Annotated in this window: 40 protein-coding genes; 11 read left to right on the forward strand and 29 right to left on the reverse strand. The window is 59.9% G+C overall.

What is annotated here, in order from left to right:
* The 12 genes from ACTQ1Z_RS07700 to ACTQ1Z_RS07755 form a co-directional block, all read right to left on the reverse strand.
* Positions 1-1,551: N-acetylmuramoyl-L-alanine amidase (locus tag ACTQ1Z_RS07700; protein WP_441860002.1), on the reverse strand; the 1,551-nt coding region annotated here is incomplete at its 3' end.
* Positions 1,552-1,622: 71 nt separating this feature from the next.
* A complete protein-coding gene (gene rffA, locus ACTQ1Z_RS07705; protein WP_441860004.1) occupies positions 1,623-2,756 on the reverse strand; it encodes a dTDP-4-amino-4,6-dideoxygalactose transaminase in 1,134 nt (377 codons plus the stop codon).
* The gene (locus ACTQ1Z_RS07710) at positions 2,756-3,106 is read right to left on the reverse strand and encodes an EamA family transporter (protein ID WP_441860006.1); all 351 of its coding nucleotides are present in this window, start codon (positions 3,104-3,106) and stop codon (positions 2,756-2,758) included. The genes rffA and ACTQ1Z_RS07710 overlap by 1 nt, the downstream gene beginning before the upstream one ends.
* On the reverse strand, positions 3,106-3,489 hold the full coding sequence (locus ACTQ1Z_RS07715; RefSeq protein WP_441860008.1) for an EamA family transporter: 384 nt from the start codon (positions 3,487-3,489) through the stop codon (positions 3,106-3,108). Before ACTQ1Z_RS07715 ends, ACTQ1Z_RS07710 begins: the two co-directional genes overlap by 1 nt.
* Entirely contained in the window at positions 3,490-4,641 is a 1,152-nt protein-coding gene (locus ACTQ1Z_RS07720; RefSeq protein WP_441860010.1) for an ATP-grasp domain-containing protein, read from the reverse strand.
* Positions 4,634-5,662, reverse strand: a complete 1,029-nt coding sequence (locus ACTQ1Z_RS07725; protein ID WP_441860012.1) for an NAD-dependent epimerase/dehydratase family protein — start codon at positions 5,660-5,662, stop codon at positions 4,634-4,636. Before ACTQ1Z_RS07725 ends, ACTQ1Z_RS07720 begins: the two co-directional genes overlap by 8 nt.
* A gap of 9 nt (positions 5,663-5,671) precedes the next feature.
* The gene (locus tag ACTQ1Z_RS07730; protein ID WP_441860014.1) at positions 5,672-6,592 is read right to left on the reverse strand and encodes a glycosyltransferase family 2 protein; all 921 of its coding nucleotides are present in this window, start codon (positions 6,590-6,592) and stop codon (positions 5,672-5,674) included.
* A 48-nt stretch (positions 6,593-6,640) separates the two neighbouring features.
* Complete coding sequence (locus ACTQ1Z_RS07735) at positions 6,641-9,508, reverse strand: fibronectin type III domain-containing protein (protein ID WP_441860016.1); 2,868 nt, start codon at positions 9,506-9,508, stop codon at positions 6,641-6,643.
* 234 nt (positions 9,509-9,742) lie between these two features.
* Complete coding sequence (locus ACTQ1Z_RS07740) at positions 9,743-10,630, reverse strand: UTP--glucose-1-phosphate uridylyltransferase (protein ID WP_441860018.1); 888 nt, start codon at positions 10,628-10,630, stop codon at positions 9,743-9,745.
* A 118-nt stretch (positions 10,631-10,748) separates the two neighbouring features.
* A complete protein-coding gene (locus ACTQ1Z_RS07745; RefSeq protein ID WP_441860020.1) occupies positions 10,749-11,294 on the reverse strand; it encodes a hypothetical protein in 546 nt (181 codons plus the stop codon).
* Positions 11,295-11,497: 203 nt separating this feature from the next.
* A complete protein-coding gene (locus tag ACTQ1Z_RS07750; protein ID WP_441860022.1) occupies positions 11,498-12,034 on the reverse strand; it encodes a hypothetical protein in 537 nt (178 codons plus the stop codon).
* Entirely contained in the window at positions 12,027-13,214 is a 1,188-nt protein-coding gene (locus ACTQ1Z_RS07755) for an AAA family ATPase (protein ID WP_441860024.1), read from the reverse strand. Before ACTQ1Z_RS07755 ends, ACTQ1Z_RS07750 begins: the two co-directional genes overlap by 8 nt.
* Positions 13,215-13,279: 65 nt before the next feature.
* Here ACTQ1Z_RS07755 and ACTQ1Z_RS07760 point away from each other — a divergent pair, with 65 nt between their 5' ends.
* On the forward strand, positions 13,280-14,506 hold the full coding sequence (locus ACTQ1Z_RS07760; RefSeq protein ID WP_441860026.1) for a hypothetical protein: 1,227 nt from the start codon (positions 13,280-13,282) through the stop codon (positions 14,504-14,506).
* A gap of 121 nt (positions 14,507-14,627) precedes the next feature.
* On the opposite strand, the gene ACTQ1Z_RS07765 is transcribed toward ACTQ1Z_RS07760, so the two are convergent.
* The 7 genes from ACTQ1Z_RS07765 to gnd form a co-directional block, all read right to left on the reverse strand.
* Positions 14,628-15,515: a UTP--glucose-1-phosphate uridylyltransferase gene (locus ACTQ1Z_RS07765; protein WP_441860028.1), complete on the reverse strand. Its 888-nt coding sequence runs from the start codon at positions 15,513-15,515 to the stop codon at positions 14,628-14,630.
* A gap of 274 nt (positions 15,516-15,789) precedes the next feature.
* Complete coding sequence (locus tag ACTQ1Z_RS07770) at positions 15,790-17,091, reverse strand: ATP-binding protein (RefSeq protein WP_441860030.1); 1,302 nt, start codon at positions 17,089-17,091, stop codon at positions 15,790-15,792.
* Positions 17,092-17,845: 754 nt separating this feature from the next.
* A complete protein-coding gene (locus tag ACTQ1Z_RS07775) occupies positions 17,846-19,036 on the reverse strand; it encodes a M20 family metallopeptidase (RefSeq protein ID WP_441860032.1) in 1,191 nt (396 codons plus the stop codon).
* Positions 19,037-19,160: 124 nt separating this feature from the next.
* Positions 19,161-19,991: a PTS system mannose/fructose/sorbose family transporter subunit IID gene (locus ACTQ1Z_RS07780; RefSeq protein ID WP_441860034.1), complete on the reverse strand. Its 831-nt coding sequence runs from the start codon at positions 19,989-19,991 to the stop codon at positions 19,161-19,163.
* Positions 19,992-19,993: 2 nt separating this feature from the next.
* Complete coding sequence (locus ACTQ1Z_RS07785; protein WP_330028091.1) at positions 19,994-20,764, reverse strand: PTS mannose/fructose/sorbose/N-acetylgalactosamine transporter subunit IIC; 771 nt, start codon at positions 20,762-20,764, stop codon at positions 19,994-19,996.
* A 14-nt stretch (positions 20,765-20,778) separates the two neighbouring features.
* Positions 20,779-21,267, reverse strand: coding sequence for a PTS sugar transporter subunit IIB (locus ACTQ1Z_RS07790; RefSeq protein ID WP_441860036.1), 489 nt, complete (start codon positions 21,265-21,267; stop codon positions 20,779-20,781).
* A gap of 3 nt (positions 21,268-21,270) precedes the next feature.
* Positions 21,271-22,209 carry a phosphogluconate dehydrogenase (NAD(+)-dependent, decarboxylating) gene (gene gnd / locus ACTQ1Z_RS07795; RefSeq protein ID WP_441860038.1) on the reverse strand — a complete coding sequence of 313 codons (939 nt, stop codon included), beginning with the start codon at positions 22,207-22,209 and terminating at the stop codon, positions 21,271-21,273.
* Between the two features lie 301 nt (positions 22,210-22,510).
* On the opposite strand from gnd, the gene ACTQ1Z_RS07800 reads away from it, so the two are divergent.
* A complete protein-coding gene (locus tag ACTQ1Z_RS07800) occupies positions 22,511-23,362 on the forward strand; it encodes a MurR/RpiR family transcriptional regulator (RefSeq protein WP_441860039.1) in 852 nt (283 codons plus the stop codon).
* A 62-nt stretch (positions 23,363-23,424) separates the two neighbouring features.
* Here ACTQ1Z_RS07800 and ACTQ1Z_RS07805 read toward each other — a convergent pair whose 3' ends face one another.
* The 9 genes from ACTQ1Z_RS07805 to ACTQ1Z_RS07845 form a co-directional block, all read right to left on the reverse strand.
* Positions 23,425-23,568, reverse strand: a complete 144-nt coding sequence (locus ACTQ1Z_RS07805; protein WP_441860041.1) for a hypothetical protein — start codon at positions 23,566-23,568, stop codon at positions 23,425-23,427.
* 626 nt (positions 23,569-24,194) lie between these two features.
* A complete protein-coding gene (locus ACTQ1Z_RS07810) occupies positions 24,195-25,286 on the reverse strand; it encodes an alpha/beta hydrolase (RefSeq protein ID WP_441860042.1) in 1,092 nt (363 codons plus the stop codon).
* A 2-nt stretch (positions 25,287-25,288) separates the two neighbouring features.
* A complete protein-coding gene (locus ACTQ1Z_RS07815) occupies positions 25,289-26,236 on the reverse strand; it encodes an aldo/keto reductase (RefSeq protein ID WP_441860044.1) in 948 nt (315 codons plus the stop codon).
* Between the two features lie 99 nt (positions 26,237-26,335).
* Positions 26,336-27,172, reverse strand: coding sequence for a PTS system mannose/fructose/sorbose family transporter subunit IID (locus ACTQ1Z_RS07820; protein ID WP_441860046.1), 837 nt, complete (start codon positions 27,170-27,172; stop codon positions 26,336-26,338).
* Positions 27,169-27,981 carry a PTS mannose/fructose/sorbose/N-acetylgalactosamine transporter subunit IIC gene (locus ACTQ1Z_RS07825; protein ID WP_441860048.1) on the reverse strand — a complete coding sequence of 271 codons (813 nt, stop codon included), beginning with the start codon at positions 27,979-27,981 and terminating at the stop codon, positions 27,169-27,171. The genes ACTQ1Z_RS07820 and ACTQ1Z_RS07825 overlap by 4 nt, the downstream gene beginning before the upstream one ends.
* 39 nt (positions 27,982-28,020) lie before the next feature.
* Positions 28,021-28,524, reverse strand: coding sequence for a PTS system mannose/fructose/N-acetylgalactosamine-transporter subunit IIB (locus ACTQ1Z_RS07830; protein WP_441860049.1), 504 nt, complete (start codon positions 28,522-28,524; stop codon positions 28,021-28,023).
* A gap of 33 nt (positions 28,525-28,557) precedes the next feature.
* Positions 28,558-28,986, reverse strand: a complete 429-nt coding sequence (locus tag ACTQ1Z_RS07835) for a PTS sugar transporter subunit IIA (protein ID WP_441860051.1) — start codon at positions 28,984-28,986, stop codon at positions 28,558-28,560.
* Between the two features lie 10 nt (positions 28,987-28,996).
* Complete coding sequence (locus tag ACTQ1Z_RS07840; RefSeq protein ID WP_441860053.1) at positions 28,997-29,851, reverse strand: class II fructose-bisphosphate aldolase; 855 nt, start codon at positions 29,849-29,851, stop codon at positions 28,997-28,999.
* Positions 29,852-30,003: 152 nt separating this feature from the next.
* Entirely contained in the window at positions 30,004-31,281 is a 1,278-nt protein-coding gene (locus ACTQ1Z_RS07845; RefSeq protein WP_441860073.1) for an MFS transporter, read from the reverse strand.
* A gap of 226 nt (positions 31,282-31,507) precedes the next feature.
* Between ACTQ1Z_RS07845 and ACTQ1Z_RS07850 the strand changes: the two genes are divergently transcribed.
* Both ACTQ1Z_RS07850 and ACTQ1Z_RS07855 read left to right on the forward strand, forming a co-directional pair.
* Positions 31,508-32,371 (forward strand): MurR/RpiR family transcriptional regulator, encoded by an 864-nt coding sequence (locus ACTQ1Z_RS07850; RefSeq protein ID WP_441860055.1) that lies wholly within the window; start codon positions 31,508-31,510, stop codon positions 32,369-32,371.
* A 242-nt stretch (positions 32,372-32,613) separates the two neighbouring features.
* Positions 32,614-33,441 (forward strand): HAD hydrolase family protein, encoded by an 828-nt coding sequence (locus tag ACTQ1Z_RS07855; RefSeq protein WP_441860057.1) that lies wholly within the window; start codon positions 32,614-32,616, stop codon positions 33,439-33,441.
* A 151-nt stretch (positions 33,442-33,592) separates the two neighbouring features.
* Here the strand turns inward: ACTQ1Z_RS07855 and ACTQ1Z_RS07860 are convergent, their stop codons facing one another.
* On the reverse strand, positions 33,593-33,742 hold the full coding sequence (locus ACTQ1Z_RS07860; RefSeq protein ID WP_441860059.1) for a hypothetical protein: 150 nt from the start codon (positions 33,740-33,742) through the stop codon (positions 33,593-33,595).
* Between the two features lie 337 nt (positions 33,743-34,079).
* Here ACTQ1Z_RS07860 and ACTQ1Z_RS07865 point away from each other — a divergent pair, with 337 nt between their 5' ends.
* From ACTQ1Z_RS07865 to ACTQ1Z_RS07895, 7 genes are all read left to right on the forward strand, one after another.
* Positions 34,080-35,054, forward strand: coding sequence for an HD domain-containing protein (locus ACTQ1Z_RS07865; RefSeq protein WP_441860061.1), 975 nt, complete (start codon positions 34,080-34,082; stop codon positions 35,052-35,054).
* Positions 35,051-36,061, forward strand: coding sequence for an asparaginase (locus ACTQ1Z_RS07870; RefSeq protein WP_441860063.1), 1,011 nt, complete (start codon positions 35,051-35,053; stop codon positions 36,059-36,061). Before ACTQ1Z_RS07865 ends, ACTQ1Z_RS07870 begins: the two co-directional genes overlap by 4 nt.
* A 1,137-nt stretch (positions 36,062-37,198) precedes the next feature.
* Entirely contained in the window at positions 37,199-38,182 is a 984-nt protein-coding gene (locus tag ACTQ1Z_RS07875; protein WP_441860065.1) for an ABC transporter substrate-binding protein, read from the forward strand.
* Positions 38,183-38,338: 156 nt separating this feature from the next.
* Positions 38,339-39,253 carry an ABC transporter permease gene (locus ACTQ1Z_RS07880; protein ID WP_441860067.1) on the forward strand — a complete coding sequence of 305 codons (915 nt, stop codon included), beginning with the start codon at positions 38,339-38,341 and terminating at the stop codon, positions 39,251-39,253.
* 5 nt (positions 39,254-39,258) lie between these two features.
* The gene (locus ACTQ1Z_RS07885) at positions 39,259-40,053 is read left to right on the forward strand and encodes an ABC transporter ATP-binding protein (RefSeq protein WP_293815451.1); all 795 of its coding nucleotides are present in this window, start codon (positions 39,259-39,261) and stop codon (positions 40,051-40,053) included.
* 362 nt (positions 40,054-40,415) lie between these two features.
* The gene (locus ACTQ1Z_RS07890; RefSeq protein WP_441860069.1) at positions 40,416-41,141 is read left to right on the forward strand and encodes a hypothetical protein; all 726 of its coding nucleotides are present in this window, start codon (positions 40,416-40,418) and stop codon (positions 41,139-41,141) included.
* Entirely contained in the window at positions 41,138-42,085 is a 948-nt protein-coding gene (locus tag ACTQ1Z_RS07895; RefSeq protein WP_441860071.1) for a helix-turn-helix domain-containing protein, read from the forward strand. The genes ACTQ1Z_RS07890 and ACTQ1Z_RS07895 overlap by 4 nt, the downstream gene beginning before the upstream one ends.
* Positions 42,086-42,215: the final 130 nt, after the last annotated feature.

A 42,215-nucleotide genomic window follows, 5' to 3' on the forward strand; every position in this document is an offset into this window, starting at 1 on the left:
GTAGGAGCCGTCGGCGAGCCTCTCTGCCACGGCGTAGGCGTCGGCCCCGTCGATGGCGCCCCAGTTCAGCTGGACCTCGCCGTCGCCCGCGGGCTCGGCCGTGAAGCGGGGTTGCGGCACAAGTTCGCATTCAACGAGATCGAGCTCGCTATACGGAGTCCACTTGCCATCGACCTTTGCTTGGACAAGGAACTGGTATGTCTTCCCGTTTGTAAGCCCGGTTACCGTGTAGCTAGTATCCGCGCAATCATAGGTATAGGTCTTAAATGACCCGTCCTCATTGCGAACGGCAACCGCATATTGCGCAGCACCCGGAGTCTCCTCCCACTGCAGAGTTACGGAGCCGTTGTCTGTATCTGCAATAACGGGCGCGGGTTTCTTGACTTTAGACAGCCCAAACCTGTCGGCGATCGCCTGCGCGTCCGCAACTCCAAGCTGCCTGAGGAACGCCCCATCTGATAACTTTGCCGCATCCGCTGGGTTATCGATAAAACCATGCTCAACAAGAACCGCCGGTATTCCGTACTCGCGGCAATAACGTATTACCGCAAGGCTATCCGCTTCGCTGCCGTCTGGATAATAGAGCTTGTTTCCATTGACCTCATAGTGGCCCTCTTTTAGACCGCGATTTGAAAGGCCAAGTGCCGTGATTCGATCGAGCACCTTATTCCCGACGCTTGCGCCCTCTTCATGGAAGGTTTGGTACCAGGTGCTTTCCGTAGGGATCCACACCTCAGCGCCCGCGCCTCCACCCGAGTTGATATGAAAGCTCATGTAAAAATTAGCATGATTCTCATGCGCGACGTCGCAACGCCTCTGCAGTTCTTCCCTTGTTGAATTGTTTGATGTTAGAGAAGCGTCTGAATCACGAAGCATGACGACCTTTACGCCTTCATACTGCTCGAGCTCTTCCCTGCAATACTGAGCGATTTTAAGCGTGAGGGTCTTCTCCTGAAGGCCGTTGCCAATTGCCCCTGAATCCCATCCACCATGCCCGGCATCCAGGGCAATGGTAAAGCGAGGCGTGCCCGCACCAGCAGCGTCCTCCAGACCAGAGAGATCAACCAGGGAAGCGGTCGTTTGGTCATCACCAACAAACGCCGTTTCAAACCCATCGCCATCGTCAATGTCAAACGCAGTGACAGACGAATCATCATGGGCTCCAACGCTAAATACGGCATCGACTTCCTCGCCGAGAGGCAAGGTCTCGCCTGATTCACAAAGAACGCCTGCAATTGCGTACTGCTGCGCAGGGAGAGAGTCCGATGAAAACAGGTAGTCGAAGCCAACGTTAGACGTCAGAGACATTTCATAGTTAGAACCGTCTCCGCCGGTAAGGACGAGAGATCGGGGCGACGATTCCGGAACCGACGAGAAGCCAATCGCTACTTTTTGCTCTTCCCCCAAGCTGAGGTTGGAGCTGTCGATATAAACGTAATCAATCGAAGGACTTGCATTTGTCCCCTCCGCCTGGGCGGACCGAGGCGAAAGCGCGGCCATCACGCCAAGACAAAAGAGCGTCCCGATAATCGACCATGCAACCTTACGCATTATTGATTTCTTTCTCATGATTAGGCCTCGCCTCCAGACCCCACTAGGTTAACCCGCAAGTCATCCCAGACTTAATTGCCGTAGAACTCCGAAATAAGCTTGATGACATACGCTTTGTCATCGTCGGACAGACCGTAATACATAGGCAGTCGAACGAGGCGATCGCTCTCAGAAGTTGTATACACGTCCTCACCCGCAAACCTTCCAAACAGTTCGCCAGCCGGAGCCGAATGTAGCGGGATGTAATGGAAAGATGCCTGAACGCCATTCTCCTTAAGGTGGGCAATCAGAGCGGTACGCTCCTCGAGATTTGCGCACTTGATATAGAACATATGAGCATTGTGCTCGCATCCGTCGGGCACGACGGGGAGAGTGATCTTCCCCTCATCCGCAAGACGGCTCAGACCGTCGTAGTAGCACTGCCAAGAAGACAGCCTGTCCTCGTTGATCTCGTCGGCCTTCTCAAGCTGCGCCCACAGATACGCCGCATTCATATCCGAAGGAAGGTAGCTCGATCCACGATCAACCCAGGTGTACTTATCCACCTGGCCACGGAAGAAGCGCTGCCTATTTGTGCCCTTCTCGCGAATGATTTCGGCACGGTCACAAAGCTCCGGCACATTGACGGAGATGGCTCCGCCCTCACCCATAGAATAATTCTTCGTCTCGTGGAACGAATAACATCCGAAATCGCCGATAGTACCAAGCGCCTTCCCCTTATAGGTGCTAAGAACAGCCTGGGCGGCATCCTCGACAACCAGGAGATCGTGCGCCTTAGCAATATCCATGATCCTGTCCATATCACAAGCAACGCCCGCATAGTGGACCGGAACGATCACCTTAGTCTTCGGGGTAATAGCCATCTCGATGGCATTCGGGTCGATATTCATCGTGTCCGGAAGGACATCGACAAACACGAGAGTGGCGCCGACCATCTGAAATGCAGTGGCGGTCGAAGAAAACGTAAAGCTGGGGAGGATCACTTCATCACCCGGCTTGAGATCACACAGGATTGCCGCCATCTCAAGTGCGGTAGTTCCGCTCGTAGTCAGCAGAATCTTCTGGGAATCAAATCGATTCTGGAGCCATTCGGAGCAGCGGGCAGTGAAAGGACCGTCTCCGCAGATCTTCCTGTTCTTTTCTGCCGCCTCCCTGACATAGTCCATTTCATTTCCAACATAAGGCGGCACATTAAAGGAAATCATTACATCGCTCCAAACGAATACAGGGCAATACCAAACAATATGAGCATAAGCGCAACCCACTTGCGGGACGTCATTTTCTCTTTGAAAATGACAATGCCAAATAGCGTTACGTAAATATAGCTTGTCGCTTCAAGGATAGGCCCCATTGAAAGAGGAATCCCCTTGTACGCAAAGATGGATAAAAAGGTTGTTCCCACGAACAGCATGTAGGCGCAAATAACGAGTGGGTTTAGATACTCTGCGATACGGCTCTCATAATGCCTCAGGGCAGCTTTCTTCAACATAACTTGAGAGATGGCACTGACAAATACCCCGATGAGCAGGAAGGCCGCATAGCGATAATCCGTCATTAACGACCACCCTTCTCCTCTGACGCACCATTTTGATTGCTCTCTGAATATGCAAACAGAGCGACGCCCAGGAGCACTACCACGCCACCAAGAACCTGCGCAAACGTCAGGGCTTCTTTAAATACAAGCACGCCCCAGACCATCCCCCATACAACGGTAACCGCGCGATTTGCATATGCCGTGGTGAGCGGGATCCGCTTGATAATCTGCTGCCAGCAAATTGCATAGATACCAAGAAGGCCAATGATTCCGCAATAGCATGCAATAAAGCCCGGAGATAGGAAGCTGAACCTCGCCGCCATCTTGCTCAAAATCCCGCTACAGGAATACACAACAAGCAATAGATGGAGAGCGGCAAGAGTCTTCGCATTGTTCTTATTCAACTAGGCCTCCCGCTCGGGAAGATAAGGAGCCAATTCGTCGCGATTCACCGAGCTGAGGATGAAGAAGCCATAGCGGCTTCCGCTGTCGACTATCTCATGCGGTGCCGAATTCGTAAGCACTACTTTTTCGACAGCGCCCTTAAACTCGTTTTTCGCACGCTCAAGCGCGACAAGATCATCGTCGCCAAAAACAAAACGGATCATGGCGTTACCGGGATGAGAACACGGCTCAAGATCGGGCTGATTGCCAAGCGAAACATCGACGACCGCCCTCAGGAAGTCAATACCAGTAGATAGCTCTACAAGATCGCTGCCGATACAGTCGCCACCCATACGACTGCCAATCTCAACAATTCTGATATCCCCCGACTCGTTGATAAGAATCTCCGAGTGCGATGCTCCGTACTCAACGCCCAGTCCATCAAGGGCATGGCTAATAACAGCCTTTACCCTGTCGAGAAGCTCGCTAGAAACAACGGCAGGCTCAATATGACCGGTCTCGATAAACTTCGGCGCCCCCGTAGTAAACTTCCTCGTCAGCGCAAGGAAATGGTGCTCGCCCTTCCAGGAGACATATTCGACGCTGTATTCAGTCCCCTCGAAAAACTCTTCTACAACCGCAGCTTTTGCAAATGAAACTTCGATCGCAGAGCTTACAGCGTCGGAAAGGCCATCGGAGTTCTCAAGCCGAGTGATCGCCCTGCTACCCGAACGGTCAACAGGCTTTACGATGATGGGATAGGCAAGGTCTCGCCCGTCGAGCTCGCTCACGTCATGCACCTGGATGCTCCATGGAGACGGATCCCCATTCGCAAAGAAGGTTTCCCTCATAAGGTGCTTATTCGTAGATCGATTAACGCAGGCAACGGAGTTAGCACACAGGCCGAGCTTTTCGGCAACCTTGGAAACGGTTATGTTGCCAAGATCTGTCCCAATCGAGCAGATTCCTGAGACACCTATTTTACGGCAAGCATCAGCAATTTCATCGATTTCGGTAATGCTAATTGGGTGAAAATAATCGGCGTTTCTTTCTCCGATTGAACCATCTTCCCAGGCAAAGACATGGGTCTCGAGACCCATGTCTTTTGCTTTGACAATTAGCGGGTTTTGAAAATCGGACGCTCCGATAATTGCAATCTTCTTCTTACTCATCGCTCCCCCAAGACGCAGAAGACGAGGCTTCGAGCGCCGTCCAGCGCCCGCCCTCGAGCTCGCTCTTGTAGTCCTCCATCATCTTCACGTAGTCCGTGTACTCGGGGACAAACCCGAAATCTCTCTTAGCCTTGCTCATGTCGTAGAGATAGGAGGGCGTATTGTTAGGCTTGTCAGGACGATAGACGATATTCGAGCCCTTATCCTTGCCGAAGACCTCAATTACCGCCTTTGCCTGATCCTCGAGATCGAGAGGCACGCCGCTAGTCATGTTGTAGAGGCCGTGAGTCTTTTCGCTCGCTAGAGCAAGACGGAAAGCACGTGCCACGTCTTTGACATAGATGATGTCTCGGCTAATATGCGGATCACCCCATAGCTCGATGTCCTCGCCCTTCTTGGCGCGCTCGATAAACGTCTGGATGCCAGACTTGTAGGGCTTTCCATCGACGAGAATCGTTCCGTGAGGGCCCACGCCGTATACCGGCGGGAAACGGAAAACGGCTCCCTGCAGGCCGTGTTGCTGGGTGTAATACTCAATAACATCATTAGCAGCGTTCTTGCTGATCGTATAGACGGCATGGTCGCCCGTAAATTTAAAGTTTCGAGGCTCTTCCTCGGTGATGGCATAGCCCTTGCCCCAGGCACCGGACACGTCGCCATAGGTTGTCGTAGAAATGATCTTCTTGATGCCATTCTTGCGACAGTACTCGAGCACGTTAACCGTACCGAGAGTATTTACCTCAAAGTAATCGGCGGCATTCTCAGTGTCCTTAAGATCCGCCTTTGCATTTGCCGGGAGCAGACCGGCAAGCAGGATGACTCCGTCGACACCAACGGTTGGGAGCTGAGCAAAGTCCTCTGGCTTAGTAATGTCAAGAGAAACAAAGGTCGCACCAAGCCTCTCGAGCGCGGGCTTCAAGCGCCCATTGCGACCAGTCGCGATCACTTCAATTCCATTGCTAACGAGCTCGTCGACGGTATACATGCCGATAAAGCTGGTTGCACCAACAACAACGACCACTGCAGCCTCCTAGTTATTAACTTCGCGCTCAATGACGTAGAGGGGACGGTGCTTGACCTCTGTAAAGATATTTCCAACATAGAGCCCCACGACGCCTATTGCCGCGAGGATAAGGCCCCCCATCAAGAATACGGAGCAAATCAGGCTCGTCCAGCCGATGGACACATCGCCAAAGCACAACTTCCTAATCACGCTAACCACAAGGAAAAGCAGCGCAAGGAACGAAATCGTAAAACCAAGGTTCACGGAGAACTTAAGCGGCTTATTTGACTGGGCGGTAATTAGTTCAAAAGCCATCGCCAACTTTTTCGAGAACGAATACGAGGACGACCCCGCAAAGCGTTCGTCACCTTCGATTTCGATGCTCGTTTGATCGAAGCCGAGCCACTTAATAAACATCGTGTAGCCACGGTTGTGCTCACGCATCTTGCAATAGTTCTCGATAACAGCGCGTCGCGCAATACTGAAGTTGCACAGCGAAGCATCGTAGGTTCCATCAGTAAAGTACTCGTAGACTTTATAGAATGCCCGAGAGAAGAACAGGGTAATGGGGCTGTCCTTGCGCTCAACCCTCTTCGCAAAGACAACGTCATAGCCTTCCATTGCTTTCGCATAGAGCTGAGGAATCGCCTCCGGACGGTCCTGGAGATCACAATCCATGACAATGACCCAGTCGCCCTTGCATGCGTCAAGACCAGCAGTAATCGCCCTGATTTGGCCGAAATTTCGCGCCAGCTTAATTCCATGGACCCTTGGGTCAGCCAAGCAAATCTGCTCAACCGCGTCCCATGAGTTGTATGGGTCATGGTCGTCCACGAGCACGATCTCGAACGTAGCGTTCATTCCCTCAAAGACTTCGACGAGACGCCTGTGAAGTTCGGGCAATGCCTCTCGGCATCCATACACGGGGACAACAACGGAAAACTGCATCTAGATTTCAACGCCTTTCAAACGCTTGCTTGGCCTTCATTGGCGCACTTAATAAATGATCACTCTCGAGCCGCTGGGGATGTTGTCATAAATCCACTTGGCATTCTGGAGCTCAAGCCTTACGCAGCCGTGGGAGGCATTGATTCCAATCCTGCCATCCATGATGTGTGATTGGCTCCCGGGATAATACAGGACCGAGTGGAACAGGTAATCTTTATAGAACTGAGTCCAATACCAGCAGCTATACCCGTCGCCGAAGACCATGCCCTTCGACCCGACCGTAAAAGACCCCTTGACCGTTGGCGTGTTGCTCGCTCCGCTTGTGCAGCGAATCAGCTTGATCAGGTTCCAATTGCCCGCATCGCCGTTACCGTAGAAAACACCGACTTCGTTGCGAGACGTATCGACAAGAAGAAGATAGCGCGTCGCACTGCTATACCAACCGCGAGTAACGCGGGCGGTCATAAGGCGCTCGCTCTCCGAAAGGTGCTTGCCCGTCGTCCTGACGCCAACAAGGTCCGCCTCGGAAAACGCAGACCACCTATCTCCCACATATGCCTGGACGAGGAACTCGTAGGTACGTGAGCCGTCAAGACCGGTGACTTCATAGCTCGTTCCGACGCAATTGAGCGTATAGGTCTTATAGCCATTGCCATCCTTTACGGCAACGGCATAGCGCGTGGCGCCCGGGACTGCGTCCCAATCGAGCTTGACGGAATAGTCTGCAGCCACGGCGCGGCACGAAGGAGATATGGTGCCATGGGGAACAACGCCACAAAGAACGGCATCGCCGAATGAAGACCAGGCGCCGTCCACAAAAGCCTGGACGAGGAAGCGGTGCTCGTAGCCGTTCCCGAGATTGGATACAACATAAGAAGTGCTCGTACAATCAAGCGTGTAAGTCTTATAGGAGCCGTTCACATACTCGGCAACTGCGTATTTCGTAGCGCCAGAAACGGGAGCCCAAGAAAGCGTAACCTGGCCATCACCCGTGCACGAACCCGTCACCTTTGGAGCCGCCTCGTCCTCGAGAGCCACCGCGACCAGATCATCGTCTGAGAAGTCCGACCACTTGCCATCCACAAACGCCTGCACGAGAAAACGATGGGTAACGCTTTTCGAGAGGTTCTCGATCGTGAAGGACGTACCGGTTACGCCATAAGAGAAGGTCTTGTACCCATCGCCAACACGCTCGGCAACCGCATACTTCGTCGCACCTTCAACGGCATTCCACTCGAGTGTTACGTTGGTCCCGCTCGTCGACGCAACCTCTGCCTTGGGTGCGAGGCGGTTGGCCGTCCGAGCGGCAATCAAATTGGCATCAGAAAAAGCGGACCACTTGCCATTCACAAAAGCCTGGACGAGGAACCTATACTCCTTGCCAGCACTGAGGCCGTCGATCACAAACGAAGTGTCTGTGCACGCAAGTGTATAAGTCTTGTAGCCATTGGCCGTCTTTGAGGCCACCGCATAGGCGGTCGCGTCCGGAATGGGACTCCACGTGAGCGCGACGCTATTGTCTGAAACCTGCGAGACGGCAGGTACGGGCGCCTCCGCGGAAGTCGGGGCGCAAGAAACCCAATCGGAATCAAGGGCCTTCGACCACGTCCCCTGGAACTGGGCTCGCACGCAGAACGAATAGCTCACTCCATTCCTGAGGCCCGTAAGATTGAGCGAGGTCAAATCCTTGGATACCTCGTAGGACTTCCCGTACGAAGAGACGACCAGATAGCGAGTCGCACCAGAAACGCGATTCCAGCTCAGATGGATTGCCCCGTCTCCCGCCGCTGCCATAATCGAAGGCTTGGTAGCACCCGCAGGCGTGCAAGACACAAGAAGGGCATCGGACACCGATGACCAGCGGCCACCGACTCGAGCCTGAACGAGAAACCTGTGGCTGACTCCGTTTGCCAGGTCTGAAACGACGTACGTAGTCCCCGCCTCATCGAGAGTGAATGTCTTATAGGTACCATCGCCTAGCTTTTCCGCGACCGCGTAACGCTCTGCGCCATCAACGGCACCCCAGGAAAGAGTCACCTGACCATCGCCCGTGGCGGTGGCGGTAACAGCGGGCGACGCGGCGTCGACCGGCTTGCATGCTACAACGTCCACAGAGGAGAAGGCCGTCCACGCACCATTCACCGAGGCCTGAACGACAAACTCGTATTCAACACCGTTCGCAAGGCCACCCACGGTATAGGAAGTGTCCCGACAATCATAGGTTGCCGTTGTCCAGGCAGACGAACCGAGTCGGCGCGAAGCAACCGCATATCGAGATGCCCCGGGAACGGAACTCCAACTAAGGAGAACGGAGCCATTCGCGCCCGTCGCCTTTACGGAAGGCTTTGTGGTTCCCTCGGGGACAACGGAGACAATATCCGAGTCATTAAACGGGGTCCAGACGCCAGCAACCTTGGCCTGGACTAAGAAACGGTGGGAGACACCACAAGTTAGGTTATCAACGACGTAGCTAGTATCAACGCACTCGTATGTGAAGGTGTGGAAAGCGCCGTTTGGCATCCTTTCAGCAATCGCATATGCAGTCGCCCCCTCAACTGCATCCCAGGAGAGGGTCACACTTCCATTTCCATTCGGCGTTGCGGTGACAACGGGCTTCGCGGAGCTCTGGTTGGGAGCGACGGGCTCCTCATCCGCCTCGTTATTCCCGCCCTCTTCAGCAGAATCGGCGACGGTGCCTTGAGGCTCGGGCTCCGCAACGGTCAAAGCACCATCGGCGTCCCCCTGAAGCCCGTCGGTCGCCACAGCGGTATCATTCACGCCAGCCGATGAGCTGGAACTCGTCTGGTTGGTCGTGGGCACGGCTTCAACAGGCGGCACGGTCTCCGCAAGCGCAACAGTTCCTTGAAGCGAAATTGCTACGGCAAGAAACGCGCAGAGCACCTTACGAGTTCTCATGCAAACCCCATCCCATCTAACGCTTGGCCCAACTTAGGCAGCCACACTTAGTTGACAATTCTAGCAGCCATAGTTACTGCGAACTCTACGCAAGCGCAGCGGAATTGTGGGATACGCAGCCATTAGCTATATGAAATCGGAGATGGCTATTATTGGTCGACATCCACGCACAAATAGGGGCCGTCAGCTTAAAGAACAGCAGACGGCCCCGTTAGGCTAATTTCGCCTGGAGTCTTACGCCTCCATGGCCTCCTTGAAGGCAGCGGCAAAGCGCGGGTCAGCGGCGGCGAGGCGGGCGTTCGTGGCGATCCAGCCGGCGGGGGTGCCGGTGTCATAGCCCTCGCGCGCGTCGATGACCAGGGCGTAGAACTCCTCCTCGGCCATGGCGCGGACCATGGCATCGGTGAGCTGGATCTCGTTGCCGGCGCCGGGCCGCTGGTCGGACAGGAGCTCCATCACGCGCGGCGACAGCAGGTAGCGGCCGACGGCGAACAGGCGGCTGGGCGCGTCCTCGGCGGCGGGCTTCTCGACCATGCCGGTCATGCGCCAGACGGCGCCCTCCTCGTCGCCGGTGGCGCCCGGGAAGTCCGCGACGGCGCCGACGGGCTCGCCGGCGATGATGCCGTAGCGCGAGACCTCGTCCTCCGGGCACGCGGCCACGGCGATGACGGAGGCGCCGCCGTGGGCGTCCGAGACCTCCTTCATGCGCGGGAGGATCTTCTTGTCAGGCACGACGTAGTCGCCCAGGAGCACGAAGAACGGCTCGCCGTTCGTGGCGAACGACGCGCAGCGCACCGCGTGGCCGAGGCCGCGGGGCTCGCTCTGGTAGCAGAAGCTCACCGGCACGCTGCCGGCCTCCGCGATGGCGTCGGCGTAGGCGCCCTTGCCGCGGGAGCGCAGGAGGTCCTCCAGGCCAGGGTCGCGCGTGAAGTAGCTGGCGATCTGGGGCTTGGAGGGGGAGCTCACGATGATGCACTCGTCAACCTCTGCTGGGGCCAGGGCCTCTTCAACCACGTACTGGATGACGGGCTTATCGAGAACGGGAAGCATCTCCTTGGGCGTGACCTTCGTACCAGGGAGAAAACGGGTACCCAGACCGGCGGCGGGGATAATGGACTTCATTGTTGTTGTACTCCGTACAGTCGGTTATAGATTTGCATTCATATGCTGATGCATTCCCTGAAATATAGGGGCGATCCACGGCAATAATCATCAGCTCGTCAAAACAGCCGGACCAATTCTAACCAACCATTTTAAGATCAGTCCTGGCATGACTAATTAGGTCATCTATGCATCCGTCGAGTTCTGCCAAAGCCTCTCGATGGCGTCTTGCAACAAATAAGCCGTCTTTCTCCATTGCGGTGTGATAAGCGTCTACAAAGTAGCCATTTATAAGACGATCTATGACTATATAGTCCTCCAAAGCCCTATCAGCACCAATAGAGTACAGACGGTTTGTTGCCTTTTGAGCCGCATTAAGGCTGTTCCGGCATTGATCAATTGCAGATGCCGCTCGACTATCCCTTACTTTCATTTCGTTTTCTTCATCTTCCGATAGGCAGTCCTCAAGTTTCTTACGTCCGCTAGTCGCAGCCCCAATCTCAGAAAATGAAACCCTCAGATCGGAATACGCGTCAATGCATGAGAAGTACTCGCGAATCCGATATTCGCCACAGGTCCTCAACCATGTCTTCTTGCTATTTACACGCTCGGCGACCATCTGCGACAGCATTCCAACCACCGACCCCACAATTGCCGTTATTGCCGGAATAATCGTTTCCCACATCTTTATTCTCCACGCTCGTTCTTGTCTCCGCCTTCGCAACAGCTCCGATTCGATTTCGATCACCGATTCAACAGTCTCGCGTTTCATGACGTCGGGCTGATTACGCGTTACCACTTAGGCACACCAGCTTGACTAAAAGCGTATTCGACAGTCACGCCTTCGCCACAAATTACAAATAGTCATTCGCTGAAAAGGCAACTCACTCAGCGAATCAGATCCGCCAGGCAGAGCTCGTCCTTGCCAATCTTGGACAGCCTCTTATACTCCCGTGCAGCCGCAGCAATCGAGTCAACATCCCAATATGCCGTCAAAAACTCGTTCGACTTTATTTCACTCATCCCAAGATCTTGTTTACAGAAGTCGCTCGGCTTCTTGCCGCTTCTCTTCCACTTATCCCAAGCCCTCTCACGAATGACCGCAAGGACCTCAACCTCCGGATGCGTTATAAAACTCAGCACCCGAAACCTTGCATACAGCTTCCCGAGCGCAAACTTCTCCGTTCGAGAGTCTAAGACCCTTGCGATGCAGACGTGCCACGGGTAGTCATAGTTCAGGTACTCTTCCTTGATTCCTGCAGCCGAACGTTTCCGGGTGACATCAATAACGTTCTCAGCGGGAACAACCAACGCATCAGCCTCCAGGAGCTTTTCCACAACGACCTGTTCCGCAGTGCCTTCGCAAGAGATGATTGCATGGCAGCGTGCAAGCAGCTCGCGCGCCTCGTCTCGAACGTTACTCATGGGTCGCCACCGACTCACTCACCAGGTGCCTCAGTGTCCGAACGTCGACGTACCTAGGAGCCGTTCCCTTGATGTAGTTGGAGGCAAAGACCTCTGACTTCTTGTTCTCGATTCTCTCAACCTTGTCGCCATACTTGACGATCCTGGTCAGTCCGGCCTCTCCGTGCGCGAGGAAGTAGACATCATCCTTCCGATGGATATGATCAAGCAACTGGGGATAGTGCGTTGTAAACACCAACACAGCCCCCTGAGGATTGGTCTCCCGCGACGCAAACAGGTCAACGACGACATTGACCAGCTGCCTATTGAGGTGATTCTCCAACTCGTCAACAAGCAGCACCCCCCCGCTCTCCAGGGTCTTCATTGCTCGCTGCACAAGGGACAAACCACGAACTGTTCCAGAGGACAAGACCTCCCTCAGGCCTGCCTCAGACAGGGAAAGCAACTTGCCGTCCGAGAATCCTATTTCGAAAGCCCTGCCAGAATCGTTCACCTCAAGGTGCTCGATTCTCGGGTCAAAAACCCGGAGAATCGCATCGAGGTTCTCCGACCCCTCACGTATTCTCGCCTCGTCATCTCGGAGCACCTGGATTCGGCACCTTCGCCCAACGATTTTCGCTAGAACCGCACCGCAAATCGAAACGTCAGGAGACGCTAGGACAATCCAGGAGTCAAGAATCTCCGTCCTTCGGTACAGTTCCCTTGAATTCGCCCTGAGCACATCCCAAGAGGAGAGAGGATCCTTCGAAGAAATGCGGGGAACACGAGAGATTGTCTCGTCCGCGAGTTCAAACGCAGATTCAGAAGCGCTCGCCCCGTCAGCTGGCTTTGCAACAACAAGGGATGACTCAATCAGGAATAGACGGCCATCTTCCCAAACCAGTGCCCGCATGGACGGATTGCCGTCAAAGATTGTTGGCAACGAGGAAGGCAGGCCGGAGGCCCCAAGTGGAGTTCCGTTAACCACTCGACAAGCCAGTTCAATTAAGTTGAGCGCAGTCGTCTTGCCCGATGCGTTGATTCCTGCAAGGGCCACGATGCAATTGGAATAGACTGGCCTTGCAAGAGGGAACACCGACTCGTCTGATGACGGGACCTTATCGGAGGCATAAAAGTCAAGCTCAAATATTCCATTTTCGAACATTCTCACATGGTCGAATCTTATTTTTAGCAGCTTCATATCTACCTCCATACAGATTCGAACATTAGATTTGTTTGTAATTGTATCAATTTTGCTAGGACGCTTTGCGACCATCTTGGGCAAATGCGACATTTCGCCAGAGGGAATGCAAAAGGGCCGCCAGCGCACACGCACCGACGGCCCACGCAAATCCCTCTCGCAACGCCCTACTTCGTCGCATATGCGCTATCAAGCGCCTGGAGCTCCTTGAACGTGTCGATCTCCACAATGCCTTCGGTGTCTCATATCTCACGGGACACCTCGCCTACAGCATCACCCCGGGTTGGGAGTCATTTGACGCAACGTTCAAGGCCACACAGAAGGTCGCCGACTACCCGTACCTCGCGGGCGACGAGGCCCTCGAGGCCGTCCCCGCGATGTCCGACAACGACCTCTCGATGATCTACGAGTTCCTCTTCGCCGACACCTCTACCTATGACCTCGATACCTTCACCGCACTCGATGCACGGGTGCACGGCTATGGGCTCTTCACGCTAAAGACTGCCGTTCTCTCCCGCAAGTCCTTCACCGCATTCGTTGCCGGTCTCGTCGTCATCGTTGCGGCGATCGCGGCCCATCTCGCCTATGTCCTGCGACTTCGCGGCGGCGCCCACGCCCTCATGTGGTCCGCGCCCGTCACGCTTGCGCTCGAGTACCTCATCGTGTTCCTGCGCGCCCGTCCCAAGATGCACGTCATCCTCCCGGCGTTTGTCGTGGCCATCTTTGTGCTCGTCGTCCCCTGCCTCGCGCCGCGCGACGATGCCCAAGGGGCTGAGCGCCCCGATACCAGCGTCGTTCGCCGTCTTGCTATGCCGGCCGTTCTCGCGCTGTGCCTCCTTGCCGTCACAGCTTTCGTCGAGCTCAAGTACGCCCGACCCAACCAAGCCTCGATGCGCGTCGAGGCAAGCACCGCCGCCCAGGCCTACGTAGACGAGAAACCCGAGAAGATCGTGATGTTTGCGCACACGCAGGGTCTCCTTACCAACGCGGACTGTCTCTCGTTTGACAGATGGCAGCTACCCTCCAATGCCCTATTCGTTGGTGGCTACGAGCAGTACACCGCACCCTGGCAGACATTCCTCACGAGCAACAATCTCAAGCTTGACGGCCTGTTCATGAACCTGCTGGACAGCAGTCGTATGGTCGCTGTGGCCAACGCCGACCAGGCGCAGATGCTCGCCACGTACCTCACGGAGCATTCCGGCTCACGGGTCGAGGCTCACATGGACGAGTCCCTCGGCATGGGCTCGGGCTCCATCGAGTACGGCGTCTGGAGCTTCTCGGCCGCCTAGCCTTGCCGCTCGCGCCTACGCGGCGTCGACACCCGCGCGCCGCCCTATAAAACAGCACCCGGGCAAAAAAGCCCGAGTGCCGCAATTCGAACTAAGCTAAGCAACTGCTCCATAACGACCCCTACGCCTCCATGGCCTCCTTGAAGGCAGCGGCGAAGCGCGGGTCGGCCGCGGCGAGGCGGGCGTTCGTGGCGATCCAGCCGGCGGGGGTGCCGGTGTCATAGCCCTCGCGCGCGTCGATGACCAGGGCGTAGAACTCCTCCTCGGCCATGGCGCGGACCATGGCATCGGTGAGCTGGATCTCGTTGCCGGCGCCGGGCCGCTGGTCGGACAGGAGCTCCATCACGCGCGGCGACAGCAGGTAGCGGCCGACGGCGAACAGGCGGCTGGGCGCGTCCTCGGCGGCGGGCTTCTCGACCATGCCGGTCATGCGCCAGACGGCGCCCTCCTCGTCGCCGGTGGCGCCCGGGAAGTCCGCGACGGCGCCGACGGGCTCGCCGGCGATGATGCCGTAGCGCGAGACCTCGTCCTCCGGGCACGCGGCCACGGCGATGACGGAGGCGCCGTCGTGCGCGTCGGAGACCTCCTTCATGCGCGGGAGGATCTTCTTGTCAGGCACGACGTAGTCGCCCAGGAGCACGAAGAACGGCTCGCCGTTCGTGGCGAACGACGCGCAGCGCACCGCGTGGCCGAGGCCGCGGGGCTCGCTCTGGTAGCAGAAGCTCACCGGCACGCTGCCGGCCTCCGCGATGGCGTCGGCGTAGGCGCCCTTGCCGCGGGAGCGCAGGAGGTCCTCGAGACCAGGGTCGCGCGTGAAGTAGCTGGCGATCTGGGGCTTGGAGGGGGAGCTCACGATGATGCACTCGTCGACCTCCGCCGGGGCCAGGGCCTCTTCAACCACGTACTGGATGACGGGCTTATCGAGAACGGGAAGCATCTCCTTGGGCGTGACCTTCGTACCAGGGAGAAAACGGGTACCCAGACCGGCGGCGGGGATAATGGACTTCATTGCGTTGCCCTCCGTTTGGTTTGTTGTTTGGCTTGTTGATTTGGCTTGTAATCGCAGCTTGCCAACGGCTGCGTTGCATATAGTGCGCCCTGAACGACCGCAAAACGAGTGCACTCGCAAAATACCACGGGATATGCGCAGGCGCCGGGCATGTCGGGCGGGCGGGCGTGGCAACAGGCGAAGGGTTCCCGCCGCGATCTCGTGTTCAAGCCCAGGCGAAGGGCTCCCGCCGCGCTCGCGCGTCTAGGCACGGGCGAAGGACTCCGTACCCCGTCTACCTCCCCAGAACGCGTATGGGTATGGCATAGATCCCCGGCTCAACCTCACGCGCGAACTCGCCGTTGCCCGTTATTACCGCCATGAACTCGGGCTTGCGCGTCCGCGAGCGGGGATTCTCGCATAGTTTTTTACGAAGGCGCTTTAGCCCCTCGACAGCCGCCGGAACCTTTTCCTCGCTGACCTTTACCTCGAATGCCGCCCATCGGCCGTCTGCCAGTTGCACAACGGCATCTGCCTCGAGGCCGGAGTCATCGCGGTAGTAACGAACCGGAGCATCATCGAGCAGATCAAGCGCGCGAGCGTAGACCGAGAGATCGCGAATCACCAGGCTCTCGAAAACGAGGCCGAACGTCTGCCAATCCTCGAAGAGCGCCTTGGGTGACATACCTAGAATCGCGCAGGCAAGGCTTGGGTCCGCGAGATAGCGTTTGGGCTTGGTCGCGAAGCGCTTCCTGTCACGCGCTGGCGGCACCCAGCCGGGGACCTCCTCGACCACGAACATTCCGCGCAGAGCGTCAAGATACCGGCGCACCTTATCCACGCTCATGATCTCCGGGGCGTTCTCCTCGGCACTGAACATATCCGCGATTATCGTCTTGTAGGTCGTCGCCTGGCCGAGATTTCTCGCGAGAGAGGCGCAGGCGCGCCGGGCTAGATCAGCCTCGAGGTCAAGCGAGGGAATGCTCGTCTCGAACGTCGCCTTCAGGTATTCCCTCGCCACGAGTTGGGCCGAGCTGACGTCGAGGTCTATCGCCTCAGGCCATCCTCCCCTGCACGCCACATCAACGAGCCCTTGCGTGTCCTTCTCACATCTGCATGGAGCGAATCGACCCTCGAAAAGGCCGGCGAGGCTCACCTCCCCCGTTGATTCGCCCGACTCTGCGAGCGACATGGGGTGCATGCGGATGCGTCCAATCCTGCCGGCGCCGCTATGCGCGGGAGCATCCTCGCCCGTCCCCAGGATTGGCGAGGAGGAGCCCGTCAGGATGAAGGCGCCGCGTGTACCACGAGCGCGGTCGACCTCATGCCGGACCGTATCCCAAATCTGCGGGACTCGCTGCCACTCATCAATCACGTGCGGACGGTCACCCAAGAGCATCATCGACGGGTCAGACTGGGCGAGAGTAAGGTTCTCATCAACGTAAGAGACGGACGCGCCGTGACGGAGCGCCGCCCACGTCTTGCCACACCACTTCGTACCAGCGATCTCTACGGCGCCGAACACCTTGAGGTAACGCTCTATCTGCTCGTCCACCACACGAGGGATGTAACCGTTTGGCGCAATTGACTTTGGCATGGATCCTCCTTCTCCACGCCGTAATTGTATTCGGATTCGGATTTTACTGGTCGCGTGATTCGGATTTTCATGCGAGCGGCATTCGGATTTTCCGTCGATTTGATTCGGATTTTCCGTTTGCGCAGGTAGTAGAGCCGTTATAGCAGTGCCGCTAGCTCGCCCGCAACGTACACGCGCAAGAACAACGAGCATCGCAATTCTCCGGGTCGCCAAATCCGCTTTCGCTTACAAGATTCGACCTGAACACCACGTCCTCTTTCGCGTGCGGAGCCGCTTGGCACACCCCGTCCGGGAACCTAATCTTCCTAGGAGTGGTCAAAAACATGCGCGCGGCGGACGCTTGGAGGCCGTTTAGGCTTCCGCATGGGTTGACATGAGGCCCGAAAAGGGTCGTCCGAACACGTTTTACCCTCTCATAAGTCATTTCGGTCCGACAGAAGGCCAGTTGCTTGACTGCAATCAAGCAACTGGCACCACAAAAACGAGAGGCGCTCGCCTTTCTGTCCGCCGCGCGACCATTTTTGACCACCAGCGTAGAAATTACTATTAGGGGACATCGAATTCAGCCTTAGCTTGGCTCAACGACAACGCGCAACGCCCCCGATGGAGCCCCTGCACACCGCCAAGACCCGACCGCGACGCCGCGCGCCTGGTCTCGCGGCGCATTCTCACCCAAACCACTGCTCGCACAAAAGAGGCCCTCCCCTGCGGCGGGAAGGACCCCCGAACAATCACGCACGCACCGCTCACGCGCCTACTCCCCAGCCAGCCTTTCCGCCAACTCCTCGCGCGCCGCCGCGAGAAGCTCCGGGTTGCGCAGCAGATCCAGGGCCGCGCACGCCATCGCCTTGCTCATCACGAGCAGGCAGTGCCGCCCGTTCTCGGAAATCGCCAGCTCGCGGAACTCGGGCGTATGCCCAGAGATCTTCTTCTCCGGCAGGATCGTCCCAAAGATGTTGCACGCCGGGATAACGCGGCTCACATCGCCCAGATCCTCGCCGCCCTTGTCGCCGGGCATCCCTTCCATGACCGGCTCGCCAAAGGCCTCGAGCTCCCCGCGCGCGGCGTCGCCCAGCACGGAATTGGGAATGCGGCCCAGATACCCGCCGAGCTCCTCGATCTCAACCTCGCACCCCGTCGCCATGGCAATGCCTCGCGCCGCGCGCCTCACCACGTCCATCGCCGAATCGACGTGAGAGCCGTTCGTGGAAGACACCTCCACCTCGAGTTTGGCCCTCGCCGGGATCCGCCCGATGTCGTTCGAAATGTCAAGGATCACGTCACAGACGTGCACGTCATCCGGGAGCTGCTGCCTAGAGACGCCCAGCGCCTGGTGGAACAGCGACGCCGCGTCGAAGGCGTTCACGCCCTCCTCCGGATGCGACTCCGCATGCGCGGGTTTGCCCACATAGGTAACGTACGCGCCCTTGAACGACGTGCATTCCCCGCCAATCCGCGTCATCGCGCTCGTGGGATGCATGAGATAGACGGCATCCAGCCCATCGAATGCTCCCCTCTCGAGCATGATAATCTTGCCACCGCCGTCTTCCTCCGCCGGCGTTCCAAAGACCTCGATCGAGCCGGCAACGCCAAACTGCGCCATGGCGCGCTTCGCGGCAATGCCCGCAAGCATGGCACTCGTGGCGATGAGGTTGTGCCCACACGCGTGGCCGAGCTCCGGAAGCGCGTCGTACTCCGCAAAGAAGGCGATGCGAGGGCCCTCACCGTTGTTCCACGAAGCCCTGAAGGCCGTGGGTAGGTCTTCGCACGCGTCCTCAACGGCAAAGCCCTCCTTCGCAAGGACCTCTCGGCAGAGCGCACTCGCATAGGTCTCCTCGAAGCCAATCTGCGGATGCGCATGGATATCCTTGGACACGGCCCACATGGCGTCGATGCCCCCGTCAACGGCATCGCTAACGAACTTCCTCACTTCGTCTTGAAGCATCGTGAACCACCTCTCATGCCATGAGCTAGATATCGAAAGTGGCGCCCGGGCGCAATAGCCCGAGCGCCACCCAAGCAATCTCGCGCGAGCCCAAAGCCTAGACTCAACGACGTCCCGCCCGGATCTACACGATCCCGAAGAAGCTCGCCACAATCGAAAGGCCAATAATCCCAACAATCAGCAGGCCATACTTATTGTCGTGCTTCTTAAGGTAGAGATAGACCAGACCAATCACCGCAAGCGGCAGAAGGCCGGGTGCCACCGCGTCAATCATCCCCTGAATCGAAATGGGGTCGGCCGCATTCTCAAGCGTGAACTCCGTTGCGATCTCAAGCACAACGTTCTCGGCAGAAAGGGCGCCCATGACCATGAGGCCCAGCATGCCGCACGCCATGATGATCTTGTCCATGATGCCGCTCTTGAGCATGTTCATGACAGCGGTGCGACCAAGATCATAGCCAAGACCATACAGCCAGCGACCGATAAAGTACGTCACCAGGGGGAACATTAGCGCCACGGGAACGGCGAGCAGGTTACCCGAGAGGGCAAACGTGGTCGCAATCGAAAGCGAGATGGTCTTGCAGGTTCCCCAGACAAGGCTGTCGCCAATGCCAGCCATGGGGCCCATGAGCGCCGTGCGCATGGAGTACATGACCTCGTCGGGCACGTTCTCGCCCGTCGCGCGCTCCTCCTCCATCGAAAGCGTCATGCCATTCACGACAGCGCCGATGGTGCCCTCCGTGTTGTAGAACTGGCTGTTGCGCTTAAGCGCCTCGCGGTAGTCGTCATCGTTCGGATAGAGCTTGCGAAGCGAGTCCATGAGCGACAGCATGTGCGAAAGGCCCTGGAACACAACGTTGTTACTCTGAACCTCGGCGTACAGCCACCACGTACGCCACGCGTTGTTGATGTCCTTCTTGGTAAGGATCTGCTGGCTCTTCTCTTCCTCCGTCATGGCTATTCGCCTCCCTTGCTCGTCATCGACTGCTTCTCGGGGGCATTACCCAGGAAGTAGTAGATAACCGCAACGCATGCGCCAAAGATGGCGATAGCAATGGCACCAAGGCCGAGGTACTGGACCGCGAAGTAACCAATGAAGAAGAACGGCATGATCTCCTTCCTGCCAATCATGGAGACCGCGATGGCAAAGCCGATGGCGGGAAGCAGAGAGCCGGCGACTTCGATGCCATTCATAGCCCACTCGGGAATCGCGTCGATCATCGCAGTCACTACCTCCGCAGCGAGGATGTTGCAGAGAAACACCGGCACGAAGAAGATGACGGCCGAGACGAGCAGCGGCAGAATCGTCGTGTTCATGCGAACGCCGCGGAAGTCGTTCTTCTCGAGACAGGCATCGACCCTGACGGACCAGATGTTGTTAGCGGCGCCCTTGAGCGTCCAAAGCGCGGAGCCGAGGATGCCAAACGGAACGGCGAGAACCGTCGCCGCGCCAGCGTCGAGCCCCGTGGAGATGGCGATGGGAATCGAAATGAGTGCCGCGGAGGACGCGCACGCAGGCACGGTTCCGCCAGGATAGATAATGCCCAGGTAGAGCAACTCAAGCGATCCGCCGAGGACAAGTCCGGTCTGGACGTCTCCCATGAGTAGACCCACGACGCCGCCCACGACGACGGGCTGTCCCAGGGTGTCGGACAGGGTGTAGCCGAAGTCGGTTGTCGAGATCACCTGCCAGAGGCCACAGAACAGAGCGATTGCGATGCCAGACATCTTCGATACGCCTCCTAGAAGCCGAGCTTATTAATAAGGTCAGGGAGTTCCACGTCCTGCTGCGCAGGGACGACGTGAACGTGGACGTGGACGCCTTCCTGGTCGAGCATCTTCATGGCGTCAACGTCAGACGGCCTGAATGCGATACCAAACGCGGTCGTCGTCCCGGCGCCGCCGCCGAGGCCGCCAATCTGGACGTCCGCAAGCTCAACGCCGCCGCGAACCGCCGCAAGCGCGTCCTCGACGCACTTGAAGAGAACGAGGAGTTTGCCGTTGCCAAAGGCATTAGCCTTGTACTCCTCACAGGCCTGCTCGACCGTCCTGACCTCAACGGACACTCCTGCGGGAGCGGACATGCGATAGATGTCCGCCATGAATTCGTCGGCCGCAAGCTCATCGTTCACGATGATGATGCGGTCCGCTCCGCAAATCTTCACCCACTGCGTCACAACCTGGCCATGAACCAGGCGATAGTCGACGCGCGTCAGCTTAATCTCCGCCATCGGTTACTTCTCCTCCGCGCTCGTGTGGTTCTGTCCGTCAAGTCCAACGTACTCATGGCCGCCAAAGCCGTTGCGTAGTGCACTCACGGCCTTGGCACAGAAAGAGTCCTCGATTTGGGTGGCATTGCGCTCCATGAGCGAGAGGGCAATCACGGGGACGGGAACCTCGAGGTCAAGCGCCGTTTCCACGGTCCACTTAGCCTCGCCGCTTGCAGCGACCACGCCACGGATGTCCGCGAGATCCGGATGCGAGGCAAGCTGAGCCTCCATGAGTTCCATGAGCCAGCCGCGGATGACGGAGCCGTGGTTCCAGTTGTGAGCCACCGCCTCGAGGTCATAGTCAAACCCGCTCGCACGCATCACGGCAAGGCCTTCGCCAATCGCCTGCATCATTCCGTACTCAATGCCGTTGTGAACCATCTTCATGAAGTGGCCGCTTCCGGCGGGACCGGTGTAGAGCAGGCCGCCCTCGACGGTAAGGTCCTTGAGTGCGGGTTCGACGTGATCGAACGCCGAGCGGTCTCCACCAACCATGATGCACGCGCCGTTACGAGCACCCGACTTTCCGCCAGAGGTTCCCGCATCGAGGAAGCGAACGCCCTTCTCCGCGGCCATCGCCGCATGGCGCTGCGAATCCTTGTAGAACGAGTTGCCGGCATCGATGAGGATGTCACCCTTGTCGAGAATCTCCAGGAGGCTCGTCACGCAGGATTCCGTCGGCTCGCCGCAGGGCACCATGACCCAAAGGACTCGCGGCATGGGAAGTGCTTCGACAAGGGCCTCGAGCGTGGGGGCGACTTCGATACCTGAGGCAGCGGCGGCAGCCACAGAAGCTCCTGAACAATCGAACCCGACCGCTTTGTGCCCGTGATCCGCCAGGTTAAGGGCGATATTGGCCCCCATTTTTCCAAGTCCTACAATTCCGATCTCCAAATGCACCACCCTCTTCGTTGTGCTCAAGGCGGGCGTGCTGTCGGCTGGTTCGGTTTACTCTCGCCGCTCTTGCGCAGTCACAGCCCGCCAAGCTTGTTGCCTTCTGGAAGCCAGCGTCCGAAAACCCCGTTCGGAAGCTGGCGTCATTATATGCGAAGTTTTTTCGGTCTGCTATTCTTGTCGAAGAAGTAATTTTTGTTGCGGTGAACGGCAGCGTTTTGGCCGCGAATGGCAAATTAAGATAGGCAGAGGTCTAGAAGACTCGATAGAATGGGCCAAAGACCAGGGATTTATCAGGATGGTGACCGAAATGGCACAGCAGTCGATTCAATTCGCGATCAGGTCGCTCTATCGTTCGCTCAGCACAAAGGAAGCGAGCATCGCTGACTTTATCCTTTCGGACCCGAAAAAAGTTTCGCGAATGACGATTAACGAGATCGCTGACTCGCTGGGAATCGCCCCGTCAACTGTCTTCCAGTTCACGAGAAAGCTTGGTTTTAAGGGGTTCCGCGACTTTAGAAACGAGCTTCTCTCCGAGGAGTTCGACCCAGAGGTCTCCATTCACGAGAACATTGACGAGAAGGACGACGCCCTTGCCATTGCGCACAAGGTCTTCTCCTCCAGCGTCAAGTCGCTTCAAGATACCAACGCGCTCCTCAGCGCGAGCAGCGTCGAACGTGCGAGCCAGCTTCTACTCGAAGCTGGCACCGTGTCCTTCTTTGGCGTTGGTGGCTCCAACGTCGTCGCGTACGACGCCTTCCACAAGTTCATGCGCTCGCCGCTTCACGTGCAGTACGGCATGGACGTCCACGTCCAGCGTATGCAGGCGGCACTGCTCAAGCCCGGCGACTGCGCCGTCGTCACAACGCACACGGGTCTCACGCGCGACACGCTTGATATCGCGAACATCGCCCACGACGCAGGCGCGAGCGTCATCGCAATCACGAGCTACTCGTCGCCGCGTCTTACCAAACTCGCCGACGTCATCCTCCTCTCTTCTTCCGAGGAGACCGGCTATCGCTCCGAGTCGCTCTCGAGCAGGATTGCGCAACTCGCCATTGTTGATTCGCTGTTTACGATCGTGATGTTCGCCAGCCAGGACCAGGCAAAGGAGCCCCTGCGCCGCATCCGCAACGCCATTTCTCCCACAAAGGAGGAGTAGCGGCGACTCTGCGACCGCTCGTGTCAATCGCAAGCGCAGGAAATCATATCGACAGGGCTGCTTTATGGCGCCGCCACACACTTTTGCGCGCATCTCGGGTCTTTGAGTCTGGCGAGAAGCAGTCCGACCAGGAAGATTCCGATCATGACCATGACGGATGACGGCAGCGCCGCGTACCAGTTCAAGGCGCCCATAATGACGTCCATTAGTGCCTCCCTTTCTGAGAGTTCCCTTGGGACTGAGTTTATGGGCGTCATACTCTGTCGAAATGACCAGTTGTTTCACCGTGAAATCCTGCAACTTTGAACAGACAAACGGCGCGCGGCTCGGATGTGCGGCACGATCGGGCAACGATGCTTGATTGGCGACCCATTTTCTGGGGTGGGTGGTCAAAAAGACCATCTTGGCGTACGCACGGAAGCCGTTCAGACGCACGGACAGGCCAACAGCCGCCCCGAAAGGACCCAAATGGAAGCGCTCGATCACTCGCAAGCGCTAAAACACGCGATTCGCGACCCGCTTGTTTGACTGTGGTCAAGTAAGTAAGTCATCGCAAGCAGCAAACCGTACGCCAAGATGGTGTTTTTGACCATCAGCGCGGAGATTGCTATTAAGGGACTGTCTAACAACAGACCGGAAGACGACCTCAACGCAAATAGGCCGCCGCTCCATGCGCCTCGCGCGCCCGTCGCCCCAGTATCGCTGCCGCACCTCGACGTCCGCCCAGAGCACGGCGCCACCCGTCCCGCACTTCAGACACAAAAGGCCCGGCCAAACGCACGATGCGTCCGGCCGGGCCGTTACTCGTTCACGAGCCTGCCTCAGCAAGCCCCTAGATCTTCGCAATCTCCTCGGAGATGATGCGGCAGACGTCCTCCGCCTGGGGCATCACGCCATAGGCCTCAAAGAAGCCGTGGTCGCAGCCACAGTAGCGAATCGCGGTGACGTCAACGCCCGCGTCCTGCAGCTTCTTCGCGAACAGCTCATCCTGATAGCGCAGGAAGTCGAACTCGGAAGAGATAATGACCGTACGCGGATACACACTCACGTCCTCCGCGAACAACGCGGAAATCAACGGATCGAGCATCTTGTCCATGTCGCCGTTGACGTACATGGGCGGCAGATCGTCGTTGGCAAGGCGAATGCGATCAACCCTGCTCAGCGCCTCGAGCCTCTGCTCATCCACGACCTCGTACAGGTCATAGGACCACTCATCCGGAACGGGGCCACCGTCAACGAGCGGATAAAGCTCGACAACCGCCTTGATCCTATCCGCGTGAGAGCCCTCGAGCACGACGGCGTTCGTCAGGCTGCCACCCGCAGAGTCACCAGCCATGGCAATGCGAGTCGCATCAACGCCCAGCTCGTCAGCGTGATCGACAAGCCAGTCGAGCGTCTTCACGCAGTCCTCGACGCCACCCGGGAACATCGTCTCGGGACACAGGCGATACTCCGGGTAGATCGCAACACAACCCGTGCGCTCCACGATGTCGCGCAGGCAGTTCTCGTACTGGCCGATGTTGCCCACCATGAAGCCGCCGCCATGGATGAACACGAGCGCGGCAGATCCATTCTCGTGCCCCTCCGGCGTGAAGATGTGCAGCGGAATGCCTCTGTCGCCGAAGTTCATGACGACGGTCTTCTTGGCAACGTTCGCGCCCCTCACGACGTGGGTCTCCTTGTTGGGTGCAGAGCGCCACGCGATCACGTCCACCGGTCCGGCCGGCGCCGACCCCGCTGCGGGAGCCGCAGCGAGCTTCGCGTGCGCACGAGCATAGACGCGCGGGTCAAGCACGTGCTCGCGGCCGTCACCCGGCACGGGCTTCAGCACGAGCTTGAGCCCGCTAGGCTCGACGACCTCCTTCACGCCGTTCTCAAGTACATCAAGCTCGGAAGTGGGGTACTTCCTCTCCTCGGCTTCCATGATTAGCCGATCTTCAGCTCGTCGAGCTTGGCGTCGAGCTTCGCCATCTCATCGGCGGAAAGCTCCCACTCGAACGTCTCGCAGTTCTGGATTGCATGGGCGTCCGTGCGCACACCCACGAGAGCGGTGCCCACGTACTCCTTCTGGGTGCTCCAGTTCACCGCAACCTGCGCCACGGGCTTGTCGTGGGCCTCGGCGATCTCGTCCATGACCTTGAGCAGTTCCTGGACGCGCGAGAACTTGGGCTCCTGGAAGTAATCGTAGAAGCCGCCGCGGACGTCGCCCTCCTCGAACTTCGGGAGCTCGCGGAACTTGCCCGACAGGATGCCCGCGCCGAGGGAGCCGTAGGTGAAGGAGTCGATGCCGCGCTCGTAGCCCCACTTGATGAGGTCCTCGGAGGAACGATCAACCATAGAGTAGGGCGGCTGCTGGACGTCGACCTGGGCGACCTTCTCGCACTCCTCGATCATCTCCGTCGTGAAGTTGGAGACGCCGATGTGGCGAATCTTGCCCTGCTCCTTGAGGAGCTGGAGGGCGCACATCGTCTCGGAGAACGGGGTCTTGGCGTCGGGCCAGTGCACGAAGTAGAAGTCGATGTAGTCAGTGCGGAGGTTGCGCAGCGAGCTCTCGACCTCCCTCATGATGTTCTTGAACGAGGAGTCGCGGTCATAGCCGTTGGCGCTGGTGATGAGGCCAACCTTGGTCGAGAGGAGGTAGCTCTCGCGGTCGACGCCCTTAAGGGCGTTGCCAACGATCTTCTCGGACGTGCCGTTGCCGTAGCACGGAGCGGTGTCGACAAGGTTGACGCCGTGCTCGAGCATCGTGCGGATGGCGGACATGCTGGCCGCGTCGCTGTCGTTCTCGCCAAAGGAGTCGCCGCCGATCGCCCAGGTGCCCACGGCGAGCTGGGAGACGTCTACGCCAGAGTTCTTGAGGTGCGTATAGCGCATGTTGTTTCCCCTTCTAATAGAACGGCACGCGTCGAAAGCGCTCGAACGCGTGCCGCCAGGAATTACCTTGAACAAGCTTCGGATATCCCTGAAGCCGCCTTACACGATGCCCACGAGGCCGAGGATGAGCGCGAGAACCATGATGCCAACCAGGATAATGTTGACGTTGACGTTCTTCTTGCGCAGGAGCCACAGGACGACGAGCGTGAGGGCCAGGGGCACGAGGCCCTTGAAGATCGAGTCGAGGTAGGTCTGGATCATGACCGGGTCAGAATCCTGAACCGGGATGGACAGGATCGTGTTGAAATGGACGTTCGCCGCGGTCATGGCGCCGATCATCACGAGGCCGACCGTGGAGGTGGCCTTGGTGATGAGCTTCATGAGGCCGCCCTCGTACATCTCGGAGATGAAGTTGGTGCCCATGCTGAAGCCGAGGTAGGTCATGAAGTAACGGCAGAGGATCGACGGGATGTTGTAGATCAGCAGGAACATAATCGCGCCGAGGGGCGAGCCGCTCATGGCGAGGTTGATGCCAATGCCGGCGGCGATGACGCGCAGGACGCCCCAGAAGATTGCGTCGCCGATACCGGACATCGGGCCCATGAGGGAGACCTTGATACCGTCGATGGACTCGGTATCGAAGTCATCGTGCTCGGAGTTCTCCCTTTCCATGGAGGCGACGAGGCCCATAGCGAACGTGCCGACGTTCTGGGTGATGTTGTACCAGGTCGTGTGACGCTTCATGGCGTCGGCGCGAGCCTCGGGATCGTCGGCGTAGTAGCGGTTAAGCGCGGGCTGGACGGAGTACAGCCAACCATCGGCGCCAGCCTTGACGGAACCGCCGGCGCAGGAAGCGAACACGGAGAAGGAGCGCAGGAAAATGCGGTTGAGCATCTTCTTGTCTTCAGGGCTCACATTCTTGGTCAGATTGCTCATGCGAAGAAATCCTCCTCGTCGCTGGTTGCAGAGTCGCCGGAAACGGCCTGGGTGGCCACGCCATTCTTCTTAAGGTCGAAGATCTCCTTGTCGCGGAGGGCGGAGGCAACCGCGATGATGAGGCCGAGGACGGCGATGGCGATCATCGGGAGGCCGAGGTACTGGTAGAGCGTGAAGCCCAGGAAGAAGTAGATGCTGAGCTCGGTGCTCCAGAGCATCTGAAGCAGGAGCGCCATACCAACGGCGGGCAGGAGGGCGCCCACGGCGTTGAGGCCGTTCATGACGTTGGCCGGAATCTGGTTGACGATAGCGGCAACGGGCTCGGCGCCAAGGTAAACACCCAGGAAGGCGATGAGTGCAAAGGCGGCGTACTTAACGAACCAGAGAACGTAGTGCTGGAAAGCAAGGCCCTTCTCGTTGCCATCGGCGGCCATCTTGTCGAAGGTGCCGGCGAAGAACGCAAGGAACACGTTGTTCATGAAGATCGAGAGGAACGCGGTAACGACGCCCACGGGAACAGCCAGCGTGATGGCCGCGCCCTGGTCGATGCCAGCGCCAACGGTGAAGGCGACGGCGAGAGCGGTCGCGGTAACGGGCTCGGCGGAGATAGCGCCACCAATGTTCACCGCGCCCATGAAGATCGCCTCAAGAGAGGCACCGATGATGACACCGGTCTTAACATCGCCCATCAGGAGGCCTGCAACAAGGCCAACCACAAGAGGACGCTCGATCATGCACTGACCGAGAACCCAGTTACCACCGTAGCAAATCAGCACGGTCAACCAGGCCATTACTGCCAACCCAATCATTTGACTTCCTTTCCCTCGTCTGGCCAGACGGCCAGCCCCTTACTTCTCCGCCGCCTCGATCAGGCTCTTGAGAGGAGTCCTGGTGTGAGACGGGATGAGCTGATGGAAGACCGGAATACCCTGCTCGCAAAGCTCCTTGGCTGCGGCAAGCTCGTCCGGGTTTAGCATGATCGTGTCGTTAAGGGTGATCTTGGTGGCCGGATCAGACTTATCGAAGCGGCCGACGTTCGCGACGTTCACACTCTCGATCTTGCCCGGTGCACCCTTAACCAGCTCAAGCACGTCGCGTACGCAGTTGGTGAGCGCGAAGATGCGCATGGAATCCGCGCGCGGGTCGTTCGCGATGCGACAGGCATCCGGAACGTCCTTGACGAGTAGCTTCTGGCCCGCCGGCGTGCCCATGGAAAGCGTCATGCGAAGGGCGTCGCTCTCCACCGCGTGCTTATTGGCGACGATGATCCTGGTGGTGTTGAGCTCCTTGGTCCACACCAGGGCGACCTGTCCGTGAATCAGACGATCATCGACTCGAACCTGAACAATCATTGCCGTTCCCTTCCCCACGTATTGAATAGACCGTTAGTCAAAGAAGTCGCCGTCGGATTCCCCATCGTCCGAAACGCTGTTCGGCGGCTCCACTACCTGCATCGTTTGCCTCGCAAGTTCAATGCTCTGCTTGACCGACTCTGCCGTGACCGGCTCTGCGCTGATGAGCGTCTCGATCACGAGGCCGAGGTTCATGCCGGTGACGTGAACGATTCCGTGCTTCTCCGGCTCCATGAGGACGACCTTCTGGAAGACGGAGCCACCGTAGATGTCAGTGAAGATGACCGCGTCGTCGTCAGGGCCCACCGAGTCGATGAAGGCCTCGATACGTGGCGTGAAGTCCGTGTCGTCAACGTAGCAGTCAACCGCTTCCACCAGGTTGGACATGCCGGTCAGAATCTCGATCGAGCTCCTGATTCCGCTTGCGAGGTGGCCGTGCGACGCGACAAGAATCTTCTTCATCAAGCCCCTCCTAGAGCGAGTAGTGGTTCGGGTTCAGGAGCTGGATCTTGCCGGCGACGAAGGCGCGCATGTCGGGGGCGGCGTCCATCAGGAGGCCAACGCCGTTGCCGTCGTTCTTGCCAGAGTTGATGTCCTTCTCGAAGGCGCGGTACATGGAGCGGAAGTACTCGGTGGCGATGTTGAACTTGCTCATGCCGAGGTTCACGGCCTCCTGGAGCTGCTCGTCAGGGATGTCGGAGCAACCGTGCATGACGAGGGGCACGCTGACGGCCTCCCTGCAGGCCTTGATGCGCTCCATGTCGAGGTTCGGGACCTTGACGTACGGGCCGTGCGCGTTGCCCACGGCGATGGCGAGCGAGCCGCAGCCCGTGCCCTCGACGAACTCCTCGGCGAGGTTCGGGTCAGTGTAGTGGTCGCTGTTCACGAAGTCGTTCGCGTCGGAGCCGTTGCCGACGTGACCGAGCTCGGCTTCGATGTCGACATCGAAGATCTTGGCGACCTGGACGACGTCCTTCGTGAGCTGGAAGTTCTCCTCATAGGGAAGCGAGGAGCCGTCGACCATGACGGAGGGGAAGCCAGCCTTGACGCCCTTGACGGCAATCTCGTAGCCAGCGGAGTGATCCTGGTGGACGGCCACGGGCACGCTAGCGCGCTCGGCGTAGTAGCGGGCGGCGAAGGCGATGATGTCGAGGGCGCAGTGGTCCTCGAAGCCAGGCCAGTACTGGATGATGATGGGCATGTGCTCATCCTCGGCGGCCTGGATCGCATAACGGATGGTCTCCGTGTTGATGACGTTGATGGCGGGCACGCCGTAGTGGTGCTCGGTCGCATGCTGAAGAAGCTCGTTGACCTTGATGAGAGACATCTTTGTCTTCCTTTCACCTGGATAACCATCGGAACGGACAGTTCTCAGCTCGTCAGCTGGTTGAACACGAAGTGAGGTGCGGAGCCGTGGATGCGGCGCCGGAGTGCAGAGCAAATGTGGTGCCGAAGTGCGGAAACGCTTGTGGAGCAGAGCTATGCGGCCGTCTGGGTCTCAGGCTGTGGAGCCGCGTTGCGACGCCACGCCGCGTACGCCACAAGAGCAACGACCGCAGCAATCGTTGATGCGAGGGCGAAGATCAGGAAACCAGTACGCGTGCCAAATGCGTCGCACGCCCAACCGCCAAACAGGTTCGCGACCACAACGGACAGACCACTCTGGACCATCGCGAAGGCGCTCTGACCGCGAGCGCGACAATCCTCGTAGGTGTGGTTGGCGATGTAGGTAACGCAGGAGTAGTACACCGTCATGTAGCTCACGCTCTGAAGGAGCTGGCCGCAAATCATGACCGGGACGACGCCGGTGCCCACGAGCACGAGCCTGAGCGCCGCCATGAAGCAGGAGAAGATCAGGAGGTTCATCTCGCCGAAGCGCCTAACCAGCCTGGAGGAAACGAGCAGAATGGGAATCTCGCTCGCGGCGGAGACGGCGCTCATCACGCCCACGAGGTTCTGGCCCTCGCCAAGCTCGACCGCGTAGCGGCCCAAGAACGCCCCGATGAAGCCGATCGCGGCCGAGCTGATGAAGGCGAAGACCAAGACGAAGGCGATCTCGTTGCTGGTGAACAGCGAGAGGAGACCCTTACCGTGGGAGACCTTGGGGCCATCCGCGGCATTGGCGCGAGCGCCCGCCTCGGGAAGGCGCCACGTGTGGACCGCGAAGATAACCAAAGCGGCGGAGACCACCGCAAACTGGATCTGGGGAGCCACGTCAAGCAGCTTGCCAAGAATCAGGACGACGATGGCATAGCCGATGGTGCCACCCATGCGGATGCGAGAGAAGTCAAGGCCGGTACGATCAGCGAGCTCGATAACGAGGGAGTCGCTCAGGGGCAGAAGGCCCGAGAAGAACGCCGAGAACGCGAAGGTCACGAGAAGGACCGGGACGAACGTCTTGGCGAGGTAGTACAGAGGAGCGAGGATCGCCGCGCCCAGGCACAGGACCACGATGACCGCGCGGCGACGCCCGAGCTTGTCGGCGATCGTCGACCAGAGCGGCTGGATGGCGAGTGCGCACACCGGAGTCGCCGCAAGGAGGATGCCAGTCTCAGCCGCGCTGAGACCGAGGCCCGTGTAGTGGGCGGAGAGGAACGGCGAGTACACGCCCGCGCAAACCCAGTAGAGGACGTTCGCGAAGAACAGCGAAGCCATGCTCACGTTTGCCTTGGCGTTCTGCATCGCGCTTCCTCCTTCTTGGTCGCTGGGCGCCCGCCTGGACGCCGGAGTGTTTCGCCGTCTAGCGTGAAACGAAATTACGAGACTCTGGAACGATGTTCTGTTGTTTCATCGTTATCGTGCCGTTGTTTCACGGCTCATAAGATAGCCGCTCGAGCTGGGGTTGTGTCGAAGGAGCGCCGATTTGCCGCGAACGGTAGGAAATGAGCGGTGAAACGCTGTTTCGAAATATCTGAAACAACTTGCCCGGTTTTCACCCCCCCCTGCCCTAACATACAAACCAAACCAGGGCTAAGGAGTGACCATGGATAAGACAGGGGACGTGCTCAGCCACATCTGCGCGGTCATGAGCAGCCTATCCCCCTCGGAAAAGGCAATCGCAACGTATGTGCTCGACCATCCGTCTGACGTCGCGACGATGACCGTTCGCGAACTGGCAGCGGAGACCGGTACGTCACCAGCGTCCGTCTCGAGGTTCGCAAGGACCCTCGACTACCGAACGTACTCGGATATGCGTCTGGCCCTAGGTATCTCAATCAGCAGGGCATCCGGCGAAGAGAAGGCCACCGGTGGCAAGGTCACCCTCGATGACATCGAGGGATCAATCAAGTACGTTTTGTCGCACAAGGTCAAAGAGCTCGCCGAGACGACCTCGCTCATTGACTCCGATGACTTTGCGGCTGTTGTTAACCTGCTTCACAATGCCAACCTCGTCCTGATTGCGGGCGTCGGCAACTCGATCAGCATGGGCGCGAACGCGGCGTTCAAGCTCTCGCAAGTTGGGGTTAGGGCCTTTTGCCCCAGCACCACTGATGTCATGGCTTCCGCCGCCGCTAACCTCACGGAAAATGATGTCTTGCTCGTCATTTCAACGTCTGGATACTCGAAGCGCCTCGTCAACCTCTTTGACTCCGCCGAGGACTCGAATACCCCCATCGTGATGATTACCGACAGTCCCGATACACCTCTCGCAAAACGCGCAACGCATATCATTCGAGCCGTTTCGCGCGACCGAGCCATCACCGGGAGCGAGATTTATTTCTCCCACAACTCGATCAACTTCATTATCGAGCTGCTGTTCCTCTTCCTCGTCTCTTGTTGGGACGATCCCATCGAGCTCAACAGAATCATCTTGAAGAACCTCATGGGAGACAGGCAATACAGCTAGGTCGACGGGTGCCGGCGCAAAAGGGTGCGCCGGCCGTGCGGCGCGCATGCGCGGGGCACGACCGGCACCAACGCGCACGGCAGCAACGCGCGACATCAACGCGCGCGGTTGGTACCAGCGCACACGGCGCCCACGCGCACGGCAGCAGCGCACACGGCACGCAGCGGCGCGCACGGCACGCAGCACAGTCAGCGTCACGCAGATAAATGGCCAACCGCACGAGCGGGGGCATAGGAGGCGGCATGATCAAGCTCATCCTCGCAGACATGGACGGAACCCTGTTGCCTTTTGGCTCGAGAGTCATATCGGAGCGCACGCACCGCGCAATCCTATCGGCGCTCGATGCGGGCATCGCGTTCGGCCCCGCGAGCGGCCGCGATTACGTCGATCTGGCCGATGCCTTTGACGGCGATACGCGCTGTTTCTCAACCGGCATCATGGCCAACGGAAAGAAGGTCTTCTCCGGCGGCAAGCTCGTGTTCAAAAAGACGCTCTCGACGGAGGCGCTCGTCAAGCTCGAGGGTGCCGTGCGCCCCTACGCAGGGACATCACTCTGGCTAGTCGCCGATGCCGACGAGACGGGCATGCGCTGCGAGCAGTTTCTCTGCGGCGTCGAGCCCGATGACGAATTCGCCTTGGGGGTCGTCGAGGACTCCGGAAGGGACATGACACCCGGAGATGTGCCCACGAACCGCGACGTCATCACCGCTGGCATCTTCGTCAACGTCGACTCCGCCCCAACGGAAGTCGTTCGGAGCCAATGCAAGGGAGCCTGCCCAGAGCTTGATTTCCCAGCACCCGCCCCGTTCTTCCTGGATGTTGTTCCGACCGGTTGGAGCAAGGTGAACGGGCTCGACGCGCTGCTCGGCAGCCTTGGGATCACGCTTGACGAGGTCGCTTTTATCGGAGACTCGGAAAACGACGTGACGCTCCTCGAGAAGGTGCCGCACTCCTACGCGGTCGCGGCCGCGACGCCAGAGGCCAAGGAGGCCGCACACTTCCTGATTGGCGACGCCGCCGAGGACTCCGTCGCGCAGCTCATCGAGCAGATCGTGCGGGAGTGGGGCTAGGGCGAGGAGCGGGCGAAACTTTCGTCCGTAATTGCTAATCACACTTTTGCGACACAAGAAAAGGCCCTCCCGAAAAGTTGGAGGGCCCTGATGTGCATGCGCGCTCAACCATCCATGGCTCGAGGCGCATCGCCCCGCGACGGCTCCGCCGCTACCTCGTGACAACCCACAGCGTTGCCATGGTCGCGATGCCGATGCCCACGATGAGCGCCACCCACAGGACACGTACCACGGGGTTCATGTCGCCCGCCACCGCCATGTCGTTCGCACGCCAGAACCAGTTGCCATTCATCTTGTTCATGATGGCCTCCTTCGCCTTCGCTTTTCACTGTCTATGGTCGCGAAAGCCCAGGTCACGTGCCATCGATTTGCCTTACGCCCAGCTTTCAGTTCTGTAAGGAGAGGAGCGGGCAGGCGTGCGCACCCGCATCCGCACGGCCGTCCGGGCACGGCCGTCCGCGCACGCGCGCCCATGTGCGCCCCAAGCCGCCCTCCCGCGTGAACCCCGCGCGTCCATGCACGCTCCCAAGCCGCCCACGTCCGCGCACGCGCGCCCACGCACGCTCGTGGTACCCTCAGCCAAGACACGGCTCAATCCCACGAGCCAAAATCGAGGCGCGAAAGGTTGCTCACAGCAGATGGCACAGACAGACTCCCCAATAAACCGCAGCTCAAACGCGCACAGCAACACCACCGGCGTTCTCGGCAACGCCCCCGCGCCCGGCAATACCGCCGCGCCCGACAACGCTCCCATGCCCGACGACCCCGCTGCCGCCATCGACCGCGAGCGCGCTCGCGCCGCCTTCCTCGCCTACGTCGCGCCGTATGACCCCGCCAACCCACGCATCGCGCTCAAGGTGACGCACACGCTCCACGTGGCAGACCTCTGCGACCACATCGCTCGCGAGCAGGGCTGGCCCGCCGCCGACGTCGACCTCGCCTGGCTCTGCGGCCTCCTCCACGACATGGGTCGCTTCGAGCAGGTTCGCCGCTGGAACACCTTCCGCGACGCCGTCTCTTGTAGCCATGCCAAGCTGGGCGCCTCCGTGCTCTTCGGCGAACGCGAGCGCCTCGGAGAGCCCGTCCCCGCCGCCACTCCGGACTTCGATACCCCTCGCATCCGCGACTTCATCGACTCGTCCGCGAAAGACGCCGTCATTCGCACCGCCATCGAGTTGCACAGCGACTACAGACTTCCCCGCGACCTCGACCCGCGCGCACGCGCCTTCACTGAGCTCGTCCGCGACGCCGACAAGATCGACATCCTCCGCACCGTTGACGAGGACACCCCCGAGACCATCCTCGGCTGCGACGCAGACGAGCTGCTCGCGAGCTCGCTTTCACCCGAGGCAACACAGGCCTTCGACGCCCGCCGCTGTATGCTGCGCGACGACCGTTCCCAACCTGCGGACTTCCTCGTCAGCTTCGCCTGCTTCGCGTTCGAGCTCGCCTACCCGCAAAGTCGCGGGATAATGAGGGAGCAAGGCTACGCAACGGCGCTTCTCACGGAGCCCTTTGGCATCGAGACACCGTTCCGCAATCCACACACCCGGTCCGAGCTCCAGCGCATGGCGCATGAGCTCGACCTTTATCTTGAAGGGGCTCACGAATGAGCAAGCCACACGTCCTCATCGTCGCCACTGGCGGCACTATCGCCTCCGCCGAGGAGGGCTCCGGCCTCACGCCCCAGCTCACGGGCGACGAGCTTGCCGGATATGTCCCGGAGATCGCCCAGCTTGCAGATGTCGACGTTGTCCAAGTCATGAACATCGACAGCACCAACATGCGCCCCGCGGACTGGCAAGCGATCGGTGATGCCATCCTCGCGAGCTACGAGGATTACGACGGCTTCGTCGTGCTTCACGGCACCGACACCATGGCCTACACCGCCGCCGCTCTCTCCTACCTCATCCAGGACAGCCCGCGGCCCATCGTGCTCACCGGCTCGCAGCAGCCCATGGCGAACCCCTTCACCGACGCCCGCCTCAACCTCTTCCAGAGCGTCCTCTATGCGGCGGACCCCGCGTCGCGCGACGTCTCCGTCGTGTTTGGGGGAAAGGTTGTCGCCGGCACCCGCGCGCGCAAGCAGCGCACCATGAGCTTCGACGCCTTTACGAGCGTTAACTACCCTGACCTCGCACTTATTCGAAACAATCGCATCGTTCGCGCCGTGGAGACACCCGTGGCGCAGGCAGCGAGCTGCACCATCGCCGCGGAGCCCCGTGTCTACCACGACCTCAACGAGCGCGTCTTCGTCCTCAAGCTAACGCCCGAGGTAAACCCCCACGTCTTCGAGCTTCTCCGCGAAGACTACGACGCAATCATCCTCGAGACCTTTGGCATTGGCGGCATTCCGGACTCGCTCCACGACGCGATCTTTGGCTGGGTTGATTCCGGCCGCACGCTCGTGGTCACCACCCAGGTGCCCGAGGAGGGCCTTGACCTCGGGGTATATGAGGTTGGCCGCGCCTATGCGGAGCACCCGGGCATCCTCAAGGGCGACGACATGACCTGCGAGGCGCTCGTCGCCAAGACGATGTGGGCACTTGGCCAGACTCGCGAGCCGGTCGAACTTCGCGAGCTCTTCTATCGCCCCGTCAACCACGACCGCCTAGCCTAGCCCGGCGTGCCACGTCGTCCCCGCAAGGCATTGTGCGGTGCGCCCTGCCGCCGCTGCGCACCCCGGCGAAACGAGGCCGGGGCTCATCAGCGCCTTCGCATGCCGTCTTGCACAACGCGGCCGGGCCCGTCGGCCCCTGGCGGCTGTCGTCTGTGACGTGTCAAAGACAAATTTCTGCGTTGGTGGCCAAAAACACCCGCGCGACGGACACTTTTCCACCCGCTTGGGCCCTTTTCGGGCCCGCTGATGCCCGAAATCACGACGTGCGGTCAAACCTCATACGCGACAAGTGTGGCCACATTTTAACGTCAACTCATTTACCTGTGGTTTTGCAATTCGGCGAATACGAGCCGGATTCCGGAAGGCTCCCCGCCACCTGAAATCTGTCCGCCGCGCGATGGTTTTTGGCCACCCCAAGTAAAGTTAGTCTCCCAAACAAGATCGGGTGGCCCTCTTGCGACTCCAACCGCTCTTCCGGCCATCCTTTAATAGCGTTTCTTCGGACCAGTGGTCAAAATACCGATCTTGGCGTACGCCCTAGTCTCCAGAACCACCCTTCTAACGGCTCAAAAGAACCCAAATCAAGCTCATCGACCTCACCCAAGCGCGACCGTTTCTGGCGCCGTTTTTAGCCAAGTCGCCTACCGGCTGATTTACAGACTGCCAAATAGCAGGGCGCATGCCACAGTCCCTTAATAGTAAATCTCGCGTACGCCAAGATGCCCTTTTTGACCAACCGCTCACAAATACAGCTCAGCAATAGCGATTCCCTGGCCATCGGCCCTCGATCCAGTGTGCAAGATACGCCAAACGACGGCACGGCTCCTGTCGCCTTGCAGCGTCATATCGCCCGCCGTCCGCCACGCAGCGGCGTCATATCGCCCGCAGCAGCGCGCCAGCCGCGACGCCACCGCCGGCACCTTTGCTCGCCATGACGCTAGGAGGCTCGCCACAGGAACACACGCCGGGACATCCGTCCCCAAACGTTAAAACTGCGTATCTGATGCCCCTTTAAATGCGCAGACAGAGGCATTTATCGAAGCGCGTGCGATTAGAATTCTGCCTACGCTTACCAACGTGGCACCGTTGCGCGCAGCAATCGTTCCGCGCAGCTTCGCCACAAAATGAGGGGGAACCATGAAGTCCATTTCCAGGCGTTCTTTCGTGGCCGCCGGTGCCGGTGCCGTCGCGCTCGGCCTCGCCGCATGCGGCAACTCCGGCAGCTCCGCCACCACCTCCGCCGCTGACGGCGAGAAGTCCTACAAGATCGGCGTTCTGCAGCTCACCCAGCACGCCGCGCTCGACGCTGCCAATGAGGGCTTTGTCGCCGCGCTCGACGCCTCCGGCATCAACTACACCATCGACCAGCAGAACGCCAACAATGACCAGAGCGCCTGCTCCACCATCGCCTCCAAGCTCGTGGGCGACAACGATGACCTGATCTACGTCATCGCCACCCCGGCCGCCCAGGCCGTCGCCGCCGCCACGACGGAGATCCCCATCGTCGGCTGCGCCATCACCGACTACGCCGCGTCCGGCCTCGTCGCTGACAACGAGAAGCCCGGCGGCAACCTCACCGGCACCTCTGACATGAACCCCGTCGATGACCAGATTGCCATGCTCCAGAAGGTCCTTCCCGAGGCCAACCACGTCGGCATGCTCTACTGCACCGCCGAGTCCAACTCGCTCCTCCAGATCGAGATGGCCGAGGCCGCGTGCGACAAGGCCGGCCTCACGCACGAGCGCTTCACCGTTTCCAGCTCCAACGAGGTCCAGAGCGTCGTCGAGTCGATGGTCGGCAAGGTCGACGCGGGCTACTCCCCCACCGACAACACCATCGCCGCGGCTGCCGCCCAGATTGGCCAGATCTGCAAGGAGGGCAAGCTTCCCTTCGTCACCGGCGAGGAGAACATGTGCATGGGCATGGGCATCTGCACCCTCTCCATCGACTACACCGAGCTCGGCAAGATGGCCGGCGAGATGGCCGTCAAAATCCTGACCGAGGGCGCCGACCCCGCTGACATGGCAATCGAGTCCGAGTCCGGCGACCAGCTCAGGGTCGTCAAGAATGAGGAGATGGCCGAGGCCCTCGGCATTGACCTCTCCGTGCTCGACGCCTAGGACGGCGGCACCGTGCTCGCGGGCGTCGTCGAGCCGGCGAGCGCCACGCCCGTCTACACCGCGGGCGACACGTCGCCGCGCTAGACTAGCTTGAGTTTTTGCGTTGCGCGCCCCGACGGGATTGCCGCCGGGGCGCGTTTGGATGGAAGGAAAGACATGCTGACAGCAATGCTCGGCGCCGTCTCCCAGGGCATTCTCTGGGGCATCATGGTGCTCGGCGTCTTCATCACGTACAAGCTGCTCGACATCCCCGACCTGACGGTCGACGGCAGCTTCGCCACCGGCGGCGCAGTCTGCGCGGTCCTCGTAGTCGCCGGCGTCGATCCGGCGCTCGCCATTTTGGCCGCCATGATCGCCGGCGCCCTCTGCGGCGCGGTCACCGGGTTTTTGACCACGGCGTTCGAGATTCCCGCCATCCTCGCGGGCATCCTCACGCAGATCAGCCTCTGGTCGATCAACCTGCGCGTCATGGGCAAGTCGAACACCCCGCTGCTCACGAGCAAGACGGTCTTCTCCGCGCTCGGCGACGCGACGGGACTGCCCTCCAACGTCTGCGCCATCATCGTAGGAGTCATCGTCGCCGTCGTGATCGTCGCGGGGCTGTACTGGTTCTTCGGCACCGAGATCGGCTCCGCCCTGCGCGCCACCGGTGACAACGAGGCCATGATTCGCGCGCTTGGCGTGAACACCAACACCACCAAGATGATCGCTCTCACGCTCTCCAACGCGCTCGTCGGCCTCTCCGGCGGCCTCATCTGCGAGCAGCAGAAGTACGCGGACATCGGCATGGGCACGGGCGCCATCGTCATCGGCCTTGCCGCCATCGTCATCGGCGAGGTGCTCGGGCGCCTCCTGCCCGGCGGCCTCACGAAGTTCGCCCCGCGCCTGATCTCCGCTGTGGCGGGCTCCATCGTCTACTTCCTCATCCGCGCCATCGTGCTGCAGCTTGGCATGGATGCCAACGACATGAAGCTCCTCTCTGCCATCATCGTCGCCGCCGCACTCTGCGTCCCCGTCGTCTGGGAGCGCACGCAACGCCGACGCGCCTACTCGAAGGGAGGCGAGCAGTAATGGCCATGCTCAAGCTCTCCCACGTCACCAAGACGTTCAACCGCGGCACCGTGACCGAGAAGCGCGCCCTCACCGGCGTGAACCTCGAGCTTGCCGAGGGCGACTTCGTCACCGTCATCGGCGGCAACGGTGCCGGCAAGTCGACGCTGCTCAACATGATCTCCGGCGTCTATCCGCTCGACGCGGGCACCATCGAGCTCGACGGCACCGATGTCTCGCGCATGAACGAGCCGCAGCGCGCCAAGTACCTCGGCCGCGTCTTCCAGGACCCCATGCGCGGCACCGCCGCAGACATGCAGATCGCCGAGAACCTCGCCCTCGCGAAGCGCCGTGGCAAGAAGCGCGGCCTTGCCTGGGGCATCTCCGCGCAGGAGAAGGAGGAGTATCCCAAGCTCCTCGCCACACTCGACCTCGGCCTCGAGAGCCGCATGACCGCCAAGGTCGGCCTGCTCTCCGGCGGCCAGCGCCAGGCGCTGACCTTGCTCATGGCGACGCTCACCAACCCCAAGCTGCTGCTTCTTGACGAGCACACCGCCGCACTTGACCCCAAGACTGCCAAGAAGGTGCTCGACCTGACCGAGCAGATCGTGGCCGAGCGCGGCCTCACGACCCTCATGGTCACGCACAACATGAACGACGCCATCCGCCTGGGCAACCGCCTGATCATGATGCACGAGGGTAACGTCATCTTCGACGTGGCCGGCGAGGAGAAGAAGAGCCTCACCGTGCCCGACCTGCTGCAGAAGTTCGAGGAGGTCTCTGGCGGCGAGCTCGCGAACGACCGCATGCTCCTGAGCTAACGCGGCAGGGCGGAGGGTGCCCGCAACGCACCGTGGCCCGCCCAATGCGGCCTCGCCCGTTGCCCGCGCAGCCGGCCCCCGGAGCGCGCCGCGGCCCATCCAATGCGGTCTCGCCCCCTCTTCCCCGTGCAGCCGGCCGGCGCCAGCCCGCCACGGCGTCCGCGCTCCGCGGCCTAGCACCCGCAACACGCTGCATCGCGCGTCCATGCACCGCCGCTCGCCGATAACCACGTCGGCGAGCGGCGGTCTTCTTTTGCGGAGCATCAACGCCGAGCTGCGATGTCAGATTTGCGTCCGCCAACTGCAAGGTTCTGTCAGGTCCGTCTCCGCTAAGGTCTTCCCACTTTGCGAGGGGAGGCCGGATGACAAACAAGCGGACGGACAAGGCGGCGAACGATGACGCGCTCCGCGGCGAGGCGAGTTTCCTCCGCCTCATGAAAGCGCTGCTCGCGTTTGTGATGGAACGGACCGGCGCACCTCGTGGCCAGGGCCGCAATTTGCAAGCGAGGATCGCCGCCACGTCAGACGCGCTCGACCGCCTATGGGCAGCCCCTCAGCTCATTAACGAGTTTCTAGCCGAGAATCCCGCGGATTTCGACGAGCGGGACCTCGCCACGATCGCGTCCTGGCGCACCCCCGTCATGGGCCGCTTCGTCGTGACTGGTGTCCAAGGCAAGCGATTCGCCTGCCTGCCCGCAGACGTCGGCGCGCCGCCCCGCCTCATCATCGTCAAGCTCATCAGACGCGAGGCAGACGAGCTCTTCCGCGCCATCCCCTGCCTTATCGAGCTTGTTCTCCTCCCCTTCCGCGGCTCAATCGTCACCGACGGGAGAATCAGGCGCCTTAGCTCGGCCGCCAAGCCCGGCGGCACGCTCGTTATCGAGAATCGCCTCCGTCTGGCAGCGCTCCACAGGCTGATCCAGACGCCGAGCGACCTTGCAGAGCTCGCACAATCCGATCCGGAGAAAAGCGCGGGACATGGCTGCGCCGCGAGCCCTCGAGGTAGCCCCACGCCCCAGCACGCACGTGCTATGCTCAACGCTAGCTTTACCTCACCCCACGATAACAAGGAGGGCGCAAGCCCATGAGAACCGAGACTTCCGAGGCGCTCGCTCGTCTCGTTGGCTGTTTTGTTGCCGCAATCGAGGACACTGGAACGCAGATTCCTTCCGACATAGTCGAGCACCTCACCGAGAACCCCCTCAAGAGCTGCGAGGCCCTGAACGACCTCGCACTTTCCTGCGGTGCTATCGACGACTCGCTCGACGCGGCGCTCGCCGCCATTTATGAGTCCATGGACGCCACGGACGCTCGTGGCGAGGTGGACGAGTTCACCGCAGAGCGCATCGCTCGCACCTGGGTCCGCACCCACCGCGAGCCGGAGCCCGAACCGGAGCCCGAGCCGGAACCCGAGCCAGAACCGGAACCGGAACCGAAGCCCGAGGCGTACGAGGGCCACGGTAGCGCTGCGAACGAGCAGGAGATGCCTGCCGAGGAGACGCCCCAGCTCAAGAAGAAGCGCCGCAACCGCAAGCAGAAGGTGGACGAAGCCGCAGAGAGCAACATAGCCGAGGCGAGCGACCAGGAGGCAGCGCCGGAGCCTGCTCCGACACCCGAGCCCGCGCCCGTCGAAGATGCGACGGAGAATTCCGTCCCCGAGAAGCCCAAGAGACGTCGTGCCCGCAAGGCAGAGAAGCCGGCCGCCGAGGCCACGGAGCCGGTCGCACCCGTCGAGGACGCTGCGCCTGCCGCCGCTGGCGAGGATACGCAGTCGGAGGAGACTGCCCCCACAACAGAGGCCACGCCCGTGGCAAATGACGAGCCCGCAGCCGCCACGGATGCCCAACCCGAGCCCGCAGCCGCCCCCGCCCCTTCGGGCGAGACGCTCAGCGTCGACCAGGCCGTCGCCATTCTCGGCGTGAGCCGCCCCACCATCTACAAGCTCATTGAGTCTGGCGAGCTTCCCGCAAGCAAGAAAGGCCGTAGCTGGCGCATCTCCGCCGCCGCCGTGAGCGAGCGCGCCAACCAGTAGCACGTGCCCGAGCGCGAGCCAATCAGAACCACCCTTAAAAAGGGTGGTTTGCTCTTAGGGTATAACCCACGGGCCCCGGGCTCGCGTCTAAAGGCGCGGGTCCGGACTTCGTCCAGGCCTAGTGCATCTT

Origin of the sequence: Parolsenella sp. LCP21S3_E11 (assembly GCF_052118165.1) — a bacterium.
In the GTDB taxonomy this organism is placed as follows: domain Bacteria; phylum Actinomycetota; class Coriobacteriia; order Coriobacteriales; family Atopobiaceae; genus Parolsenella.

Excerpts from the sequence above, each read along its gene's own strand:
- rffA (WP_441860004.1), bottom strand. The coding sequence starts at position 2,756 with ATGATTTCCTTTAATGTGCCGCCTTATGTTGGAAATGAAATGGACTAT.
- ACTQ1Z_RS07710 (WP_441860006.1), bottom strand. The coding sequence starts at position 3,106 with ATGACGGATTATCGCTATGCGGCCTTCCTGCTCATCGGGGTATTTGTC.
- ACTQ1Z_RS07720 (WP_441860010.1), bottom strand. The coding sequence starts at position 4,641 with ATGAGTAAGAAGAAGATTGCAATTATCGGAGCGTCCGATTTTCAAAAC.
- ACTQ1Z_RS07730 (WP_441860014.1), bottom strand. The coding sequence starts at position 6,592 with ATGCAGTTTTCCGTTGTTGTCCCCGTGTATGGATGCCGAGAGGCATTG.
- ACTQ1Z_RS07735 (WP_441860016.1), bottom strand. The coding sequence starts at position 9,508 with ATGAGAACTCGTAAGGTGCTCTGCGCGTTTCTTGCCGTAGCAATTTCG.
- ACTQ1Z_RS07740 (WP_441860018.1), bottom strand. The coding sequence starts at position 10,630 with ATGAAGTCCATTATCCCCGCCGCCGGTCTGGGTACCCGTTTTCTCCCT.
- ACTQ1Z_RS07745 (WP_441860020.1), bottom strand. The coding sequence starts at position 11,294 with ATGTGGGAAACGATTATTCCGGCAATAACGGCAATTGTGGGGTCGGTG.
- ACTQ1Z_RS07750 (WP_441860022.1), bottom strand. The coding sequence starts at position 12,034 with ATGAGTAACGTTCGAGACGAGGCGCGCGAGCTGCTTGCACGCTGCCAT.
- ACTQ1Z_RS07755 (WP_441860024.1), bottom strand. The coding sequence starts at position 13,214 with ATGAAGCTGCTAAAAATAAGATTCGACCATGTGAGAATGTTCGAAAAT.
- ACTQ1Z_RS07765 (WP_441860028.1), bottom strand. The coding sequence starts at position 15,515 with ATGAAGTCCATTATCCCCGCCGCCGGTCTGGGTACCCGTTTTCTCCCT.
- ACTQ1Z_RS07770 (WP_441860030.1), bottom strand. The coding sequence starts at position 17,091 with ATGCCAAAGTCAATTGCGCCAAACGGTTACATCCCTCGTGTGGTGGAC.
- ACTQ1Z_RS07775 (WP_441860032.1), bottom strand. The coding sequence starts at position 19,036 with ATGCTTCAAGACGAAGTGAGGAAGTTCGTTAGCGATGCCGTTGACGGG.
- ACTQ1Z_RS07780 (WP_441860034.1), bottom strand. The coding sequence starts at position 19,991 with ATGACGGAGGAAGAGAAGAGCCAGCAGATCCTTACCAAGAAGGACATC.
- ACTQ1Z_RS07785 (WP_330028091.1), bottom strand. The coding sequence starts at position 20,764 with ATGTCTGGCATCGCAATCGCTCTGTTCTGTGGCCTCTGGCAGGTGATC.
- ACTQ1Z_RS07790 (WP_441860036.1), bottom strand. The coding sequence starts at position 21,267 with ATGGCGGAGATTAAGCTGACGCGCGTCGACTATCGCCTGGTTCATGGC.
- ACTQ1Z_RS07800 (WP_441860039.1), top strand. The coding sequence starts at position 22,511 with ATGGCACAGCAGTCGATTCAATTCGCGATCAGGTCGCTCTATCGTTCG.
- ACTQ1Z_RS07805 (WP_441860041.1), bottom strand. The coding sequence starts at position 23,568 with ATGGACGTCATTATGGGCGCCTTGAACTGGTACGCGGCGCTGCCGTCA.
- ACTQ1Z_RS07810 (WP_441860042.1), bottom strand. The coding sequence starts at position 25,286 with ATGGAAGCCGAGGAGAGGAAGTACCCCACTTCCGAGCTTGATGTACTT.
- ACTQ1Z_RS07815 (WP_441860044.1), bottom strand. The coding sequence starts at position 26,236 with ATGCGCTATACGCACCTCAAGAACTCTGGCGTAGACGTCTCCCAGCTC.
- ACTQ1Z_RS07820 (WP_441860046.1), bottom strand. The coding sequence starts at position 27,172 with ATGAGCAATCTGACCAAGAATGTGAGCCCTGAAGACAAGAAGATGCTC.
- ACTQ1Z_RS07825 (WP_441860048.1), bottom strand. The coding sequence starts at position 27,981 with ATGATTGGGTTGGCAGTAATGGCCTGGTTGACCGTGCTGATTTGCTAC.
- ACTQ1Z_RS07830 (WP_441860049.1), bottom strand. The coding sequence starts at position 28,524 with ATGATTGTTCAGGTTCGAGTCGATGATCGTCTGATTCACGGACAGGTC.
- ACTQ1Z_RS07835 (WP_441860051.1), bottom strand. The coding sequence starts at position 28,986 with ATGAAGAAGATTCTTGTCGCGTCGCACGGCCACCTCGCAAGCGGAATC.
- ACTQ1Z_RS07840 (WP_441860053.1), bottom strand. The coding sequence starts at position 29,851 with ATGTCTCTCATCAAGGTCAACGAGCTTCTTCAGCATGCGACCGAGCAC.
- ACTQ1Z_RS07850 (WP_441860055.1), top strand. The coding sequence starts at position 31,508 with ATGGATAAGACAGGGGACGTGCTCAGCCACATCTGCGCGGTCATGAGC.
- ACTQ1Z_RS07855 (WP_441860057.1), top strand. The coding sequence starts at position 32,614 with ATGATCAAGCTCATCCTCGCAGACATGGACGGAACCCTGTTGCCTTTT.
- ACTQ1Z_RS07860 (WP_441860059.1), bottom strand. The coding sequence starts at position 33,742 with ATGAACAAGATGAATGGCAACTGGTTCTGGCGTGCGAACGACATGGCG.
- ACTQ1Z_RS07865 (WP_441860061.1), top strand. The coding sequence starts at position 34,080 with ATGGCACAGACAGACTCCCCAATAAACCGCAGCTCAAACGCGCACAGC.
- ACTQ1Z_RS07870 (WP_441860063.1), top strand. The coding sequence starts at position 35,051 with ATGAGCAAGCCACACGTCCTCATCGTCGCCACTGGCGGCACTATCGCC.
- ACTQ1Z_RS07875 (WP_441860065.1), top strand. The coding sequence starts at position 37,199 with ATGAAGTCCATTTCCAGGCGTTCTTTCGTGGCCGCCGGTGCCGGTGCC.
- ACTQ1Z_RS07880 (WP_441860067.1), top strand. The coding sequence starts at position 38,339 with ATGCTGACAGCAATGCTCGGCGCCGTCTCCCAGGGCATTCTCTGGGGC.
- ACTQ1Z_RS07885 (WP_293815451.1), top strand. The coding sequence starts at position 39,259 with ATGCTCAAGCTCTCCCACGTCACCAAGACGTTCAACCGCGGCACCGTG.
- ACTQ1Z_RS07890 (WP_441860069.1), top strand. The coding sequence starts at position 40,416 with ATGACAAACAAGCGGACGGACAAGGCGGCGAACGATGACGCGCTCCGC.
- ACTQ1Z_RS07895 (WP_441860071.1), top strand. The coding sequence starts at position 41,138 with ATGAGAACCGAGACTTCCGAGGCGCTCGCTCGTCTCGTTGGCTGTTTT.